The following is a 57,671-nucleotide window of genomic DNA, read 5'->3' on the forward strand; positions in this document are numbered from 1 at the left end:
AGGGAAAAATGCCCAGTGAATATATAAAGGAGGGATTTGACTGGCTTGATAAGAAGACGAAGGAGAGTAGAGCCCAACGCGATTCTGTACTTCCCGACTGGATGAAACCCATTGCAGGAGCGAAAGACTGGTTTGATGATTTGGGCACAGGTCTTGTTGAGGGAGCCGTAAACGGCGTAGTCGGTCTTGGTGAAGTTATCTATCAGGTAGGACAGGATCCGGTAGGTACTGCCGAAGCTTTGGGAGGCATGGTGAAAGATGGCTATGAGGCTACAACAGAAGGGATCTCCGATGCCTATAAATGGACAACTACTCCAGGTAATATAGGAAAAGCGGCTGATTCTGCATGGGATTGGGCAACAACGGAGGGGAACCTGGAGCAGTTGGGTGATGATATCGTTAAAGGTGCTAAGGACACTGGAGAATGGATAGCCAAAAATCCGAGAAAAATAGGAAACACAGCCGGGGAATTCATTCCTGATGCTGTTGCAGCAGTATACACGGCAGGAGGCTCTCTGGCAGCTACAGCTGGAAAAACAGCTTTGAAGGAAGGGGCGGAGGCTGTGGTTGAGAAGACGGTTAAAGAAATTGCAGAAGAAGGAGCCGAGAAAGCCGGTAAGGAAGCACTTGAGGCCGGAGCAAAACGAGGAACGGCTGAAGTATTGGAACAGCTTGCAAAGAAAGAAGGAGGAGATATCGCAGCTGTGGTTACTAAAACAGCGGCGGAAAAAGCTAAGGACTTGCTTGATGATGTCCTCAAAAAATTTGATCCTAAAAAAGCAACCACTAAACAGAAAGGTAACTTTGGTGAAATTGCATCCCACGAAAATATGTTAAAGAATCAAAACTTAAAACGGATTGGAGACAGTGCACCAGGGAGTTTGGATGATACAATTAAAAAAGGTATTGATGGAATATATGAAAATAGTAAACCACCACCAAAATTTATCATAGATGAAGCAAAATACGGTACCTCACAATTAAGTAAGGGGGCTAAAGATGGTCCTCAAATGAGTAATGATTGGATCAAAGGTAGTAAAAGATTAGAGAATCAAGTAGGACCTAAGAAAGCAAGGGAAATTGAGCGAGCACTTAAAAATAATGAAGTTGATAGAGTTTTAAGTAAGATTGATGATACTGGAAAGGTCACAACTTATAAGATAGATAAAAGTGGAAATATTGGGGGACCATGGCCATAATAAGAAAATAATTTTAGTAACAAAATAATAAGTATTTTTATATAATGGATACACGAGATAAATTAAATTCAAGGGAAAATTTTCAGGAAATTATTGAACAGCAAAGAGAGTATATTCAGGAAGAGCTTGAGGATTTACGAGGATACACGCCAGAAGAGACTGATAAGATCTATGATACTTATCAAACTTTGATAAAATATTCATTAGATAACTTGATCGCAGCTTATTCAATGGGTGAGTCTATTGACGTTATTTCAAAAGAATATTTAGTAACCATAGATTATTTTCAACATGGCTGGTCGCAATCAAATGGTTATGTTCAAATGGTTTGGATGCTGGCTATTGGAACGATGATAGATGTTAAACAGGAACAGTTTTTAAAACTTGCTGAATGTGTGAAAAAAGATAATCCAAATGATTATCTTATAGATTTATTGATACGTAACAGAATAGAAAATTGGATAAATCACGAAAGTTTTAAATTTCCGAAGCCATATAAAAGTATTCTAGATGTGGTTACTTTTGCTAAAGATGATAAACCCAAAGCTTCGGAAAAATTATTAGAATATCTACAAAAGGAATGGTACAGAGGACATTCCGATACAGGTTGGTACGATGCGCATAAGAGTAAATGGAACATTCACACAGGTTATTGGAGTTTCGAAAGCGGAGCTTTGGTGAAAATTTTGGGCTTGGATGATTCTATTTTAAAAGATCAGCAATATTATCCTTATGATATGGTACATTGGAAAGATTGATTATTATGGAGAAATATTTTAGGATAGTAAATCTTTTAATCCCTAATCAATTAGAATCGGATCAAATGAAGTTAAGGCTCTCAAAAATCAATGAGCAGCCTGAAATTTACATCAAAGATAATAGTCGGATGATTACAAAATCAGATGATTACTTATGGCTAGCTATGGTCGATCTACTTATTGATAATGGATATGCTTTCGAAATAGATTGGAAGGAAAACTACAAAACTGCAGAAGATTGTATAAATAACCTTTTTAAGAAATATAAAATTTTTCTTGAACTACATATTGACGTTGATGAAGAAACCGATCCCGAGGAATTTTTCCGCATTGCCAACAGAGAATTGGAAAAGCTTGGAAACTATCGGATTTACTTGATAGATATTAATAGTGATAGTTACGTTTTTACAGTTGGAAAACTTGATTCGGTTCAAGAACTCCAATTTTTAGATAAAAGAATTAGTATCTTTTAAAAAAGTATACTATGGCAAGATTAACATTTGAAGAGAGAAACAATAGTAATTACATCAAACACAGTGATGTTCTATTTTACTTGGGAAGAATTATTTCCCTGCCAGAGAGAAATTGGGAGAGCCTGCTTTTGAAGAATCTTACGGATATGTACTGTTATTAGGATTAGGAGGTCCAGAAAAAGTAGAAAACTTAGAGAAGGTTAAGCTAAAAGAACATATATTAATTGTAGCTCAAGCATTGGGTAAAATAGAATAATTTTTTAAGAATGTCTGGAATTCAAAAAATACGATAAGCTGCCTAAAATGGTGGCTTTTTCTATAAATTAGATTGGTTTGGGGATCTTGATACAGGCTTAGTAGCAGGTGTAGCCAACGGATTTGTTGGATTATGCGAAACACTTTATCAGGTTGTTCAAGACCCTATGTGTATGACCACTCCTGATATATAGGAAAAGCGGCTGATTCTGCATGGGATTGGGCAACAACGGAGGGGAACCTGGAGCAGTTGGGTGATGACATCGTTAAAGGTGCTAAGGACACCGGAGAATGGATAGCCAAAAATCCGAGAAAAATAGGAAACACAGCCGGAGAATTCATTCCTGATGCTGTTGCAGCAGTATACACGGCAGGAGGCTCTCTGGCAGCTACAGCTGGAAAAACAGCTTTGAAGAAAGGGGCGGAGGCTGTGGTTGAGAAGACGGTTAAAGAAATTGCAGAAGCTGGAGCCGAGAAAGCCGGTAAGGAAGCACTTGAGGCCGGAGCAAAACGAGGAACAGCTGAAGTATTGGAACAGCTTGCTAAGAAAGAAGGAGGAGATATTGCAGCAGTGGTTACTAAAGATATAGATGAGCTTGCTGCTGAAGCTATTAAAAAAGGAGGAAAAAGACCAAAACTTCCAGAGTATCCCGTCAAAAATGCTGATGGTAGTTTAACTGAATATGGTAAGTGGTATTATGAAAGACCATCTGGATTTAGAAAAGGGGTTAGAGAAAAATCTTATGATGGGGCTAAAGAAGATGGCATAGTGAAAGATCCTCTTACTAAGGAAGAAATACCATTTGAAAGCGAATGGGATATGGGGCATAAACCTAAGCATGAATTTAGAAAGCATCAAAAAGATGCAGCCCAACGAGAGATTTCTAGAAAAAAATTCTTGGATGAACATAATAACCCAGATCATTATCGCCCCGAAACGCAAAATACTAATAGATCACATAAGCTTGAAGATCACACTGATGATTTCGAATAATTTAATTAAATTTACTATATGAAACCAACCGAAAGACAAAAAGAATTATATAAAAAATTAGCTCCAATTATTGGAATTGAACCAAAAGTCATTAAGTATGGTGATGATACTGGTGAGAATGCAATTTTTATTATGGAATGTCCTGATCCAACGGACAATGATGTTATTTTTTACTCAACAATAGGTTTATCTGACTATTCTGTTGGGGATAGAAAATATGAATTGATGATTGCAGGATATTCCGCGGATAATAAAACTGGAAATATCTTGAGTACAAGTGCTTTTTTCTGTATAAAGGATAATTGGAAAGTTTCTCATGGGACAGTTTTTGAAACTTTAGTTGAAATGTATTATAAAGATTCAGAGATGAAGCATATCTTCTTCACATCCCCTTATCTATGGGAAGATAAACTTGAGGATTTTGAAGTACAAAATGAGAATATTTTTTTTCTGCTAGGTATTGCCATTTCAGATGCCGAATTGGAATTTCAGAAAAAAAATGGTTCAGAGGCTTTGGAAGATCTATTTGAGGAAAAAGAAATCGATATCTTTGATGTTAATAGAAAATCAATATTGTAAATTGCTTATAATGAATGCTATGGATATCTCTCACTTTTAGGATTTGGGGGAACTGAAAAGGTTGATAATTTGTAAAAGGTTAAATTAAAGGAACATATTTCAATTGTAGCTCAAGCTTTGGGTAAAATAGAATGATTTTTTTAGAATCAGTAACAAAAAAATACGATAAGCTGCCTAAAATGGTGGCTTTTTCTATAAATTAGATTTGATTGAAAAAGTATACCATGGCAAGATTAACATTTGAAGAGAGAAATAATAGCAATTACATCAAACACAATGATGTTCCATTAGAAATTATTAATAAATACAACAATGTACTTCCAGAAGAATTGCTCAGTATTTGGCAAACAATGGGATTTGGTATTTATGAAGATGGATTTCTTCAATTGGTGAATCCTGATGAATTTGAGTTTGTATTTGAGTATATTGATAAACTATTGGAGCCGTCTATAGTTTTTGGAGTTACTGCTTTAGGAGATTTATTGATTTGGGAAGGGAATCAAAATTGGACGATTTCGCCGGACGAAGGAAACAGAGTAAAAATAATAAATATTAGAAAATGTCACAGTTGTGCACTGAATTCACTTAAGGGAGCTCTTGATGTATTTTTTGACGATTATTTTATATCCCATAAAGATTATTTTATATCCCATAAAGATTATTTTGATTCTAAAGCTTACCTGGATATGAAAGGAGAATTACCCAAGCTGGAATACGGTCAATGCTACGGCTATGTTCCAGCCTTATCACTGGGTGGGAAAACTTCAAATAAAAACTTACAGGTGGTAGATATTAAATCATACATTGATGTTATTGGTCAATCTGTTGGTAAAATCATTGACTTGTGGTAGTTCCTTCATTGAGCATTTTGCAAGTAATATTTGAAATAGCTCGATCATGACCGAGCTATTTCAAAATAAAGTCAAATCAAGATAGCTTTTGTGAGTTTAAAGCAATTCGTTTTTATTGTGTTTATAATTGCTTTTTTGTAGTTTAGCCGTTGTCTGAAATCAGTTTGACGTCCATTGTGTAGAAGGATTTCAGAACAAATTAAATGAAAACTAATACAAAGATCGTAAGCAAACCATGGAAAAAGAATTAAATGAATTAACCGACCAGGAATTATTGGAGAAGAAAAAAAAGGCCAAGTCTGAAAATGTCATGAATGGCGTCATCCTGGGGGTTTTGATCGGTATTGCGGTGTACAGTACTGTAAGAAATGGTCTTGGACTCTTTACCTTTCTTCCGGTAGCTTTTGCACTTTTTGCAGCGAACAGATGGAAAAAAAATGGCCAGGCACTGGAAAAAGAATTAAATGACAGGAACTTAAAGTAAAACGAGACTGTACTCAATGACAACTGATCAAGAAAAAGACTGCCCCTGAACCAGGGCAATCTTTTTTATGTTGTATTCTATTTTTTAAATTTAATGGCAAGAAGCCAAAAAGTCTGTTTCTCAAGGCCGTTAATAGGATTCGCTCCGTTAGTATAGGAGAGTCCTATGGAAAATTTATTATCCTGCGTGGGATATATGTTTAGTTCGCTCGTAAACATTGGAATATATGAGTCAGTATTGTCTACGTTACTTAATAGATTTTTTCTGGCTTCATATTTTACAGATAACTCCATTCCCTTGCTCCAGAATGATTTGGGTACAGGTTCTTTTTTATGATTAGCCGGAGGTTTTTTCAAAAGCAGGTTAGCTCCTAAACCGAAATACCCTCTGACATGGTATCCGTTACTTTCAGGTAGGGCAGCTTCAAATTTATTTTGGTATTCAAGACCCGCTGTAGGAAGAAAATAATAGGCAAACAGATGCTCCTCTGCAACATATCCGCCCAGTTTTACAAATTCCTTTTTTTTAGAAAAAGGATACCAGTAAGAGGTAATGGCCATAGATTGGGAATCTTCAGAATGATCATTTAAATATTCCAACGTATTGCTTCCGAAAAGTGCGGTTTGCTGTTCGTTGTCAGTAAAAATGGTCATGCCGTTTGAAATCCCTATTTTAAAATTGTTCTGTTCTTTATCAATCTGATTATTCCGGTTATAAGCAAAAAAACCGGTTATAGAGTTTTTGAACATCGTTTGATCCCCGCTGATATTATCATACTGGTACCCTACACCGGCATTGACTACAAAATAATTTGACTTATCCTTTGGAAATGTAAAAGACAGATTGGCCGCTTTATCATCATCATTAGTGCCTGTTTCAAAATCTTTGCGTATTTTAATGTTATCCCACACAGTAGATTGAGCATATACGTTCTGGGAAAATATCACTGCAATAGTGGCTATCAGGATTGCTTTCATGACGGATTAATTTTTGAATTGACCAGTACTGTGCAATCACCAACTGTTACACAATCGCTTGTTTCATTGTCACTCACACTCTCTTTTGTATTATAAGTTTTTACAAGAGCGTTAAGCCTCATCTGCAGTAAGGAATATTCATTATCTCCATAAAGCAGATTCAATCCAAGTTTGATGTGATCTGGCAAGTTCTCAGGTTTCACTGAAGAATTACCGGCAATCTGTAATATTATTCTTTTTGTCCTTATCTCTGGCGTATCGTCATGATCATCAAAAGTGGCACTGGCAATAAGAAAACCGGAAAGGCTTAGACCATTTATTTTGAAAATATCGCCTTTAGATTCCAGTTTTTTCAGCTGAGTGTAAACCTTTTTAAAATCAGCTGCCTTAATGGTTAATTTTTTTTTCATGGTAGTTTTGTTTGGTTATTAATAAATTGGGGCAAGCTATCTGATAATAATTTTATAAGGCTTAAAATTCCAGATCATCAGATTTTTCTTACTCAAATCTAAGAAATAACCCATCGTATTGACAATTACCCTTTTGTGTGATATTTAAGTAAATGCTGTACAAGGAAAAACTGCTGAAAAATAGTTGTTGAAAATTGGAGAATAGTGGAGCAGAATAGTCTTTAAAAAATCAAAGTCTCCATACCTTCTCATACCAATCTTTTTTACCGTTGACGGCCAACTCAAATCCGGGTTCAACGGGCATTGCCTGTATTCTTTCGAAAGCATAATTTCCAACTTCTTTTAAGGCAGGGGTGAGCTGCGGCCAGCATCGGCCGCCCTTTTCATATTCCCAGTTTGTAGGAATATCAGGATGATTGGTTTCCTCAAAATCTCTCAGTTCAAAATCGGCGGGATTGCAGTTCCGCTGTTCCCATGTCTCCGGTTTAAAAAGTTCCGCACTTTCAAGGTCGCCTTCTGCAATGTATTCTTCATACTGCTCCTTATCAAATGCATTGGACTGCTCAACTTTCCGGGTTGAGTTTTGTTGACTGTCAAAACTAATAGAACTTGCAGCTGCATTAGGATCTGTCCAGATACTGACGGTATAAATGATAAATTCCGGTTTTTCTGCTTTTAGCCTTTCTATGGCCCGATCAACCATAGATTTCATTTCAGTCAGGTAATTTTCTTTATTAAATGGCATGTTTATGGGGCATTGAGGCACAAAAATAGGAAACGTTTTGCATTATAAACATTATGAAAGTTGAAAATATGATATGAAAGTTGTAGGATGTCTTCATGTTTTTATTTTTATTTTCAAGAAAAATGTCAATATTCTGGTGAAATATAGATTGTTCATTTTTTAATTCTTTATTCAGTGATTTTTTTGTAAGATTGTGTTGAGAGTCCTTGAATTGAGTTTTCACTTGGTAATTATTCAGTAAATGGGAAAGATAATTTTCAAATTGCTTCCATGCATAATTGGGATCAAACTAAAATACAGTCAAATAGATTTTCTCAAGACAATTTAGTTTGGTCAGTACATAATCATGATGGAGGAACTGGTCTGAAGTACAAAACTATTTCAAACCAATTTGACACTGATATAAGTACGGTGTGGGGTATAATGGGGCAAAATGCAAAAAAATGATTAGGGTATCCAAGATTTTTTATAGTTAATGACAATAGTAGAATGATTGAAATTAATTCTAAAGGAGCTAATTTGAAATCAACTAATTCGTTTAATGTACAATTCTTAAAAGGTCTTAATAGGGTTTATGGAAAATAATCTTAAAATAATCAGCATAGTAATTCTTTTTTTTATTATTAGTTGTAAAAAAAAAGAACATCAAAATTTTTCTTTTCAAAACATGGATGGAACTATAAAGACTTTTGAGAAAAAGCTTTATAGTAAAATTGATATGTTTATTGATTACTCTAATTGCCCAAAAAATAAAGTAATTACCGTTAGATATCAAAAGCTTAAGAAGAAAGATTTTATACAAGTATCCAATCGCAAATTTTTTATTCCAGATTCATTATACGTTTTAAAAGAGTATAAAGGTCACCTAATAGCTATTTATAATAAAGAATTTTTTGATAATACTATAAGTGTAGGGGAAACTGACAGATTAATGATTAAAAATAATCGTTGGAATATTTATAAGAGAAATCAAATGGAAACTGGTATCCCATGTTTTGATATGTTTGAAGTAGTAAATGGGGAATTAATTAAACTTTCGGTTGAAAGTTATTATTATAATAATCTTTTTGAAAACCCTCCAATGTTACCACCACCACCACCTTCAAAGAAATAATATAATCAATCTATCATCTCTTTCAAGAAAGTATATAAATGAGTAGTTTAATATTTTTACTTGGTCTGAAAAACAGGGAAGTTTACCCGTGCAATGCTTCTGCTTGGTATTGGAAATATCGCGGAGTAAAAAAAATGGACAAAATAAAAAAGCTACACTTGAAAAATAGGATGATTAAGGTAAGTATAATCTTTATGATGCTATTCTCTCTAAATGCCTTGGCTCAAGAAAAAATAGTTCAAGATTTTAATCTTGATGGTATAAAAGATACCCTATATTATAAATGCTTTAAATATGAGGAAAATATTGATGGTCCGTATTGTAAGATTGAGATAATAACTGGCGGATTGAAGAAAAAGTATACCTATAATTTAGAATATATAGGGGACCCTATTTTAGACACTTGTGGAAATGGCTGTATATCCCTTTATACATGGACAAAAGATACGGAATACACTCAGGAGTATAATTATTCCAAAAAATATGATGACTGGATATTAACAGTAGATGAACAGCTTTTGAAGTATGAGAATGACAAAGAAGAAAGCACTCTTCCTAAAGATTATGTACTGGGGATAAGCGGTAAAGAATATCCAATCAAAAGAAAGCCAGTCTTAAAAAAGAGAATGCAAAGAAAATAATGAATTTCCAAAACCTGATAAGTATGTTGGGTAGACCTTAAACATTCAGAGCACATAACTAATCCAGATATATTTGCTGATAGTAGAAAATGCCCGCAATGCATCTGCTTGGTATTTGAAATTAACGAAATCAACACAATCTTAATTTTACTAAGTGACATGCAATACATGAATGATGTCTGTATTCGAGGTCTCGTAAAATAATAAATCCTCCTGATTTTTTTTCGGGAGGATTTATTATTTTCATTAAATTAGGCTTGTTATTTCAAAAAAAATATGTTTTCTTGATCTTAAAGATTAGTTGCGTAAAAACTGACTCATATCTGCAGAATCAAACGTAAATGCAGATTGATTTTCCGATTTATCTAATTTTTTACTGATCGTGAGTGCCCATAAAACCAATTCCTTACAGAAATTCTGATCCTCGGTGCTTAAATCTGAAGCATTCTCTTCAACTACTGCTGCCAACGGTGTGATGCTGTTAAGTTTAGCGTAGAAATCCTCATCTGTATCTTGGTAGTTGAGCTCCAGATGGTTTTTGTTAAACCATTTGATAAGATCTGTATAAGGTGTTTTGATTCCTTCTTTTTCCAGTTTGGATATACGGGGAAATAAACTTTCAAATTGAATCATCACCGCCTGATCAATTAATATTTTAGCAACATAATCTGCGCCTTCCTGCTCCCCTTCGTACACCAGTTCAATTTTTCCGGTGATAGATGGAATCACAGACATAAAATCTAGCAGACGAACGGTGGTCTTATCCGAATCAGATTCTATCAAACGTAGTTTTGCAGCTGCGACCAGATTCTCCATAGCACTGATGGTAAGACGGGCACTTACACCGCTTTTCGCATCTACATATTCGCTGTCACGGGCGGCAAAAGCAATTTGTTCCAAAAGATTTTTAGCCAATCCGGGAATTTGTATCTGTGACTGATCCTCGGTTGAGATCTTAGCTTCCTGCTCCGTAATCTGCCTGGCCAGCGCAATTGTTTTCGGGTAGTGGGTGAAAATCTGTGATCCGATTCTATCTTTTAACGGCGTTACAATACTCCCTCTGTTGGTGTAATCCTCTGGATTTGCAGTAAACACAAACTGAATATCAAGAGGCATTCTCAATTGGAATCCACGAATCTGAATATCACCTTCCTGCAGAATATTAAACAAAGAAACCTGAATTCTTGCCTGAAGATCCGGCAGTTCGTTCAGGACAAATATAGAACGGTTGGCTCTTGGGATCATTCCGTAATGTAAAACCCGTTCATCCGAATAAGGCAGTTTTAAAGTCGCTGCTTTAATCGGGTCTATATCACCAATTAAATCCGCAACATTTACATCTGGAGTCGCCAGTTTTTCATAGAATCGGTTAGAACGGTGAACCCAGGAAATTGGAGTTTCGTCGCCATGTTCCGCAATAAGATCTCTCGCAAACTTGGAGATAGGATGAAATGGGCTGTCATTGATCTCAGAGCCTTTTACGATAGGCATATATTCATCAAGAAGGTTCACCATACTTCTCGCAATCCTGGTTTTTGCCTGTCCGCGCAATCCCAGCAGATTGATGTGATGACCGGCAAGAATAGCTTTTTTCAATTGAGGAACAACAGTGTCTTCATATCCCAAAAGACCTTCAAATACAGGTTCTTTAGCTTTGATCCGGGCAATTAAATTGCCCTGGATTTCTTCATTAATAGTTTTGTCGGTATAGCCTGAATTTTTTAATTCTTTGAATGTAATATCGTTTTTCATTTTCTTTTAAGTAAAAATATTTATTTGGTGAGACCCTCTTTAATAGTCATCTCATGATTGTAATTCTGAAATCAGGTGTCTGAAATCTGACATCTTGTTAAATCCTCTTTATTCTGTTTTTCTCGTAATCTTCAAAAATCATTTGTCCTAAACCGGAAAGACCTGTTAAAAAAGCTTTTCCTTTATTCTGGGCTGTAAACGCCTCCACAAATTTACGCAGATAAGGATCCTGAGCGATCATAAATGTGGTAATAGGAATTTTCAGTTTTCTGGCCTGTGCCGCTCTGTTGAGACACTGGGAAACGATCATTTCATCAAGACCGTTACTGTTCATGTAAAATTCTCCCGTAGGCAGCTGGATACAGCTCGGCTTTCCGTCCGTAATCATGAAAATCTGTTTGTTGGTATTTCTTTTTCTGCGAAGAATATCCATAGCCAGTTCCAGTCCTGCTACCGTATTGGTGTGATAAGGCCCAACCTTTAAATAAGGGAGATCTTTGATTTTGATAGGCCATGCTTCATTTCCAAAGACAATAATGTCGATAGAGTCTTTTGGATACTTGCGGTTAATTAATTCGACCAGTGCCATCGCCACTTTTTTGGCAGGCGTGATGCGGTCTTCACCATATAAAACCATGGAGTGGCTGATATCGATCATCAGCACAGTACTCATTTGTGCTTTATGCTTGGTTTCTTCCACAATAAGGTCATCTTCCGTCATACGCAGATCCGAAATTCCATTGTTGATCTGGGCATTTTTTAAGCTTTCGGTCATATTTACCGTAGACAGATCGTCTCCATATTGAAAGGACCGGTTTTCACCATCCCGTTCATCACCAACTCCGGTTTTTGTTGTGCGGTGATTTCCCGCACCGCTTTTTTTAAGTTTTCCAAAAATCTGGTCCAGGGCATATTCCCGTAAAGCCGCCTCCAGTTTGGCCGTCAGGATGTTTTTCCCTTTTCCGGTTCCTGAATTACCCTCTTTCGAATCGTCTTCCTCCTTGATATATCCCCGTTTTTTTAAATCATCTTCAAAATCCTGAAGAGAATATTCATCACTGAAAATGTCATATTCTTTATCAAGCATATCGAGCCACTCGAAAGCTTCCTCAATATCACCCGAAGTGTGGGTAAGCAAATCTTTGAAGACATCAAAGACCCGGTCAAAATGAGAGATGTCTTCCGGGACATGTTTGCTGAAGGTGAAACCCCTTTGAGCATTAAAATCTTTATTTGTCATAAGACGATGAAGCTGTTTGCTGTTGTTTGGTTAAAATACTAAAGACAATTCCATTCTTAAATTCAATTGAAATAGCCTGAAAATATTCTGTATTTCTTTACTTTTTATTTAACGATACAAGTTAGGAAAATATCATAGCAGGACCATCTTATGAAACATAGAAAATACTAATGACCGTGATATGAAATGAAAATATAAGGCTGATCTCAGGTGATGATAAAGGTTTTGTCCTGACATCAGGAAGACATTATTTTAATAATGTAGACAGACCTCTTTTTATTTTCTGTAGTAGGAGAGGCTTTCCCGGGAGTTGCTTATACTCTTAACCGGAAAATAAGGACACTTACTAAGAAGAAGATGGCAGATACTAATTCCCAATTGTTTGATTTTCAGTGTTTATATAGCTTTACAGAAACAAATAAACATATGAAAAATTTAAAAAAGCTTTTAAGAGGACAGTTGAGAACCATAAATGGGGGTACTGTTCTGATCGATTGCCCAACTCCTTATGGAGGTTTTACCAAATGTACAGGTCCCTATAATAATATCATCTATTGTCCTGCTCCCGAAAATGTGTGTCAGTCAGATAGTTGTCTGCGGGGAAAAGGATGTTGGCCAAAATCTTAATGACTTTTTGCTGTACCCTTAATAGGGTGTGAAGCTGAAGAATCAGTGGACACTTCTGTGAAAACAAAACCCAATTTAAAAATAAGCAAATTTATTCCTATGAAAAAAATAATTTTTATTTCTGCGCTTGCGCTTAGTGCCGGTTTTAATGCTGTTCTGGCCAGTTCGTCACCATCAAATACTAAATGTATTAAGCGTGTTTATACCGTTAAGCAAACCATAGATAACGAAGAGATTTTCTACTATTTCACCTATCATGAGAATGCTGTTATATTTTACAACTACCATGTCAATGACGGTTTGGGAGGGGTATGGTCATTTGTAGGTCCACAGACTGTGGATTGTTCTGTATATACCATTGATCTGCCTTAACAGGCTTTTGGTCAAATCTTTTAACAAAAAAAATGCAAAACCAATCTGTCCTTTAACCGGGGGCAGATTTTTACTTTAATTCATAGTGTTTTAGAGGCTGCTTAACGATGCGTAATTTGTGTGTTGGGAGGTTATCAGAAGTTGGATATTTGAAAAAAAGAAATAAACTGCCATCATTGATTATTAATTTTTTGTAAGTTTAAGAAGAAAAAACATATTTATGCAGAATCTACGGCTTCTGTTAAATTTTAAAATGATAAACACAAATGATTATCCGTTTCCTCATACCATTACTGTTTCTAAGTCTTGTCTCATGCAAAAAAAATAATAATCCGGATGAATCCCAATCTGGTGCCACCCGGGATACTGTTACACTCAATGATTCCATTATAAGAGAAAGAAATTTTCAGTTGAGAAGATATATAGGAACCCAATGGACTTACGATACCTATTCAGATTCTAATCAAGCCATGTATGAACATTTTGTTTTAGATTTAAAAAATGAAGGGGACTCTGTGAAGGGTCGGTATTGTGCAACAGCTGATAACGGGAAAATTCTGGATTGCAACAACAGTACTGAATATAATATTCGTGGTTTTATTGCCAATGGTAAAATAACAGCTGAATTTTACAGTTTTTTAGGTTCCAAAGACAAGAAAGGAATCGCAGAACTTCAGCTTATCAATTCCAGTCAGTTAGAATGGAAGATCATCAAAGCTCCACAATCTCCATTTTATTTTCCAAAAAACCTCCAACTCGCTGGAAATTATACTTCCAAAGGCTGTGGTTATCCTGGCAGAAAAACAGGTAAATAAATTATTCAGGCAATGATCATAAGAGCTTGCTTACATTTCATTCAGTAATAATAAAAAAGCCTCTTAAGGCTTTTTGAAATCTTTGCCCTTTCTATAAGCCTTTATTTCCAAAATTATTGAAGGAATACTGTACAGATAAAACAATACATTCAGGAAACCAATAATGATTACCCACGTATCAAACCCATTTTTTGTATACATCAAATAAGTCCAGTAAGAAAACAGCGGGCAGATCAGTACAATCATTACGTTTACAATAAGTGATTTTCTGCTGAACGGCTGTTGTGGTTTGTCCCTGTTCTGTGCCGCATTTTGATAAGTGGGCCATGTGGAAAATTCATCATTTGAAATATCATGGAAGCCTGTGCCGCTGGCGATGAGGTCGTAGGGTAACAGAAATTTTATTTTTGCTGCCTCATTATTTTCAATGGCATCTATTTCACTGATCAGGTCCTGATAAAAAGCATCAAGCGAAGGATAAAAAGCCGAAAACTGACTAATATTGATTTCGAGAGAGCCCTCTTTTTCAAATTTTGAATGGATAAACTTTATAAAATCATCAAAGAGTGCTAAGGTTTCCGGGAAATTCTTTTGTATGAAATGCCGGCTTCTTTTCGCATTTCTACTGAAGGAGTTCTGATCTACAGACAAATTGTTCGAATGTTTTTCCAGATACAGCTCCGCTTCTTCTTCCGTATGATGTTCTGTATATTCTTCATAAGCCTGCCATTGCTGGATGGTGTCATTCAATACTTTTTTATCCAAAACAGCGATCCAAAAGAATGGAAGGGAATTATTTGCCTCAAAAAGAGGGAATTCCTGCTTTGGATTTTTTAAATAGAGATAGCTTCTGTTTCCCATAGTTCTGTTTTTTTGATCAGGTAGTAGTATATGATACTATTAAATGGATTTTAATTGTTTTTCAAGGTTTTTTCTAAAAATTTTAAGGCTTTGGTTCTTGGAAGGTCTATTTTTGCAGTATCTCCTTCATCTAAAGCGGTCTGAGATATCCCTAATTTAGTTTTCCCCATCGTTCGTATTGCGGATAAAATGACCGCCAGTACAAAGTAGTCGTTTTCCCTCGCCAAAGCAGTTGTATACGCTTCAAATGCTTTCTTTCTTAAAAGGTCATTTTCCTTTCTGAACCACATTTGCATATAAGAAGATGCACTCCAGGACCTGCATTTTGAATACTCGTCCTCAAGTAAACCCTTTTTTAAAATGCTGAGGTCAGCATTTTTACCGATCCATCCCAAAACAATAATTGCATTTTCTCTTACTACAGCATCCAGGCTGCCTGATAATTTTCTGGCATATGCGAGCGTTTTTTCTTTGTGTTTCCCCTTTGTTTTGCCTAAAATAAAAATGATTGCCGAATGAAATTCCGGATCTTCATTTTTATCCAGCTTCGAAAATAAAAACTCTGCCCCTTCATCACCGTGCTCATCAAATCTAAATCTTAAGTTTCTCCTGAAATCATCATCCAGTTTGAAGTCTTTCATCAATTTATAATGATATTCCATAAATGGGCTTTTCATGATCTCCCAGACAAATTCCAGCTGTTCGTCTTCCAGATTATTTTCAACGATACTTTTTAACCAGTTTTTATAGTCTGATAATTGTTTCATGGGTGATTATAGTATGCGACAAATTTATAAGAGATTGTTAATCAAAACAAACAATAATATAAAAGATATCAGAATAGCCATTTTTCCAGCGCAAGATTTTTTGGGATAGAAACATCTTGTTTGCTTTTGGCTAAGAAGAGGATAGATTGGGTTAAGTCCGTTTTAGGAGATATTCAGAATTTTACATCAACAAAAAAACAGATAAAAAATGAATATTGTTTTAACAGGTTCCATCGGGAACATCGGAAAACCACTTACTGAAGAACTGGTACACAAAGGACATACTTTAACCGTTATAAGCAGTAATACTGAAAGGATATCAGCTATTGAAAGCCTTGGAGCAAAAGCTGCCATAGGCAGTATGTTTGATGTTGATTTTCTGACCGAAACATTTAAAGGGGCAGATATTGTTTATTTAATGGAAACCATGGAAGCTGCCGGGGATTTGTTTGATAAAAGGGTTGACTTTATCGGGAGCATCAGTAAAATTGGAGATAATTATAAAAAAGCTGTCGAAAAGTCAGGCGTAAAAAAGATCGTCCATCTCAGCAGTATTGGTGCCCATACAGATAAAAATACCGGCATCATTGTTTTTCATTACCATGTAGAAAAAATCTTACAGCAGCTGCCGGATGATGTTGCTATTAAATTTATACGTCCTGTTGGAATTTACTTCAATATGTTTTCTTTCATCAATACCATCAAAAACAAAGGTGCTATTGTTTCCAACTGGGGTGGGGATCAAAAAGAACCATGGGTTTCACCTTTGGATATTGCAGAAGGTATTGCCGAAGAAATCGAAAAACCATTTGAAGGAAGAAGCGTTCGTTATGTGGCAAGTGATGAGGTTTCACCCAATGAAATTGCAAAAGCGATTGGGGAAGCCATCGGTAAACCGGATTTAGAATGGAAAATAATTCCTGATGAAGAACTGCTGAACAACTGGCTTAGCATTGGATTCAACGGGCAGGTAGCAAAAGGTTTTGTGGAAACTCAGGCGAGTCAGGGGAGTGGTACACTGTATGAAGATTACCATAAGCACAGGCCGGTTTTAGGAAAAGTAAAACTGGCTGATTTTGCAAAGGAATTTGCAATTGCCTATAAAAACAGTTAGAAGCAAAAGTACGGTAACATCTGACTATTGAAATTCTCCCACTCAGATCATTGAGAAAACAATTTGTAACTTTATCAATATGGAACAACGCAGTATAAAAAGGATAAAAAGTATCACTGAGTTTCACCGCTCAAGGGGATTAGAGCACCCTGAACATCCACTTATCAGTGTGATTGATTATAATTCCGTGAGACGGCCAGACGATATTGGGGATGTCAACTGGATGCTGAATTTCTATATGATTTCTCTGAAAATAGGAATCAATGGCAAGGTAAAATACGGACAGCAGGAATATGATTTCGACGAAGGAACCATGTTTTTTATTTCTCCCAATCAGGTTTTTAGAATTGAAGCGGATCCTGATCCCGATTCTCAGGCAAAACAATCCGGTTGGATGCTGCTTGTTCATCCGGATTTTTTATGGAATACGCCACTTGCCAGAATCATGAAGCAATATGATTTCTTTGATTACTCTGTTAATGAAGCTTTGTTTCTTTCCAAAAAGGAAGAACAGACGATCAATTCAATCATCGAAAATATTCAGTTGGAATACCGCGCCAATACAGATCGTTTTAGTCAGAATATTATCATTTCGCACCTGGAAACTTTACTCAATTATTCGGAAAGATTTTATGAGCGGCAGTTTATCACAAGAAAGATAACCCATCATCAGATTCTCAACCGATTGGAAAATCTGCTGAATGACTATTTTGGAAACAGTGATCTGACTTCAAAAGGGCTGCCTGCCGTCAGGTTTATTGCTGATGAACTTCATATATCTTCCAATTATCTGAGCCGCCTCCTTAAAACGCTTACAGGACAAAGCACCCAGCAGTTTATCCAGGATAAGCTCATTGAAAAAGCCAAGGAGAAGCTTTCCACAACAGAATTATCTGTCAGTGAAATTGCCTATGAATTAGGCTTTGAACATCCGCAGTCCTTTACCAAACTCTTTAAAAACAAGACAAACCTCACCCCTGTAGAATTCAGAACTTCTTTTAATTAAAAAATTTTTTTGAAGGATCAAACCTGTCATTGTCTGTCAATGAAAAATTTTATGATCTGCGATATTTAAAAATATAATCGCCACACATCCTGGGTTCAGAATAGAACCCAGGATGTTATTTTGTTGATGCTGTAAATTCAATCGGTTTGTGCTGTGTTTTATTGTACTTTAGCCGCCTAACATTCAATTAAAAATTATTCAGTGATTAAACAGATTATATTTACTTTATTTGCTTTTCTATCATCTCAGATAGTATATTCTCAAACCTTCGATGACAGCACCTGCTGGGAATATTTTAAAATTACCCAGGACCTGAAAAATGATAAGCCCCTGGACAAAAAAACATGGAATCAGTTTTTGAAAAATGAAGCCATGCAGGTGTATATTAAGGATCAGGGTTTTGATAGTATTTATATAGATAATTACAGACATATCATGGAAATCGTGTATATGCCAAAAAACAGTGCTGCCCTGCAGGAAAGACTGAAAACGCCAATGAAAAACTGGTGGTTTTATATTGTGAATGAGTATAAGGTAAACGAAGATCAAATGAAAAAATATCTTACCGATATTAAGAAAGATCCAAAACATTATTTTGACACCTGTTATCAGTATACCTATCAGATGCTTCCCAAACAATATCAGAAAAAAGCTCAGGAATATAAAGTTAGCATCATTCCTATACATAATGATGCACATGTAACAAACAACTGGATGATATATACCCTTATGGCAGCATATTTTCATGATATCAATAGAATGGGAGCCATGGGAGGACACGAATTTCATCATGTATTAAGACCCCAGCTTGTATTTGAAGTGGAAGATCAGGATGCAGTCATTGTGAATTTGCTTCAAAAAATACTGAATGAGGGAAGTGCAGATTTAACCGATAAGATCTATGAAGGAAAAGATGCTGTAAAACTATTGGAATTTCAGAGAGGGACGCGGGATGAATTTATTGCAGACGGAGCCAAAGTAATTAAAAATATAGATTCTCTATTGTCTGTAAAGCCATTAGACCGATCGAAATTAAAAATGAATAAGCTGATCAATGTCGGGAATACCAGCGGTCATGTTCCGGGATGTTATATGTCCGCCATTATAGAGAAAGCCGGCTATAAAAAAGAATTGATCAAACATATTGAAGATCCTTTCCAATTTGTATACTTGTATGATAAAGCATCAAAAAAAGATAAGGATGCATACATTCTTTCTCCCACAACAATGAATTTGGTACGTGAGTTAGATAAAAAGTACAGATCTAAAGCAAGCATAGAGCAGCATCAATAGGAGGGAACCAGGCAAAATTAAAAAGGACAGATCATCGATCTGTCCTTTTTTAGTGGAATTATATTTGAAAAAATCTTCTTACAGACTGGAGAGAGGAAATACAATTATAATTCATAAGACTTACTTATTTGCTTTTCCATTTCCGGCAGGGAGATAATCCGGAAGATAGACGTTTTCATTTCTCATTGCCCGGACATAATCTTTGGAATATATATGTAAACGGATATCTGTGACATCTGTGGTTTTCGAATTTCGATTACCTGAACTGTCATACGAAATGACCTCTTCTTTTCTATCCTCATTAGAGAGGATATAGTAAAAATCTTTATTTTCCCAGCAGCTGATTTTATCGGATGAAGTATCCTCAATATTCACACGGGTACAGTTTTTCTGAAGAAAACTCAGAATATTTGAAAAGTCGCTCTTGTTTTTTGACGTTTTAGTGGCCGTTAGATAAGCGAATTCACCTTTGTTATTTTCTGTCATGCTCAGAGAAGGAAATACCACTTTATTTAAAATGGCTAAAGAATCTTTCGCCGCATCATAAGCGACTGTGCTGTATTGGTAGCCGAAATATTTGATGGGTTTATCTTTTCTCGTCATCCAGTCATTGGTAGATTCCACATAAAATTCTGCGGGTAATCTTCCGTTTGTTTTATAGAAAGCCAATGTATCTTTTGAAAACATAGCTGTTTCCAGAGCCTTTTTTGCTGCCTTCTTATCCATCTTTTTTACATCAGAAGATAAAATTTCGTCAGTCTTGCTAAGCCTTGGCTGATAAAATTTGTCCACTTTAAATGTTTTGTCAAACGTATCCAGCTGGACAACTTTTGAATCCTGAGACTGACAGGAATAAAAAAGATTCAGCAGGATTATAGAAGAAACTACTTTTTTGTGCATTTTTTTTATCATAATCCAAATGTAATAATAAAATAGCTCGCCTGATTATTTATTATGAAAAGGCTCTTTCTATTTACAAATTTCATTAGAACTGCCCTGAGAGAATAACAACACAGAAATTTAATTGATAGAATTGGAAAGATTGCTGATCAATAATTTATTCAGATAAATATTTCTAAACCCAATTCAACAGTGTTGATTCAGGCAATTTGAAATAAGGGGTTAATTGCTTTAACAGATAAAACTTAAAGCGTCGTTTAGTGCTGTTTAGCGATGAAAATAAAGAAAATTATGGATACCGGACTTCAACACTTTTTTCAGTAACTTTAAAAAAACTTATAACATGAAAACTGGAATCATTGTAATAGATCCGGAGCATAGCGGCATGGGAAATGTTGGCGGCTCCGATGATAATCATGCCGTTTCTATTCCTGGAAACCATGAAAAAAACTTAATCCGAACAGGATTCTTAAAATGTAATATTCTGATATTTAATTTTTTATGTCCAAAGTGAAATGATCTGGAAATCCCGTTGATCTAGAATTCTGGAGCGTTTTTGACCTGTTTTTTTCACTTATTTATAGTACACAAAAGTGTAATTGACCGGTTATGATATAATTGTAAAATTTGTAATGATGTAAACAGATCTGGGATTTCTGCTTTGATCAGTAATGAGAATGTCTGAAAATCAGGTGAGTGGAAAAAACAATCACTGAAAGGTCACTGTACCGGAGACAGAAACAAAAAAACTAAAACTAAAACCAAAAAACGATGAACCATGGAAACAGATTTAGAAACAATCAAAAGTAAATTTGGAAAAAAAGATTTTGGAGATGGAAAAGGAACCGTTGCACAACGATTGAAAAACCTGGAAAATACAAGATTTTCCGATACCATTTCAAAAGACAAAAAAGACAAAATCCTTCAATGGGTCAATTTTGTACAGGAAGGAGGGGGTACATTGGGAATTTCCCTGGTGGGCTATGTTTTTGTTCTTGAGTATTTGGGAATAAGATTTTTACGACTGGCCGGAACCAGTGCCGGGGCTATCAATACCTTATTTCTGGCATCAATGGGAGAGAAGGATGAACCCAAATCAGCAGAACTGTTTAAGATGATGATGGATAATAAAAGATTTAAGATGAGCAGTTTTGTTGATGCAGAATTGGGAATTGTCAGGTTTATGGTATTATCTTTAAGCAAAGGGCCGGGGATTATCAGCAATATCCTGATATCATATCTGGCGGTTGCAGCACTCGCATTGATCATATTACCGCTTTTAAGCCTGATAGGGGTTGAAATGAAAGTGGGATATCTCATTTTTATGGCCATTTTTGCAATCATGTCTGCCATACTGGGAGTACTGCTCTGGAGACTTCACCGATACCGGTACGGGATCAATCCGGGAAATGTATTTGAACAATTTTTAGTTAAAGAACTGAAAGATTTTGGAATTGTTTCCCAGGAAGATCTTAAAGCAAGAGCTCAGGGATCTATGAAATTCTCTTCCAAAAAATTTGTCAATACGGTTCAGGGGCAGGTAGTACCAAAATCAGATTTTGTAGCGGTGAACAGTATGAAATCTTCTTCAGAAAACAGCGGAGAGATCATTTTCGCAGAAGATCCTCTGCGAAATACAGAAAAAGCTGTCACTGATAAAGAAAATTCCTGGTATGCTCACATAGTATCACAAATGGATAACAACGCAGACACTTTTGAAATGTCCGATATGACAAAGTCCAGTGTTGAAAATAATTCACAACTCCCTACCTTATACCTGATAAGAGATGAAGAAGATCCGGAAAAAGAACTTGAAGATCAGAATGATTCTGAGGAAGCATTAGGTACGGAAAAAGATAAAAAACTCAAAAAGAAAGCTTCGGAAGAAATCCATTTTGACTATTCTTTTGTCACAACAGATATTGCCAATCAATGTAAAATTGTTTTTCCTTACGATGAACATCTCTACGATTTTGGTTCAGAATCCCCTAATCCTGCCTCTTTTGTAAGAGCATCCATGGCAATTCCGCTGTTTTTTGAACCCAAAATCTTATCAGTGAATAAAAATACCGATTGGATGAAAGCTAAAGGGCTGGCCACAAAAGCAACAGAAGGAATTCTTATCGATGGAGGGTCGCTGTCTAATTTTCCTATCAACTTATTTCACCTCGACCACATTAAACAGCCAAGGGTGCCAATAATGGGAGCCCGGATCATGGATCAGGAGCCTGCCTTCAACCAAAAAGTGAATCTCACATTCAGCAGTTACGTAGGAAATGTTATTAATACACTCCGAAATAATGAAGACAGTGCTTTTCTGGCTATTAACCCATTTTACAAGAAACATTGCATTGCTGAGATAAATGCCTATGAAACCAATGTCAACTGGCTGAATTTCGGACTTTCTCCCGATCAAAAGGAAAAATTGTTCTTAAAAGGAGTCGAGGCTGCACTTAATTTCCTTGAAACATTTGACTGGAAACAGTACAAAGCCGACAGAGCCGATCTTAAACAAATAAAACTGGAGAACTCATGAATGCATTTATAATTAAACTGGCCCTTCGGATTTGCTATTTTACCGCATCTGTGATCTGGGGCATTATGACCTTTCTTCAGTATGAGAAAAAAGGAAGTGTAAAAATGACGGTCTACAATAGTATTCAGCATTTTAGAGATGAATTCAGTCTATTGAATGACTGTCAGCAAAGGCTTGATATTGCAACCTTTAGATATGATAATTTCTTTGTTTTTTTTGGAGGACTGTTACTTGTATTCTACGCCTTAAAACTTAAAAGTGAAGACTGGAAAGATAAGCCCAAATCATTCTGGTCTCCCATACTCACTGTTTTACTTGTTGCAGGTTTGGTGTATATGGCTTTGGACTGGAGCGAGAATTACTGCTTCCTGAAAGCGGTAAAAGATCCCGGTTTCGATTTCCTGTCGTTTAAAGCTCTGCAGTTATCCAAATGGGCTACAGGACTTGTGGCTCTTGGAGGCCTTATTCTGATTGATCTTGTAGTGTTTATAAATTGGAGGCGTATCTTGTGGGCAATCTTTGGTTTCCTTCTGATTACGTTGCTTGTTGCAGGGTCTGTAGGCCTCTATAACCATTCTTATCCCATTTGTTCAGCATGTAAAAAATGAAAAATTTCAACAGCTTTATCAATGAGATTTTGGAGAAACAGCAGCAACTGAATCTGGGACCTGATGAGGAATGTCTTTTCCGCGGACATTCGGATGCAGGCTACAGGCTGATCCCCAATATCTATAGAGGAAAAGACTACTCACTGAAAAACGAAGAATCGATTTTCTACGAATTCAGATCAAAAGCAGTTGAGATTCAGAACCGCTCATTCTCAGACTGGGATGTTCTCTTTCATATGCAGCATTATGGCTGTAAAACAAGAATCCTCGACTGGACTGATAATCTTGGAACCGCTTTGTATTTTGCCCTGTCAGCTTATGAAAAAGGAAAGAAACCGACCGTATTTCTTCTGAATCCTTTTGCACTGAATGTCTGTAAAACCAGACACAGGGATTTTTATGATCCTGACCATCTGGACCACAAAAACGGTTACTCATTCAGAGGAATGCTGCAGAGGCAGATAAACGAACCCGAAAATACAGCGTCCGGAATCTGGTGGAAGTACCCTTTAGCAGTTTATCCTGTCAGAAAATCAGGACGACTTATTTCGCAGGATGGCTACTTTACCATTCAGGGCAGCGATTCAGATCCGCTGGATGTGCAGATCCCTGAAGATGAAAATATCTGGAAAAAAGTGGAGATTCCTGAAGAAATTATTCCTGGAGCCTTCGCCTATCTGAAGCTCTTCGGAATCAACGAATTTACGATGTTTCCTGATCTTCAGAACCTTTCAAAATTTCTGAATAAAAAATATAATCTGTAAACTTATCATTAATCTTAAAATTCTGTCTCATGGCGGCAAATGATTATTTTAAGACTCTGCTTTAAAAAGATTGGTATCAGTCAACAATAAGCAAAGACAGATTATGGTACTTTTAGAATGGATTCCTGTGCAGGGAATAGTAAAAACCTATTGGAAAGCAATAGGTTTTTATTTGTTTTTGTAGATCGTATTTGTCATATATGTACTTAAATTCATGCTTTTTAATAATAACCTTAATTTTAATCCCATATTTCTAATGTAAATCACAATTAAGCCCACTGGGGTTTTATCAGTTATTTACTGCTGTGATAACACAAAAATTACTTTAACTTTGTTAATTGAATGATATCCACCTGTTACCATCATGTTGGTGATCATGATATCGTGTAAAAACTAATAGCCGAACTTAAATAATCAGAAAATTAATTTAGCTGATAAACAGATATGAAAAATAAATTCTTAAATTTTAAATTGAGGAAATTTGTTCATTACTCACTGATCATATGCATTCTGCTGATACAGGTTATCATCGCCGTATTTTTTTATAACGAATTTGTCAATGAAAAGAAGTTGCAGTTTATTAAAGACCAGCTGGAGGAAAGCCGTGCCCTTGGCGGATTAACTGATAACTCACGAAAAGATTTCATAGATGCCCAAAACTACCTTCAAAAATATATGGTGAGTCAGGACGATAAGGATCTTAAACTGTACTTCCAGTCTCTCAGAAAACTAAAAGGCAATTTTGATAAAATAGGAGAATATGAAAAAATAAGCCCCAGACTCAAAAAGAATCTTTCCTTGCAGAAAAAAGATACGCTGGAAGTGAAGAGGCTGAAGACTTTAATTGATTCTGCCTACGAGTTTTCGCTTAATCCTCCCGCCAAAGTAGAAGATAAGCCTTACGAGCCGAAAAAATATAAAAACAACTTTGAAAATCTCAATATACAGACCCATACCTATTCTGATACCATCAAAAAGAAAGGATTTATGGGACGTTTAAAAGATGCTATTTCAGGTAAAGTTGATGTCAGGAAAGAAAGCACGGTGATCACGATGACCAACAATAAAACGGTAGATATTTCTAATGTAAAATCAGAAATGGATAATGCCATAAAATCGATGGATAAGCACTATGCCGATGAAGTAAAGAAAGTCCAGCGTGATGCCGTTCGCAGTCAGCGTGATAACATGCATTTTTACAGCAATTTCAGTAAATTACTGATGTACAGCAACGGACTGATCAACGTCTACGAAAATGCCATTAAAGATTTTAAATCTGAACTGGAAAAAGAATATAACAAACAAAGTTCAGATAATAATAAAATCAGAACCTATCTTGTACTTGGATTAATGATCTTAATGTTTATTGTATCGATTCTGATTATGTATTTTACAAGAATGGCTTTTATTTATGAACTAAAGCTCAATGCTGCCAATAAAGAGATTAACAACAATCTTAATTTTAAAAACAGAATATTGGGAATGCTGAGCCATGATCTGAGATCCCCATTAAAAATCATTAATATTTTTATTGATAAAATCAACAGGACCACTAAAGATGATACGATAAAAGATTATCTGAAATCCATCAAATTTACCAACAGTACTTTACTGTTGCAGTCCAACCAGATTTTGGAATACACGAAAAATCAGGATGCTGATAAACAGCTTATTAAAACAGTCTTTAATCTTAAAGACGAGATCAATTCTATTGCGACCGCCATTACTCCTTATATTGAAACCAGAAATAATAAATTTGCGGTAACAGACAGGATACCTGAAGGCACCGTGGTGTATTCAGATAACATAAAAATCAATCAGCTTTTTATGAATATTCTGGGCAATGCCAATAAGTTTACAGAAAACGGACAGATCGATCTCACATTGATTACAGAACAGATCGACGACCAAAGAATTTCACTTATCACAACCGTAGCTGATACCGGAGTCGGTATATCAGAATCTGATGTGGCGAAAATTTTTGAACCCTATTATCAGGGAGTGATCTCCGATGAGATCGATAATCTCGGCGCCGGACTCGGGCTGAGCTTATGTAAAGAGATTGTAGAGCTTTTTGACGGGGAGATATCCGTTTCAAGCAAGCTGTATAAAGGAACCAAAATAACATTCAGAATCAATTTAAATATCAGTAATAATGGGACTACCAATTGAAGACAGAGAGATTACATTTCTTTTAGCAGATGATCACAGTATCGTAAGACAGGGAATGGAAATTATCATCAGTGATGTGGTTCCCAATGCGACAGTATATCATACCTCATCTCTGCAGCAGGTAGTCGAGCTCATACAGTCGAAAGGTATAGAAATAGCAGTTATTGATGCCCATTTTCCGGACGGAAACAGTCTTCATATTTTACAGGATATGAAAGCAGCCAACCCTGATCTTAAAATTTTAATCTTCACAGGTCTTGAAGAAGAACTGCATGTCCTTAAATTTATTAAGGCTGGCGCCAATGGCTATCTGAGTAAAATGAGCGAAGAAGAAGAGGTGAGACAGGCGGTCCTGAACTTTATTCAAAATGGAGAATACTTTTCCCCCGTTTCCCGGAACTTAATGGTCCAGTTTATTTATAACCCGGAATTGATGAATCCGTTAAGCAGCCTCACCAAGCGGGAATTGCAGATTGCAGAAATGTACGCCGGAGGATATGGAAACCTGGAAATTTCCAATCATCTTGATATCAAACAAAATACAGTAAGTACCATCAAGAAAAATATTTTTGAAAAATTGAAAATTGAAAATCTTGTTGAGCTGATAGACCTTATCAAAACCCACCATAAAATGTAGGATTTATAGAATCCTTCTGTCCTTTCTGGCTGGGAAAGCCCTTCCTTTCGATAAACATCTAGGTTTTAATCGATATATATCGATGTGTTTTGTTCTTATTCTTGTACGGCAATGTCGTTACTTTGTACCAACAAAAACACACAATGAAATTAAAAATGCTTATTAAGCTTTTTGATTGAACACAAATGCTGAGTAGCTGTAGTTTTAAAAAGAAACTATCGTTGCGAAAAACGTAAATGATGAAATTTAAATAAGTGTATGCGTAGCCTTTAGCTGACTTCTTGAAAGCCCTTTTATTAAAAAAACACAAATTAATATAGAGAAGTTAGACAGGTACTTTAAGGTTATTTGATACAGGACAAAAAGGAGGCAGGTGCCTCCTTTTTTTATGGTTATAAATGGTCTTCATTAATAAAACACAGAATCCTCTTTCTTCAATCATATATTCCCGATCCATTTAAATCCCCTTCATTTTCAAGAAGCAAATAGTTCTGGTATCCTCTTCCGATTTTTAGATCCAACTTTTTTTTCACCTTTTGCTATCTATTAATGTAATAGATTTGGAATAAATAGAATATTTATATTCTTTATTTATTTAATTTAGTATATTTGTGTACTAAATTATTCCAAGATGAATTATTCACTGATAAAAGAGGTAGTCGGTCTCATAGAAGAGTTTGAATCTTCAAATACTGTAAATGCATATCCTTCAGATATTCAGGGTTTCAAAAGATGGATATCTGACCAGGAATCTAATGAGGAAATCGAAGATACAGAGGAGCCTTATTGGGAAGGTAAAGAAAACGGAAGAACAGCGGATAGTGCCATCAGTACCTTACTCGTTCATCTTAACAGATATGCAAGGACGTATTCTAAGTCAGCGATTTCAGAGTCTCACTTTGCGACACAGGAAGATTTCATTTATCTGATCAATTTAAAAGCTTTCGGGAAGATGGCCAAAATGGAGCTTATCAAAAAAAATATTCAGGACAAACCTGTAGGAATGCTCATTATAGCCCGATTACTAAAGCAGGGCTGGATTGAGCAGACAGAATCAGATGTAGATAAAAGAAATAAAGTCATCAGCGTTACAGAAAAAGGACTGGAAGCATTAGACAGGCAGATGGATAAAATCCGTAAGGCAACAGCTATAGTGGCCGGAGATCTCAACCATAAAGAAAAGATGGACCTGATCCGTATTCTTAATAAACTGGACCGTTTTCATTATCCTATTTTCTGCCGCCATATTGACAGCAGAGATTTGATCAAAACCGTCAATGATGAATACTCATTTGAAAAAAATTAGGTAATGAGAAAAAAGATTGCGGTCATTGGATCAGGTTTTTCCGGTTTATCTGCGGCAGCTTACGCTTCCGGAGAAGGTCATGAAGTTCATGTCTTCGAGAAAAACAGCAGTCTCGGAGGAAGAGCAAGGCATTTCAATACAGATAACGGCTACACCTTTGATATGGGTCCCAGCTGGTACTGGATGCCCGATATCATAGAGTCTTTTTTTCAGGACTTTGGTAAAACCTCTTCCGATTTTTACCACCTGGTTCCTTTGGATCCGCAATTTGAGATGGTTTTTTCAGATGGTACCATGAATATTCCTCAGGACTATAGGGAAATGAGAAGTTTATTTGAAGAAACAGAAACCGGGGCAGGCCGAAAACTCGACGAGTTCATGGAAGATGCCCGGTATAAATATGAAATAGGAATGAAAGATTTCGTGAGCAAGCCCTGTCATTCATGGTTCGAATTCGTTTCTCCCAAAATAGCAAAAAGTGCACTGAAACTTGATCTCCTCACCAATTTCAGACAGTTTGTACGAAAGTATTTTTCAAACCCAAAGCTCATTACATTAATGGAATTTCCTGTTATTTTCCTTGGTGCTGCTCCAAAAGATATTCCCGCACTGTACAGCCTCATGAATTATGGAGGATATAAATTGGGAACATGGTATCCAATGGGAGGTTTTTCAAAACTGATTGATGCTATGGCAACTATTGCTGAAGAGCAGGGTACCCAGTTTCATCTTAACGCTGATGTGAAAAAGATAAATATCGAAAATAAAAAAGTCTCTTCATTATCTGTCAATGGGCAGGAGATCAAATTTGATGCGATTATTGCCTCTTCAGATTATCATCATACAGAAACTCATCTGCTTTCGGAAGAGTATCGGAATTATAAAGAATCATATTGGGAAACACGCACATTTGCCCCGTCGTGTCTTATTTATTATTTAGGGTTTAAAGAAAAAATTTCGAACCTTAAACATCACACTCTTTTTTTTGAAAATGATCTGGAGCTCCATACCAACGAAATCTATGAAGATAAAAAATGGCCGACAAAACCATTGTTTTATGCATGCTGTCCCTCCAAAACAGATCCCGGAACAGCTCCGGAGTATGGGGAAAATGTATTCCTTCTGATGCCGGTTGCCACAGGAATTGAAGATTCTGAAATACAGAGAGAGGAGTATTTTCATCAAATGATTACAAGACTTGAGAAGCATACAGGATCCAGTCATCTACTGTCGAAAATTGAATATAAAAAAAGCTACTGTATCAAGGATTTTAAAGAAGATTATAATGCTTATGCGGGAAATGCATATGGATTGGCCAATACATTAATGCAGACCGCAGTCTTAAAACCATCCCTCAGAAACAAAAAAGTAAAAAATCTTTTTTATACCGGACAGCTTACGGTGCCGGGACCCGGTGTTCCGCCATCTATAATTTCAGGAAAAATTGCTGCCGTTGAAGCCATGAAAATAAACTGATTATGAAGAAACTTTTTGATGAACTTTCTTATAAAGTAAGTAAAGAAACCACGAAACAATACAGCACAAGCTTCTCTTTGGGGATTTTGGCGCTGTCTGCAAAAATCAGAAACCCTGTTTATGCAGTTTATGGATATGTACGGCTTGCAGATGAGATCGTAGACAGTTTTCATGGGTATGACAAGAAAAAGCTCATGATCAGATTCAGGGAAGAAACATTTCAGGCCCTGGAAGAGAAAATCTCTCTGAATCCTGTTTTGCAGGCATTTCAGGATACAGTTCATCGTTTTAATATAGATTTGAATTTAATCCATCAGTTCCTTAAAAGTATGGAAATGGATCTGGAACATATCGATTACAATTCCGAGCTTTACAAAGAATATATTCTGGGTTCTGCAGAAGTGGTTGGCTTGATGTGTCTTCAGATTTTCGTTGAAGGTAATGTCATTGAATTTGAAAGGCTTAAGCCGTTTGCGATGAAATTGGGATCAGCCTTTCAAAAAGTGAATTTTTTAAGAGATATGAAAGATGATTATCAGATTTTGGGAAGGAGTTATTTTCCAGATGTAGATATCTCTTATTTTGACAATAAAATAAAATCAGATATCGAAAAAGACATCGAAGGAGAATTCAGAGAGGCTCTTTACGGAATTAAAAAGCTTCCGAATTCATCACGGTTTGGAGTTTATCTCGCTTACCGTTATTATGTTTCGCTTTTCAGAAAAATAAAGAGAACATCCGCCCATCAAATCGTTAATCAAAGGATCAGGATTTCAAACAGTAAAAAGATTTCCCTCATGATGAGCAGTTATTTACAATATAAAACATCATTCCTGTAAAAATAGAAGATATGGTACACAGACTTTTCAGAGAACAGCAGCTCAATTGTGATATTGAAACAGCATGGAAGTTTTTTTCTTCTGCCAATAATCTCTCCAGGATCACTCCTGAAGACATGAAATTTGTTGTCCTGACGAAAACAGAAAACGATGAAATTTATGAGGGAATGATCATAGATTATCACATTTCGCCGATGTTGGGAATAAAAATGAACTGGAGAACAGAAATCAGACAGGTAGCTTTTCAGGAAAGCTTTACAGACTTTCAGGCAAAGGGACCGTACAGGCTTTGGAATCACTTTCATGAATTCATCCCCAATGATCAGGGCGTACTAATGAGAGATACTGTTGATTATGAACTTCCACTCGGATTTTTAGGGGAAATTGCTCACGGGCTTTTCGTAAAACAGAAACTGGAGCATATTTTTGCATACCGCTATAAGATTCTGGAAGATATGTTTAATAAAAAAATAACGTCATGAACTTTCTTGTTGTAGTGATTACGTTTTTGATCATGGAAGGCATGACATGGCTGATTCATAAATACATCATGCATGGTTTTTTATGGATACTGCACAGGGATCATCATGACCACAGTAATCACGGACCCGCTGAAAAAAATGACTATTTTTTTCTGATTTTTGCACTGCCCACCATTGCCTTGATGTATTACGGGACAGTTAACGATTTTAATATATACTTTTATATTGCTTTGGGAATTGCGATATACGGCATGGCATATTTCTTTGTGCATGATATTTTTATTCACCAGAGAATCAAGTTTCTCAGAAACACCAAAAATCCTTATCTGCTGGCTATCAGAAGAGCTCATAAGCAGCACCATAAGCACACAGGAAAAGAAAGCGGAGAATGCTTTGGGTTTTTATGGGTTCCTATCAAGTATTTTAAGATGTATTTTAACAAAAACAGACCGGATCATGCTTAATTACACTTATCTTCTGATCAACTTTTGTACGGTATTCATCTGTTTTATTTTTTCATTTCATCCTAAAATAAAATTCAACAGACATTTTGGAGCTTTTTTTTCGGCTTCATTTCTAGTAGCAATCGTGTTTATTGCATGGGATGCCTGGTTCACAAAAATAGGGGTGTGGTGGTTCAATGACCGTTACCTTCTGGGAATACGATTCCTAAAATTACCGGTTGAAGAGATCATGTTCTTTTTTTGTATTCCTTTTTCGTGCGTGTTTACTTACTTCTGTCTGGATCAATTTTTCAAGCTTGACTGGAAACGGCTTCCCGAAAAGATATTCGTAATCATAAGTATACTTCTGGCACTGGCCATAGCTTTCTTGTTCAGGGACAGGATTTATACCTTTATTACGTTTACTTCAACAGCATTAAGCATGTTTGTACTTTACTTTATACTCGGCGTACGATGGATTGGTAAAGCATCTTTTATCTACCTTGTTTTAATGCCCGGATTTCTGGGAGTCAACGGAATATTAACCGGTACCGGTTTGGAGTCTCCCATTGTGAATTATAATCCGGAATCGTTTATGGGATTCAGAATGTGGACGATTCCTTTAGAAGATACTGTATATGGATATGAAATGATCTTATGGAATATTTTTTTATTTCAAAAATTTAAAAAAAATGAGCAAAATTAATATTTTCTGGTTTAGAAGAGATCTCAGACTGGAAGACAATTGTGGGTTGTATAAGGCTTTACAGGCTGGGTTGAAAGTTATGCCCGTTTTTATTTTTGATCGTGAAATTTTAGACAGACTCAGTGACAGGCATGATAAAAGGGTAGATTATATTCATCAGGCATTAAACCGGATTAATCAGCAGTTGAAAGATTTTAATACTACACTGAAAATCTGTTATGGAAATCCTTTGGAGGTCTTTAAACATTTATCCGGAGATTTTGAAATTGATACCGTATTTTGTAACCGCGATTATGAACCTCAGGCTATAAAAAGAGACCTGAACGTAGCTGAATATCTTCATGAAAAAGGAATACAGTTTTTGGATTTTAGAGACCAGGTTATTTTTGAAAAAAATGATATCCTAAAAAAGGATCTTACGCCTTACACTGTTTTTACGCCTTATTCAAAAATATGGAAAGAGAATTTGAACAAAGCTGAAATCACGGACTTTAAAGCAGATTTTACTCATTTTCTCAATGCAGAATATCAGGATATAATACATCTTGAAGAACTGGGCTTTATCAAAACTGAATTAGAATTTTCTGTACCGAGTCTGAATACAGAAATAATAGATGCTTACCATAAAAACCGTGATTATCCCGCATTGGACCAGACCACACACCTTGGTATAGCGTTGAGGTTCGGAACCATTTCAGTCAGGAAATGTGTGCGGTTTGCCCTTAAACACAATGAGACCTGGCTCAACGAACTCATATGGAGAGAATTTTTCATGCAGATTCTGTATCATTTTCCATACGTCGTCAATCACTGTTTTAAAAAGAAATACGAAAATATAGAATGGCGGAATAATGAAGAAGAATTTAAATTGTGGTGTGAAGGAAATACAGGGTATCCCATTGTAGATGCGGGAATGCGGCAGCTCAATCAAACTGGATTTATGCATAACCGGGTCCGTATGATTGTGGCAAGCTTTCTTACCAAACACTTACTGATCGACTGGAGGTGGGGAGAGGCCTATTTTGCGGAGAAACTTTTAGATTATGATCTTTCGGCGAACAATGGAAACTGGCAGTGGGCTGCAGGATGCGGTTGTGATGCAGCTCCCTATTTCAGAATCTTCAACCCGGAAGAGCAAACGAAAAAATTCGATAAAGATCTGCAGTATATCAAAAAATGGCTTACTGAAGACTGCTGGTTGACGAGACCTGTCGTAGATCATCAATATGCCCGCAAAAGAGCTTTGGAAACGTATAAAAAAGGACTCTTATAGAATCATTTTCAGTACTTTTATTCTTAATCAGCAAGAGTGAAAAATGATGATGGCAGGATTTTCAAAAACTTCCTTATATTTTTACAGACAATAGGCTCTAGCCAATCTAAATATCCTTAAATTACCGGGGCAAACGGACAGCCCTTCATTCAGGACCTGCCGTTCTGCAATCATGCACCAGACCACAGAACTATGAAAAATCCGGACCTTTCAGATCCATATCAATCTACCATCCAGAAAACAGATTTTGGAATATTAACAACATTAACTGCAAAAACCGGTGTTTCAGCACACGGAAATATTTCATTTAACGAAAAAACTCTTTTAGCCAATTATCTGTATCAAAAAGACGGAACTTATCAGCTCATGTACACCACTGTTGATACAGAAGGAAACGCTGAAAGTTTTGCAGAAGATAACGGGATTTTACCTACTCTGTTTTTAAGCCCTGACCATGAAAGCTACGTTTCATTTGTTCCTTATGATCCGGATAAAGAATCCGAAATCAGTGTTCCTGTTTTTAACCGGGAGCTCATAGAACAGCCAAAAGGAAACAGACCTTTTACAGGAAAATTTGCAGGAACCACCAATCAGTTTTCCATCTTTTATGATGTTGATATCTGGTCAGAAACAAAACCGGATAAAATGCTTTCTATTGAGTTTAAAGACCATGTCATCAAAAAGAAACATAACATCAAGGTTGACCTTCCGAGAAATAATAAAATATTCATTAGTGACGGCGAAATCCATGTATTGGCCAATGCAGATAAGGGCTGGCTGCACAGGCAGATTGATGAATTGGGAAATGTAAAACGCGAAAGACTGATCCATTCGCACAAGGAATGGTTTTGGGAAATACTGAGCTTGTCTTTTGAGAAGAACTCCTACATTCTTTGCGAAGAAGACGGTAAAATATCTGTTGAAGTCATAGCACCGGATCTCCAGTGTACGACAACAGATCTGGCAGATATAAAAAATGAATTTTTCAACACCTGGCAGCCTGTGAAAATTGCAGAAAATACTTTTGTAACGCATTTCAACGGAGAATTTGGCAACGGTTGGCTGACTGTTAAAAATGATGAACTTATAGAGTTGATTTACACCAAAAACAAAAAAGGATATATCAACTTAATAACCCATGATGCTGTCACAATGGAAAAGGAAAATCTGATCATCTCCGGAATAAACAAAACAGCAGAAAACGCTTATGCCGTTATTTTTTATCCGCGGACTGAACGCGAAACCAAAAATAAAGAACTGCTTATTTTAAATCGAAAGGTACAGTAACAAGTCAAGATTTTCAGAATTCACAACACCCAAAAACATCACGAAAATTTTCAAAAATGAATTTTAGACCAACAGCAGCAATTTTGATAATGTTAGCTTTTCAATTTTCGTGTTCTCAAAAAACAGAACAGAAGAAAAATACATTGCAAAGTGAACAGGTAAAGGTGAAAGAGAAGCTAATTCCTGACAAAGAGGATAAAATTTATCGGGGAAATACGAACCTGCTTACCCAAAAAGAGATTGACGAATTTGGAAAAAAAGGCTACACTTTTATTGCTGGGAATATCACTATAGGGGATATCAATGCAGTTGAATCCTCTGAGGAAGACATACGTTTAGATCCTTTAAAAACGATAAAGAATATTGATGGTGAACTCGTTATAACCGGCTTTAAAAATTTGAAATCGATTCAGGGACTTGAAAATATTGAACGTATCAATGGAGATTTCACATTATCCGGCTGTGGGTTAAAAACATTCAATACACTGGAAAAATTATCCATTATAAACGGTAACTTAACAATAGGAAGTAATGATTTTGCCGATGAAAAACTTACGGAAATAAAAGGATTTAATAATTTAATTAAGGTAGACAATATTTATATTTCAGGAAATTCTGCGCTGCAAATATTAAATGCTTTTCATAAAATAGAGAAAACGGGAACCATTCAGATTATCAACAGCAGTCTTGAAAAAGTTGATAGTTTCACAAGTCTGAAAAATGTACAAAGCTTTACGGTAGAATACTCATCATCTTTAAAAGAAGTTGACCTACAAAAACTTGAAACGGTATCAAGATTACTTGGGTTACATGAGAATACCCAGTATAAGGGTAAGATCACGATGCCCAATATCAGAAAAGTCAATCATCTCTATATTGTGGGTAACAGTAATTTAGAAAACTATTGTGATTTTTCGGAAGCAGTGAAGCAAAATAAAATTGATACATTATCAGCTTACGCCAATAAAATAAATCTCACGAAAGAGCAGTTAAAAGTAAAATGCAGATAAGAGCGTATTTCAACGTCCGGAATGCTTAAAAAACAGACTTTTTTATCTGATCAACAAACTAGTTTTTAGTTGTTTACGTTTGCTTTTAGTTTGTGATCAGCTGATTCGTTAAAAATATTATCTTTACCGGATTCTAATTTTCAGGGACATTATGAAACGATTTTATTTTCTGATCACATTTTTTGTGATTTTTATTCATACCAATGCCAGTGCGCAGACCGACAGTGTACAAAGCTACGTAGTCAGAGCTATTGATCTGATGAAGGCTAAATCGGTCAATAAACACAGAATCAATTGGGATTCCTTATATACAGACTCCCGCAAAAAAGCCGCAAAACTGCATACCATAAGGGAAACTTATCCGCTTATAAAAAATATACTGGGTGCGCTGAAAGATGCTCACTCCAACTTCTTTCCACCTGAAATGGTTAAGGACTACACATTGGGATACAGAGCTACCGGTCAGGAATTTCCGGTTATTGAAGCCAAAATTACTGAAAATGGAATGGCGTACATTAGTCTTCCGGGCTTTGCCTGTTATCATTTTGCAGAATGGGATGAATTTGTTAATACATTTTATAAAAAAATTGAAGAGCTGAACGCCCAAAAGCCTAAGGGATGGATACTGGATCTCCGCGAAAATGGAGGAGGGATGTTTTATCCTATGCTTGCTGCCCTTTCGCCCATGCTGGATAAGCAAAATGCTATTGGAACAGTAGATGCAGAAGGACAATATGCTTTTTTTGAATTCGATCGCGACGGTAATCTTTTTGAAGGAAAACAGAAAGTTCATCATTTTAATATTAAAAAAGTTCCTCAGCGCATTACCAAACCTATTATTGTAATGGTCAGTAAGAAAACATCAAGTTCAGGAGAATTCTCTACCATCGCTTTTGCCGGTCAGAAGAATGTAAGGATTATAGGACAGAATACCATGGGACTAACCTCCGGAAATCAGGAATATAAACTTTCTGACGGAGCATTTTTAGTTTTGACGACTGGTAATATTGTAGACCGCAACAAAAAGGAATATGATGAAGTAGGAAAGGGCTTCTCTCCTCAGGTGCAGTTGAAAGACCTTTCAGATGCAGAATACATGAAAACAGCAAATGATCTATTACTCAAAAAATAATCATCAATTTGCCATGAATTCTGGGATTCAGAAATAGGCTTGTTGAAAATATTAAAAATGCCCTGCGCGAAGTCGGAGACTTCGCGCAGGGCATTTTAACTTTTGTAAAAAGAAGGTGTCTGAACATCCTCTAAAGGATCAGCTGTCTGAAAGTAAAATCAGGCTGGCGCATCTCCATTTCATTTCTACCTGAAGCAAGTTGTGCTTCTGAGGCATATATGAACATTTCTTCTTCATAACTCTTAATGGCTTCTTCCAGCGTATTATACTTTCCGTGGCACAGTTTTTCAGATAAAATCAGAGCATCCATCAATCCTGTATTGACGCCCTGACCTGCAAAAGGAGGCATCATATGAGCGGCATCTCCGATCAGGGTTACAGGAAGAGGACGGTGTGTTTTCCAGGGTTGATCTACAGGGAATTTTCTGGTCGGAAGGCTCCAGAACGAAGATGTGGAACGGAATAATTCTTTGTAACGGTGATTCCAGCCAGACAATCTGTCCAGTAGAAATGCACGCATATCATCTGTATTCTGAAACTCAGATCTAAATGCCCATTGATCGGGCTTTTTAAAAATGACACCGTAAGTCAGGATACCGTTGTTATTCGGATTAACGACGAGTAAATTACCTTCGTAAGCAGCCATAAGTCTTTTCCCATCGCACCATTGAAAAAAATCGGCACATCGTATTTCGGGATCGGGGACATCCCCCTGCATGATCAGCGTTCCTGTTTCTTCCACTTCCGTATCAGTAACATAAGACCTTATTCCTGACATTCCTCCGTTCGCTCCGATCACGAAATCTGCTGTCGCTTCCATTCCGTTATCAAAATGAAGCAGCCATTTTCCGCCTCTGGTTTCAAGTCCTGTACATTTTCTATCCCATACAACAGTACCTTCAGTCAGGCTGTCAAGAAGCATTGTCCTTAAAACATTTCTGTTGATTTCCGGATTGTCATATTGATTGTCAGGGGTAGACTCTTTGATCAACAATGTCTTTCCTGTTTCATCTGTCATAATGATACCCATGGGTATGGCAGCAGCATAATAGTTTTCCAGCAGGCCTGCTTTTTTCATGGCTTCCTGCCCTGAACCTTTATGAAGATCCAGTGTTCCGCCCCAGATTCTCGCTTCAGGATCCTTATCTCTTTCGAAAACTGTTACATCAGCACCATTTTGCTGTAATAATCTTGCCAATGTAAGGCCGGCAGGTCCGGCACCAATGATTACTGTTTTTTTATTTTTAAGCAACATAATTTTGTGTAGTTTATCATTGATACAAAAGTGAAGGTAATTTTAGGAATAAAATAATTACTTTAGACGTGAAAATATCTGTAAAAGACTTTTTATGAAAAATACTGATACCATTCCGGATGTTCTTAAAAAGCTGGCCTCTTTATTAGGAACAGAAATAAAGCAGAGAAGGCTAGAGATTCCATCTCAATTTGGTAAAGGATATTGTACCGGATTTATCTTTAATGATCATATCCGGATGTTGATCAGTAACTATGAGCTCAATGAAGACATCATCATTGAAAACCCGGACCGGAATACTGCCAAGAGGATGCTGTTTTTTAAGTTTCAAAATATTTTTCCTGATACATTATCAGGCAAAAAAATGACCAGGGAAGTGCCTTCCGTTTTAATTGCGACCAGCCGTATCAATACGGATGATGTGATTTCGATTCATTCAAATAAATCAACCATCAATATCGAAGTCGATGCAGACTATCTGAAAGGCCTTTTTCTCTTATCGGATCAATCACCTGTTTTACAAAGCTTATTACAGAATTCGCAGCCTTATCTTTTTGAGCAAATGATTTATCCCTCCTTACAGGAGACCGTAGAAGAGATTGTATCACAACCGTCTGATGAAATTTTTGAGCTGTTTTTTATGAGAATCAAGGCTGAAGAACTGATCTGTAGACTACTCATGGAATTGGAAAAGCGGGATGAAAAACGTCTGTATGCGCTGAATAGTCACGACATACAAATCATTTATAAAGTTAAGGATCAGATCCTTCAGCATCTGGACGTACCTCCGGTCATCGGAGAACTGGCATCCCAGGCAGGAATGAGCCCAACTAAACTGAAACGTCTTTTCAGGCAGATATTTGGCGACAGTATATTCAGCTATTATCAGGGATTCAGGATGAAAGAAGCCGCTCTTCTTCTGCAGGCAAAAAAGTATTCTGTTTCAGAAGTAGGATACAGGCTCGGCTTTACCAATCTAAGTCATTTTTCAAAGCTGTTTAAAGAACATATGGGAATGAAGCCGAAACAGTATGCGATGATGTAATAAATACCGAGACTAGGGTGTCTATAAGTAAAATTCGGCTGATTTTTAAAAAGCTTAAAAGAGCTGCACAGCCCATACTAAAAATTAGTTAATTTTGAACAAAACTTTAGAAAATAGAATGAAAACCAAAACACCCTGTTATATTGCGCTCATCATCGGAATGACGTACATGCCGGTATCAGCACAGACCAAAGAACAATTAAAAAAAGAAATTTCTAAAGTAGAAGCAGGACTGATGCCTGTCGTTCGTTTTCAGGGCGAACCTCTTTGGACGTTAGAATCCAGGATGAAACATTACAATGTGCCCGGTGTCAGTATTGCTGTTATCAAAAATTCTAAAGTAATATGGAGTAAAACCTATGGCTTTGCTGATGTAGAATCTAAAACACCTGTCAATGCCCAAACACTTTTTCAGGCTGCTTCTATGAGCAAGCCTGTCAGTTCCTATGCTGCATTAACAGAAGTAGAAGCAGGAAAAATAAACCCGGATGCTGATGTCAATTCTTATCTGAAATCCTGGAAAGTTCCGGACAATGAATTCACAAAAGAGAAAAAAGTTACTTTAAAAAATATAGTCAGCCACACCGCCGGTTTTACGGTAAGTGGATTTCCAGGATATGAAAAAGGGAAACCTATTCCTACGCTGATTCAGGTTTTAAAAGGACAAAGCCCTTCCAATACAGGCGCTGTTGTGGTTGATAAAACTCCCGGAACACCTTTCAGATACGCCGGAGGAGGATACTGTGTTTTGCAGCAGATGCTTATTGATATAGAAGGAAAAGACTTTACTTCCATTATGAACGAAAAAGTACTGCAGCCACTGAATATGAAACACAGTACTTTTTCCCAGCCACTTCCTGAAGCCATGGCACAATATGAAGCTTCAGCATATACCGAAACCGGGCAGAAAGTTCCGGGGAAATCTCATACCTATCCTGAACAGGCAGCTGCCGGTTTATGGACCACCGCAGAAGATTTGTCTAAATTTGTTATAGATGTTCAGAATACCCTGAGTGGGAAAAGCAGTACTGTTATTTCACAAAAGACTGCTGAACAGTTTACCACTTCATTGATCGATCCTTTTATGGGATTGGGGATCTTTCTGGAAAACAGAAGTGGTCACATGTACTTCAATCATGGCGGCTGGAATGAAGGGTTTTCCAGTAGATTTATAGCCAGTAAAACTAGCGGTGACGGAATTGTTGTACTAACGAATACCAATAAACCTGATTTTGTAGAAGAGCTCGTCCGTTCGGTGGCAGAGGTCTATCACTGGCCGTCATTTAATTTTCCGGTTCAGACAATACAACCTTTAAATCAGACTGATTTCAGCAATATCGGACGTTATAAAAGTAGAAAATATGGCTTTTCCAGAATCTACCTTGAAAATGGAAAGCTGATGATGTCCAACGATACAGACACTCCGGTGGAAATGACCAAAGTAGGGGAAAATAAGTATGTATTTCGTAACTGGAACTTTACGGTAAAATTTGAAAAAAATGCCGTTACCGGTAAAAAAGATATTATACAGGTCTTTGCTGACGGAAAAATAAGATCCACAGATCCACAGATGGGGGCAGAAGAAAAAACACCTTTGGAATTGGTGCTGAATGGAAATTTTGACAAAGGTCTGGAAGCTTATCAGAAAGCCAGAAATGAAGATGCAGGTCATGATCTTCTCTCAGAAGGTTACCTGAATGGAGTAGGCTACAGCATGCTTCGAAATAAAGAATTCACAAAAGCCATTGACATGTTCCGCGTGAATGCGGCATTGTATCCCAAAAGTGAAAATGTCTACGACAGCTTAGGGGAAGCTTACCTGAATGCCGGACAAAAGGACAAAGCCAGGGAGAATTATAAAAAAGTACTGGACATCAATCCGAAAAATGAAAATGCTTTAAAAGCTTTAAAAACATTATAATAAACAACTGCCTTCTCTATGGGAAGGCAGTATTTACATAGGTAAAATATAAAATAATGATCAGTAAAAAAGATCAATACGGATTGGAATTCCGTAAGGTAAATTTCGATGGGAATCTTGTATATCAGTGCAGGAGGATAAATAATGGGTTAATGAAAATAACCTGTTGCTGTTTTTGGATAGTTTAGATAGCTCCCGAACAGAATTTCTTTTGAAGGAAATCGATTTCTTTCTGATCCATACGCCGGATACGGATTGGGAACCTTATGACTCTATGGTGTTGGAGCATATTGATTTGAAAATTAGGTATCCTGAATTTATAATTGACGGTCAGCCGGAAACTTTTCCGCTGCCAGATATCAGAGATTTGTTACAGGAATGGCTGGAATTTTTAAAACATTAGCTTTTTTGAAGAATAAATAAGTACTGGTATGATGTCATTTATCTAACATATTGAATGATTTTTTGAGTATAATAATATTTTTAGTAATATTTATTTTAAAAATTGATTTATAAGTGTATATGTGTGGTATGTGGGCATAAAATGATTAAAAAATAAACGTTTTTCGAATTTTTGTGAGTATTTTTGGCACTACTAAAAATATACAAACCACAAGTACTGATTCATCTTATGATCTTAATTGTTGATGACAACCAAAGTAATCTTTACTCACTGAAAAAACTGCTGGAATCTAAAGATTTTCAGGTAGATACAGCCAATTCCGGAGAAGAGGCATTAGGGAAAGCCATAAAAAATAATTATGCACTGATTATTTTAGATGTGCAGATGCCCGGGATGGATGGATTTGAAGTGGCTGAAACACTTGCCGACTATAGCAAAACAAAAGAAGTCCCCATCATATTTTTATCGGCCGTAAGCACTGAGAAGAAATTTATTACCAAAGGATATGCTTCAGGAGGAAAGGACTATGTGACCAAACCGGTAGATCCCGAAATTCTTTTGCTTAAAGTTAAAACCTTCTACAGTCTTCAGGAGCAAAGTCTGGCGATGAAAAAGACGCAGCAGAGCCTGGAACTGGAAGTTAAAGGCAGAAGGGAATCGCAGGTGACCATGAAGTCCCAGATCGACCATTTTCAGTTGATGCTTGAATCCCTTCCACAGATTGCTTTTACTCTGAATGAAGAGGGAAATATAGAATTTGTTAACCTTAAATGGTATCAATATTCAGAAACAGATGTCGATTTTCCGGATGTTCATCCTGATGATCTCAATATCAGAGAAGAATTTGACCGTTGCAGAAAAAAGAACAGGGCACTCGAACTTGAGGTCCGAATAAAAAATATTGATTCCGGAGAATACCGCTATCATCTGTTACGGATCACCCCTGTAAATGACGGAAACGGGATCAAAAACTGGGTAGGAACTTTTACTGATATCGATGATCAGAAAAAAGTGGAAAAGGAAAAAGATGAATTCCTGAGTATTGCCAGTCACGAACTGAAGACCCCTCTCACGAGTATAAAAGCGTATGTTCAGCTGTTAGACCGTAAATTGAAACTGGATAAGCAAAGTGCAGAAGCTGGTTTTATGGTCAAAGTTCAGGATCAGATCGAAAAACTGAACACTTTGATCACCGACCTGCTTGATGTTTCAAAAATAGAAAACGGCAAACTTAAAATCAACAGAAAACCGACCAGTCTTGAAAATGTCATCAGCAATGCTGTTGAAACCATTATACAGACTCATGACGAAAATAAAGTCAAAATAAAAAGGCACAGTATAGACCCTGAAATCCTGATTCCTTTTGATGAGATACGCATAGAACAGGTTCTTATTAATTTCCTGACGAATGCCATTAAATATTCTCCTCAAAATAACCAGGTGATCATCACTGCATTTGTAGATGAGGAAAAACAGGAAGTAAAAGTAAGTGTTACTGATTTTGGTATTGGAATTCCCGATTTCAAACAGGATGCCGTATTCCGCAAATTTTACCGTGTAGAAGAATCTTCACTGCAGTTTCAGGGAATGGGGATCGGGCTGTTTATCTGTTCAGAGATCATTAAGCAGCACCATGGAACAATCGGGGTATCCAGTAAATTAGAGGAAGGTTCTACTTTCTACTTCACTTTACCTTTAAATTAAATCGCATGCCGAAAAAAATAATCAGAAATCTTCAGTTTGGGGTAGGATTATCTTTGCTGATCTTAATTGCAAGTTCAGTAGCATCCTACATGAGTATCCAGAGACAGATGGATCACCGTGAAAGCCTTTCCCAAAGCCGGAAGTCGATCACCGCTGTGAAAGATGTTCTTGTCGCTCTTCTGGATGCCGAAACAGGTAACAGAGGCTACCAGCTTACCGGAAAAGAAAATTTTCTGGAACCATACAACCGTAGTTTAAGCGAATATACAAAAGCTTTTGATCGTGCTAAAGCTTTAGATATTAAAGATAAGAATCAGCTTCAGCGTTTAGATGCCTTAGAAAAAAATGTGAACAGCAATGTTGATAATCTGAAGCAGTTTGTGCAGAACAGAAGGAACGGTATTGTCATGACTCAGCAGCAGATCCTGATGAGCAAAAGCTATATGGACAAATGCCGTCAGATCGTCCGCGATTTTGTACAGTATGAAGAGAGTCAGCTTGAAATTAAAAATAAAGATCTCAACCGTTCATCCGGTACGACCGTTATGTTTATCATTATTTCTGCAATAGCAGCGATCGTGGTGACCATATTCTTTTATGTCAAACTAAGGGCAGATCTGATCCGCAGAGATAAACTGGAGAATGAATTACGGTCTAAAGACCTGGAAATAAGCAGACGTGTAAGTGCTATTCAGCAGATTGCCAACAGAGTAGCCAATGGCGATTACAGCCAGCGAGCAGTAGACCACTCCCAGGATGATCTCGGAGATCTGGTAGATTCTCTGAATCATATGACCGATTCTCTGAAGAAATCTTTTGATAAGATCAACAAAAGCGACTGGCGCCAGAAAGGACTAGCTTTACTGAACGAATCTCTGGTAGGAAATAAATCGGTGAAAGAAGTTTCCGAAGCCTCTTTAAACCAGCTTGTTGAATATGGTAAATGCATCAACGGTGCACTCTACATATTTGATGACGGAACACTTAGACTCAATACTTCTTTTGGTCTGGAAAATACCATGAAAAAATCTTTCGAACCGGGAGAGGGAATGGTAGGGCAGGCTTTTACCAATGAAAAAATGCAGGTTTACAACAATCTTCTTGAAGAGGATTTTGTGGCAAGTTTTGCCAGCAGCAGAATAAAAATAAACGGAATATTATTACTGCCAGTTCATGCTGACGGTCATTGCATCGGAATCGTAGAATTGGGGTCCGGTTCAGATTTTGACCAGGACAGACTGGATTATTTTGAAGAATGCAGCCGCAATATCGGAATTGCTCTAAATGCCGCAAAAGGCCGTGAGAAAGAACAGCAGTTACTGGAAGAAACCCAGGCACAATCTGAAGAATTACAGGTACAGCATTCCGAACTGGAAAACCTGAATACGGAACTGGAAGCGCAAACTCAAAAATTACAGGCATCTGAAGAAGAACTTAAAGTACAGCAGGAAGAGCTGATGCAGGCAAATGCTGAATTGGAAGAGCGGTCAAGACTTCTGGAAGAAAGAAATCATATGATCGCCCAAAGAAATGGTGAGATCCAGAAAAAAGTAGAAGAACTTGCTTTAAGTACCAAATACAAATCCGAGTTTCTGGCCAATATGTCCCACGAACTAAGAACACCACTGAATTCAATCCTGTTGCTTTCAAGATTAATGGCTGAAAATCCTGATGAAAATCTGAATGAAGATCAGGTAGAATCAGCAAAAGTAATACAGAGCTCAGGAAGCAGCCTGTTGACGCTTATTGATGAAATCTTAGATCTTGCCAAAATAGAATCAGGAAAAATGACTCTTGAATATCATGATGTGGTGGTGAATGACGTGATCAGAGATTTAAGAAGTCTGTTTAATCCGATTATTCAGGAAAAACAGATCCAATTTGATATTCATGTAGAAGAAGAGGTTGAAAAAACGATTGAAACCGACAGACTGCGTGTAGACCAGGTCTTACGTAACCTTCTTTCCAATGCAATCAAGTTTACCACAGAAGGAAGCATCACTTTAAATATAAGAAAAGATACTGAAAATAAAGACTTCATAGTCTTCAGTGTGAAAGATACAGGAATAGGAATTCCCGAAGAAAAACAGGCCATTATTTTTGAAGCCTTCCAACAGGCAGACGGATCTACACGCCGTAAATTTGGAGGAACAGGATTGGGACTTTCCATAAGCAGAGAAATTGCAAGATTACTGGGTGGAGAATTAACCCTGAAAAGCAAAGTAGATGAAGGAAGCGAATTCAGTCTGATTATCCCTGTAAAAGCTTTATCTGAAACAGTTCAGCCGGAAAACGATCTTCATTTGGTAGATACCATCCGCGAAGATGTCGAAGAAATTCAGAATATTCTTGAAGATACAGAATCCGAAACAACCCTGCATCTGGAGAATCTGGAAATTCCGGAAGACGTAGATGACGACAGAGACGGGATCACTCCTGAGGATAAAGTGATACTGATCGTAGAAGATGATATCAACTTTGCCAAAGCGCTCCTCAAATATACCCGAATGAATAAGTATAAGGGAGTTGTGGTCGTAAGAGGAGATTATGCTTTATCAGCTGCTGTTCAATACCATCCCCAGGCTATTTTACTGGATGTCCAATTGCCTGTGAAAGACGGTTGGAAGGTGATGGATGAGCTTAAAGCCAATTCTGCCACCAGGCATATTCCGGTGCATATGATGTCTGTGCTGCAGCTTGAAAAAGAAAGTTTAATGAAGGGGGCTATTGATTTTATTAATAAGCCGTTAGCCTTAGATAAAATGACCGATGTCTTCAAAAAAATTGAAGATGCCCTGCAAATGTCACCGCAAAAAGTTCTGATTGTAGAGCATAATGCCAAGCATGCCAAAGCATTATCCTACTATTTAAGCAATTTCAATATTTCATTATCAGTAGAAAATAACGTTGAAGACAGCGTTAAAGCCCTGACTTCAGATCATATTGACTGTGTGATTTTAGATATCGGAGATTCCAGAAGCAGTGAATACAAGGTCATCGAATCCATCAAAAGTTACGAAGGACTGGAGAACCTTCCGATTATTATTTTTACAGAACACAGCTTATCCAAATCAGAAGAACTTAAGATCAAGCAGTATGCAGATTCTATTGTTGTAAAAACGGCCCATTCTTACGAAAGGATTTTAGATGAAGTAGGTTTATTCTTACATTTGGTGGAAGAAAAAAACAACTCCGTCGAGATGGCAAGAAATAAAGTTTTGGGATCATTAACGGAAGTTCTGAGCGGTAAAAAAATATTAATCACCGATGATGACGTCCGCAATATCTTCTCTCTGACCAAAGCTTTGGAAAAATATAAAGTAGAGGTTGTAGTTGCTATGGACGGAAAGCATGCTTTGGAACAGCTCAAAGAACATAAAGATATTGACGTTATTTTAATGGATATGATGATGCCTGAAATGGATGGATACGAAACCATAAGAGAGATCAGAAAAATGCCGGTCTTCACAAGGCTGCCAATCATTGCTGTTACAGCAAAATCCATGATAGGAGACCGTGAGAAATGCATCGTGGCCGGAGCTTCAGATTATATCTCTAAACCTGTAGATATCGATCAGTTACTGTCCTTACTGCGTGTCTGGTTATATGAAAGTTAAATGATGAATAAGAAAATTTTGATTGTGGACGATGATCCACGTAATATATTTGCACTGAAACTGACGCTGAAATCACGAGGGTATCAGATTGAAAGCTGCACAATGGCCCAGGAAGCCATTCAGATTTTAAAAGAAAAAACGATAGACATCGTCCTTATGGATATGATGATGCCGGAAATGGATGGATATGAAGCCATCAGGATGATTAGAAATACACCGTCAATGAGTGAGATTCCTGTAATTGCCGTTACAGCTCAGGCCATGCCGGAAGACCGCCAGAAATGCCTGGACGTTGGAGCTCAGGACTATGTCTCAAAACCTGTTGACGTAGACCAGTTAATTATCGCCATCGAAAAACTGTCCTAAATGCTGGAACCAAGTATCGTAAAAGATGAAGAAGTAGAATACTTGATAAAAGATGTTTATGAGATGTATGGGTATGATTTTTCAGAGTATAGCAGGGCTTCTTTTAAACGCAGGGTCAACAGGATCTGCCTGATAGACAGGTTTACCAGTTTTGCGGAACTGAGGTATACCGTGCTCAATGATCCGGAATACCTGAAGCGCTTCGTGGAAGAAATTACGGTGAATGTCACAGAAATGTTCCGGGATCCCCTTTTCTTTAAAAAACTGAGGGAAAAGATATTGCCTCAGTTGGGAACCTATCCGCTGATCAGAATTTGGGTCGCAGGCTGTTCTACAGGTGAAGAGGCTTATTCAATGGCCATTTTGCTTAAAGAGGCCAACCTGTACCACAAATCCCTGATTTACGGAACAGATCTTAATCCTACTGTTTTGGAGACAGCACGGGCAGGCGTTTTTCCACTGCAGCAGATGAAACTCTACTCAGAGAACTATATGTTGTCCGGAGGGAAAAATGATTTTTCAGATTACTATACTGCCAATTATGACAGTGTCCAATTTGATAAAAGTTTAAAGGAAAAACTGATATTGTCTACTCATAATCTGGTTTCGGACAGTTCTTTTAACAGTTTCCAGCTGATCATCTGCAGAAATGTACTGATCTATTTTGACCGGGAACTGCAGGAAAGGGTCTTTAAGCTTTTCGATAACAGTCTTGAAAATTTAGGCTATCTGGCTTTAGGTTCGAAAGAAACCATCAGATTTTCAAAACTGGATAAGATCTACCATCAGGTCGATGATCAGCGGATATGGAAGAAAACAGAACATATCTAAAAACATTGACTATGGAGCCCAAAAACACAAAGACAGAACTGGTGGTGATAGGAGGATCCGCAGGAAGTCTGCAGGTCATTCTGGAAATGCTGAAAAAATTAAAAAGTGAACTGCGCTTTTCCATTGTGCTTGTGGTACATCGGAAAGCATCTTCAACAAACGTTCTCCAGACTCTGCTTCAGCAGTTTGTGAGCATGGAAGTCATTGAAATTGATGATAAAACAGAAATTCAAAATAATAAAATATATGTAGTTCCTGCTGATTATCATTTATTATTTGAAAATAAAAAGATGATGTCACTGGACTTTTCAGAAAAAATGAATTATTCCCGTCCGTCCATTGATGTTACATTCAAATCGGCAGCAGAAATTTATGGTGAAAACCTTGTAGGTGTTCTGCTTTCCGGAGCTAATGCCGATGGCGTGGAGGGTTTGGGATTTATCAAAAAAAATAATGGGAAAGTCTGGATTCAGGAACCGGAAACTGCTGAGGTGGATTATATGCCAAGACATGCCGTGGAAGAAGTAGACTATGACCTGATCATTACACCCAATAATTTGGCAGATTATATCAACGAACTGTAAATAAAAGAGTAAAACAAACTTAAGATTAAATAGAACTACTATGAGCACAAAGAAAATTTTGATTTTTGATGATGATACAACTATTTTAGAGGTAATTACCATCATTTTCGAAGAGAATGGTTATCAGGTCGAAATTTCAGAAACATCTCATGATATATTGGAAAAAGTATCCCAGTTTCAGCCGGATGTTATTCTGATGGACAACTGGATTCCAAAGATCGGTGGAGTAGAGGCTACCAAACTTTTAAAAAGTCATGAGGAATTCAAATCTATTCCGGTCATTTATGTAACTGCCAATAATGATATTGTAAGACTGGCTGAAGAAGCACAGGCTGATGATTATGTGGCGAAACCATTTAATTTGGATGATCTGGAAGATAAAGTAGCAAAATATTTAAAAGCATAGGCTTATAACGATTAAAGCTAAAAACGATAAAAATCCTTACAGTGTAGGGATTTTTTCTTTAAATAATCCTTCTGAACGGCCGATGCCGTACTTCATCGAAATGTCTCATTCGGTTACGGATAGCATCCACAGTGCATCTTCCGCTGTTGATTTCGGCAATCAGTGCAGATAAAAACAATTTCAACTGAGGATCAGACAGTATTTTATGGGTAAATGTAGAGGCGATGATCGTCTTTTTAGAAACAATGTTCTGGGTAAAGATATATTCACCGTCCAAATCAACGCTGATGCGAAACTGGTCTTTTATACTGGCTGAAAAGTACCGATGGATCAGGTCGATATTTTGTAACATATTTTCCATCTTGGTGTATTTATATTATATACATTAATATTTATGCCATAATTGTTTTTTTAAGTTTTTTTTAATTGATAATCAGCGGAAACGAAGATGACCATTGACTATTTTAAAATAAATATTATCTTGCTGTTGAGAGACCATTTCAGGAACCTGTCTGAAATTGGGATTCCAAAAACTAAAATCTATAAGTACCTATGCTAAAAGATATCATTGCTAAAGACCTCACGGTCATTTTTTGCGGAATTAATCCGGGACTGAAATCAGCAGAAGACGGTCATCATTTTTCGGGACGCAGTAACCGGTTCTGGAAAGTCCTCCATAAAGCAGGATTTACGCCTTACCAGATCGAAGCTGAAGATGACAGAAGCATATTGGATTTTGGATATGGGCTTACGACTGCTGTAGCAAGAGCAACATCCCGCGCAGATGAGCTTTCAAAAGATGAATTTGACAGTTCCCTGGAATCTTTTAAAACAAAAATAACAGAATTTAAGCCTGAGTATATTGTATTTCTTGGTAAAGCGGCATACAAAGCTTTCTCTGCTAAAAAGGAAATTCCATGGGGTGTTCAACCGGATGACTTTTGTGGTTCCAAAGTATGGGTTTTACCTAATACAAGTGGTTTGAACAGAGGATTTAGCCTTGATAATCTTGTAGAATCGTATGGAGCATTTTATAAAAAGATTCAGAAATAAGCCGAATTCTAAAATAAGAGACAGGAAAAGACTGTCATTTCAGACAGCCTCTTCAGTACAGAGCAGTATTGCTCAAAATAGGTTGCGAAGCCCTCTTAATCCCACTTATTATTCTTCGAAACAGCATATTTTCCCGCTCCGGTAAAAAAGAAGTTTAAACTTACAAGAAAGTAAATTGCCAACAGCTCCAATGCCCATCCGCCGAATTCATTAAGCTTAAATATACTGCCGGTCTGAGCAAGGATGACAGCTGTAAAGCAGTTAGCCGCAAAAACCAATCCTGCCAGCCGTATGCGAAATCCTAAAATGATCATAACGGGAGCAATAATTTCACCCAAAAATACACCATAAGCCAGGAAGGGGGGAAGACCGTACTGAGCCATCATATTTTCTATAAACCCAACTCCATGTATCAGTTTGCTGACTCCATAAACCATCATCGGAAATCCGACGGCTATTCTTGTAATTAAAATTCCTAAATCAATGTTTCTGTTCATTATATGATTGTTTAAAAGTTATATTTTATAAAAGCTCCTATATTTTCGAGGGTCTTTTCAGCATTGTTAAACTGGTCAAAATTAGTAGCGATTCCGTACATTATTTTATCCTGTTTGAGCCCCAGACGAATAAACTGCAGACCTCTAGGATAGCCGCTGTCATCCAAGTTTCCAATGGCCAGTACACTGAAATATCCCTTAATATTCTCTTTCAGGTGCGGAGCATATTCAAAAGACACAGACTGTTCAAGAGAGTATCCTTTCTGGTAAGTCGCTCCGATAGAGTAAGAAAAAGAAAACGAAGAGGCGGTTATCCTGTACTGGGCGGACATGCTGAAAAAAGCACCGGGGTTTTTTATTCCGAAAGCTGCATTCATGTTAAATCTTTTGTGGAGGCTGTATGATAATGTATTTCTTATAAAGAAAATGTTGTTTTTGTCCTTTGTATATTCAGTGTCAAATAAGGTAAGGTTGTTAATTTTGAGTCTGTCATTCAGCTGGTAATTGATATTGTGCATATAGGTATAGGAACGGTGTCCCAGAACAATATCAGGGGTGTAGGAAAGTTGTTGGGCAGTAAGTCCCGAAAGTGACATGATAAGAGCAGACACAGCCGCATATTTTACCTTCATAATTTTACTCGTTTAAAATCTGAGAGCAAAATTATTCACGGCACAGCGGAATCAACTTAAGAAATCTTAAGAAACGTCAGACAGGTGTTTTTTTCGAAGATAGCTCAGATATTCTACCGTAATTCCCAGGTAAGAGGCGATCATAAACTGCGGAAAACGCTGTTCTATATTTCGGTAAGCAGAAACGAAATTCCTGTATTTTGTGTACGCGTCGACTCTTGAATGTTCAAATGTTCTTTCCTGAAGGGTGACGTAGGCACTCTGCATTTTTAGACGCCAGAAATCTGAGATGGAAGGAACTTCTTTATAGAGTAATTCCAGATTTTCTTTACTGATCTGTATCACAGTCGTCCCTTCATTAGCCTGAATGCACATTCTCGAAGGCTGTCCGCTCAGATAGCTGTACAGATCATTCACCCACCAGTTTTCGATACCCAGCTGAGTCGTATTTTCCTTTCCTTTTTCATCCGTATAATAGGCATGCAGACTTCCTTTTGCAATAAAACGCATATGCTTTGAAACCTGTCCTTCTCTAAGGAGGCAGTCTTTTTTTTGGAGATGTACAATTTCTAATTTAGAAACAATGGCCTCAATGTCTTGGTCTTCTAAAGTGATTATTTCTTTAAAATGATTGATTAGCTGGGAAATTACATTATCACTTTCCATCATAAGGTAAGGCGTTCAGTAGGTTGGAATATCATGTCCTGCTGATAAACAGCGCAGGAGTATACAAAGGTACGTAAATATTGATTTCAGAGATTGCTGAAACAGAGTAACCGTATACTTTTTTTTGAGTGAACAAAATTCACTATAAATTGTTTTTCAGTTAATTTTTATTACGTCAGGTTTTGTCGCAATGCACATATACTTTTGATTAAAATCACATAGAAGTGATTATAATTATCAAAAAAGTGCGCACCAATCATTTTTTTATTAACCTTTTAAAAAATTTATTTTTATGGACACATCATCATGTAATCCCAAATCTCCTTTTGTAAAATTAGAGGACAAAGGACAGGCTTCAATTCTCAATTATAACCTGCCCCAACAGACAACGTACAATTCGGTAAGTTACGTAGGACTTAATATCCGAAAAGACCTGTTTAAAAAAGAACAGTACACCCAAATGCAGTCTGCGTACTGGACGGCTATTGATGAAATAAAACAGCTCAATACCCAGGGAATTAAGGAAGCGATCAAAACAGATAATAATCTTATCCAGAATTTTTCTGTTCTTGAGAAGAACATTAAGCTGCAGGCGACAGAGCTGTCGGCAGTGACAAAAACAACATTGCTGAACAAACTTCAGCAGGCAAAAACCTATACCCCTGAACTGATTCAGCTGCAGGCCGTCCGAAATGATGGAGCAAAAATAGCAGAAGTGAAGAGTGTTCTTCCTTCTCTCAATATTAAAGAAGCGGTAAAAGCAGAGTTCATTGACGATGATCTGATTGCTCAGAAACTTTCTAAAGGGCTTATGCCTATTGCAGTAGAACGTTTTTCCAAAAAACCGGAAGTACTGTACATTCCGAGACCAAAGGAAACCAATCCAACCTTAAGCATTGTACTGCATCTTAAAATGTCTTCTTATCTCGGAGACTATGGAGCAGGACAGACCGTGAAAACTTTTTCATTACTTCCCGGTGAAAGAACGACCATTACCGTGCGTTCTTATCAACATGATGAAGCTAAAAAGGAACAGTCTCAGAATGTCCTCGACAGTTACAGTGAATCCAGTGCCGATGATCTTCAGAATACCGTGGAAAAAGAAACACAGTTTACAAGCGGATTCTCAAAAGAAGATACGGCATCGAAAACAGGAGGCTGGAATGCAGGAGGAAGTGTTGGGCTTAATCTCGGATTCCTGTCCATCGGAGGTGGCGGCGGAGGTCAGGGAAGCAGTACCGAAGGTTCAACCTTCAACTCTAGTGTACAGACTCAGGTAGGCAGTCTTGTAGGATCGGTAAGTCACCATGTATCCAAGGCAGACAGTATGCGTCAGATTGAGGTAAACTCAGAAAGCAGTAATCTTCGCATCACTGAAAATGAAGAAACCATTGTCCGCCAACTTGAAAATATCAATAAAAGCCGTGTCCTGAACTTCGTTTTTCGTCAGCTTTTGCAGGAGTATTTCAGTATTACCTATTTACACGATGTTTCTTTTGTCTACTACAACGGACTTCCTGAAAGCAGACGTACTGTAAAACTGGCTCAGCTTCCGGAACTCCTTAGGGAAATACTGGTCAATGAAGAGGCGGTGAAAGAAGTGAAAAATCAGGTTTACAGTTATCTATGCAGCATTTATGATTATCAGGGAGCCATGTCAAGCTTTATTGAAAAAGTGGAAGAAACTCCGGTAAGCTGTATTGATCCTGAAATCAAGTTTCCAGCAACATCATATGTGCGTAAGCGTAAAGGATTGAAACAGGTGTATAATGAGAAATCTGTGGATGGAATTATTCTGGATGTTACACACAGAGTGATGCGTACTCCATCGCTTGTTGTAGATGCCTTGCTGGGACAGGGAGAAGCATTGGACTGCTACAATCAGAATCTGCAAATGGCTGCGGTAACAGCGGCTCAATTAAACAATGGTATTCTTGAACTTCAGAACAATACCCTTGAGTATAATCTCAAAGAATCTGATGATCGTTTTAAAATTGAAAGAGAAAAATGGGAGCAGGAAAAAGAACGAATAGCTCAGGCTATAGGAATTATAAAAGAACTGGAGTTGAAAGATCGTGCTCTTCTTTATAAAAAGATATTTACAGACTGCTGTGACGTACCTCAGATCGGAGGATGCGGATGCGGTCCCAAAGAAAATGTAAAAGAATAAAATATAACATCCACCAAGCCCGCTGTGGAGCTTCTGCAGCGGACTTTTAAAAACTATACCGATATGGCAAATAATTTTAAAAACCCCTGGGAAAACGGACAGTGGGGAGCCGGCAGTGAAGATTATACCCGGTGGCTGCCGGAAGATGCGGCCTATTTCACCGGCGTTAATCCTCAGACAGGCGAAAGCATCAATGAGAATGAAGAGAATACAGGTTTTGCAGACCAGAATGTCAAAACTAAAAATTATCTTATTGTTTTAGATCAGAATGGCAAAAAGCAATTTCAGGATACAAAGAATACAATATGGACTGTAAAGTATATTAAAACCCTTGCAGATTACAAAGCGGTGCAGGAAATTGTCAGAACCACCCGATTTAAAAACTTTTCGCTTGTACACCATGGAAATATTTATTCTGCGGTAGATCTCGGGGCAGAGGAGAAGGTTATTATGAATGTGGAAAGGATGGAACAAATAGAAAATATTGTTAATCAGACCGGTGTGAGAAACTTTCTTGATGTTGACGAAGATTATTTTAACACACTTCTAGCTAAAAGTAAAGAAGTATATTTAAACGGATATCCTCTCAATGATTTAAAGGCTTTTTGTAGTATTAAGGCTCTGATTGGAAACATTAACGATGGGGGAAGTTACTTTTCGGTAGCCTGTGATGAAGCTGATAATCCTAAGCTTGCTGAAAAACTGGGAGAATTTGCACTGCATGATATCCGGATATTTACCAATTCAAATTACTCGACCATCAATACATATCATAATTATGCGGGCATTACCAATTACGGCTCTATAATGAATTCATTCCTGACACAGCAGCAACATTGGAAAGATGAGTCAGGGTGGGTGATTTATGATACCGGGGAAAGAAAACGGACCGTCACTTACAAAGATTTATGGCTGTTTAGTAAAAACAGTAAAAAGATTTATGATCTTATTGCAAGGAAAAAGGAATTATCGAAAGCGCAGAAAGAAAAAGAAGACTGGGCTCAGACGTATTTTTCAGTGGGATTTGAATCTCAGTTTGTTAAAAAATGGGGTAAAAATGAGTATTTGAAATACATTCAAAAGATAGAAAGTAAGTATCCTGAATTTAAGAATTGAAATTTGGGATTCAGAAACAATCCATACCTTCCGCAACTGCGGAAGGCTTTTTTTTAGACCGAATGGAAAACAACAAAAGAAAAATAGTAATTTTAACCTTTAATACACAACCAATGTTCAGCCAGTTAAGAATCCATATTGAGAAAATTGTACCTCTCAGCGATGATGAATTTGAGCATATCTCATCCTTTTTTACCTATAAAAAATTCAAAAAACATCAGTTTCTGATTCAGGAAGGAGAGCTGGTCAACAATAATTATTTTGTACTTAAGGGCCTTCTGAAATTAGTATATACCGATGATACAGCCAAAGAACATATCGTAGGATTTGCCATGGAAGACTGGTGGGAGACCGATTTTCAGGCTTTCTACAAACAAACCAATGCATCCATGTCTCTGGAATGTGTAGAAGATACCGAAGTACTTTGTCTATCGCTAGAAGATTACAGAAAACTATGTACTTCATTTCCGAAGCTGGAGCATTTCTTCCTCGAAAAAGCTTATCTGGGTTTTATTTCTGCACAGCAGCGGATTATTTCTTCCATGACTGTAGGGATAAAAGAAAGATATGAGCAGCTGGTAAAAAAATATCCCTCACTTATCCAGCGTGTTCCCAAGTCACTTATTGCAGCTTATCTGGGTGTTTCCCGAGAAACATTGAGCCGTATTTCCTGATAGATCTGTGATATTCCTCACTTCATAATTGTGATTGTCGTCACACCCATACGGACGCTGTATTTTGCAGTTTTGTACCGTAAAATATAAAACAAAACTTATGAGTACATTGGAAAAAAGAACCGTCAATCCATGGAAATGGCAGGAAGAGAGAAGCTATTCACAGGCCGTCGAAGTGAAAAATGTATCAGGCACATTATACTGTTCCGGTCAGGCAGCCATTGACCCGGACGGAACTTCAAGCGACAGGGATATGAAATCACAACTGGAGCAGGCGATTGCCAATCTTGAAGAGGTCATCAATAGGGCAGATTATCAATGCAGTGGAATCGTCAGACTCAATATATACACAACGTCTACTCAGGAACTCTGGCCTCACTTTCCTATTCTTCAGGAATGGATTACCAAACATCAGATCGAACAGGCCGTTACGATGCTGGAAGTTACAGGACTGTTTGAAACTTTAAAGGTAGAACTCGAAGCGACAGTTGTTAAATAATACCTGATATTAATAGAACATTGAGCCTCCAAAATAGATTTGGAGGTTTTTTGATAGTGCTGAAATAGAATAGAAACGATTCTGATCCTGAATAAAAAACGGAATCTTCTTCATCAATCTTAAAATGTATTTACAAGATTCCCTATTTTTGCCAAAATCCTATGCTCCATGAAGAATGTCCTCAGCTGGATATTAATTGCATTTCTTACGGTTTCTCTTTTGAATAACTGTTTCAGTAATACTGTTCAGAAAGAGATCAGAGAGCAAGCCTCATTCCTCGCAGAACTGAGGAAGCTGTATTCTTCGGGAGATTCCTCCAGCTGGCCAAAACCGATCCTGGATCCCGAAGCTATACCTCACTTTTCTGAAATTGGTCATCTGCCTGAAATTCAATTTCCTTCGGATAATCCTTTTTCTGAAGATAAAGCATTATTGGGGAAAACGCTGTTCTTTGATCCAAGGCTCTCGAAATCCAACCAGATTGCCTGTGCTTCCTGCCATGATCCTGAACTGGGATGGTGTGATAACAGGACTTTTTCTTTCGGACACGACAGACAGCTCGGTATCCGGAACGCTATGAGTATTCTGAATGTAGCCTATGCCAGATCTCTGTTTTGGGACGGGCGGGCCGCAACACTGGAAGAACAGTCGGAAATGCCGATCCGGGACGAAAGAGAAATGAATGGACACATCGGTCTTGCTGCCGGAAAAATAGCTAAAATTAAAGGCTATGAGCTGCTATTTGAGAAAGCTTTTGGCGATAAAAACGTTTCAAAGGACAGGATTTCCAAAGCAATAGCCGCTTTTGAAAGAACCGTTAAAAGTGGAACTTCCAAATTCGATCAGTTTATTGATGGAAAATCAGATATTTATACCAATGATGAACTGATGGGACTGCATCTTTTCAGGACCAAGGCTCAGTGCATGAACTGCCACAGTTCGGGGTATTTTTCCAATAATCAGTTCGAAAATATAGGAACATCCGCACTAGGTTCAAAAGAGGAAGATCTTGGCCGTTATCTGGTGACCAAAAAAGCTGACGATGCCGGAAAGTTTCGGGTACCGGGTCTTCGCGAAGTTACAAGAACAGGACCCTGGATGCATAATGGTTCTATGACCACGCTTACAGAAGTAATTCAGTTTTACAGCAGAGGAAACCCTGAGCATTCTCAAAAACGCTCAACTGTTCATCAAGGCATTACACTCTCCTCCGAAAAATCTGGTTTTGTGCGTTTGCTTGATCTTACTGATGAGGAAATTGGTCAGCTGGAAGCATTCCTTCGGACGCTCTCTACCAAACCTGAAAGGGTGCTTCCTCCCGCACTTCCTCAATA

General features: G+C 37.2%; 61 protein-coding genes (2 of these 61 cut by a window edge). 48 read left to right on the forward strand and 13 right to left on the reverse strand.

Annotated elements, in window-relative coordinates; translation table 11 throughout:
• The 10 genes from IW16_RS26090 to IW16_RS11320 all read left to right on the forward strand — a co-directional run.
• On the forward strand, positions 1-1,199 hold the 3' portion of the coding sequence (locus IW16_RS26090; RefSeq protein ID WP_084694535.1) for a PAAR-like protein. It extends 358 nt beyond the left edge of the window; 1,199 of the gene's 1,557 nt are visible here — the last part of the coding sequence; the start codon falls outside the window, past its left edge; the stop codon is at positions 1,197-1,199.
• 44 nt (positions 1,200-1,243) lie between these two features.
• The gene (locus IW16_RS11295) at positions 1,244-1,957 is read left to right on the forward strand and encodes a PoNi-like cognate immunity protein (protein ID WP_034743871.1); all 714 of its coding nucleotides are present in this window, start codon (positions 1,244-1,246) and stop codon (positions 1,955-1,957) included.
• A gap of 5 nt (positions 1,958-1,962) precedes the next feature.
• Positions 1,963-2,430, forward strand: coding sequence for a DUF6630 family protein (locus IW16_RS11300; RefSeq protein ID WP_131327878.1), 468 nt, complete (start codon positions 1,963-1,965; stop codon positions 2,428-2,430).
• Positions 2,431-2,441: 11 nt separating this feature from the next.
• Entirely contained in the window at positions 2,442-2,591 is a 150-nt protein-coding gene (locus IW16_RS26940; protein WP_228376925.1) for a hypothetical protein, read from the forward strand.
• Positions 2,543-2,686, forward strand: a complete 144-nt coding sequence (locus tag IW16_RS27195; protein ID WP_394332451.1) for a T6SS immunity protein Tdi1 domain-containing protein — start codon at positions 2,543-2,545, stop codon at positions 2,684-2,686. The genes IW16_RS26940 and IW16_RS27195 overlap by 49 nt, the downstream gene beginning before the upstream one ends.
• Before the next feature lie 249 nt (positions 2,687-2,935).
• A complete protein-coding gene (locus tag IW16_RS27145; protein WP_316931921.1) occupies positions 2,936-3,679 on the forward strand; it encodes an HNH/ENDO VII family nuclease in 744 nt (247 codons plus the stop codon).
• Positions 3,680-3,697: 18 nt separating this feature from the next.
• Entirely contained in the window at positions 3,698-4,258 is a 561-nt protein-coding gene (locus IW16_RS11310) for a suppressor of fused domain protein (RefSeq protein WP_034743877.1), read from the forward strand.
• On the forward strand, positions 4,259-4,333 hold the full coding sequence (locus IW16_RS27200; RefSeq protein WP_394332454.1) for a T6SS immunity protein Tdi1 domain-containing protein: 75 nt from the start codon (positions 4,259-4,261) through the stop codon (positions 4,331-4,333).
• A gap of 149 nt (positions 4,334-4,482) precedes the next feature.
• Positions 4,483-5,109: a GAD-like domain-containing protein gene (locus IW16_RS11315; protein WP_034743880.1), complete on the forward strand. Its 627-nt coding sequence runs from the start codon at positions 4,483-4,485 to the stop codon at positions 5,107-5,109.
• Positions 5,110-5,344: 235 nt separating this feature from the next.
• Positions 5,345-5,593, forward strand: coding sequence for a PrgI family protein (locus IW16_RS11320; protein ID WP_034743883.1), 249 nt, complete (start codon positions 5,345-5,347; stop codon positions 5,591-5,593).
• Positions 5,594-5,670: 77 nt separating this feature from the next.
• Here the strand turns inward: IW16_RS11320 and IW16_RS11325 are convergent, their stop codons facing one another.
• From IW16_RS11325 to IW16_RS11335, 3 genes are all read right to left on the reverse strand, one after another.
• Complete coding sequence (locus IW16_RS11325; protein ID WP_034743886.1) at positions 5,671-6,570, reverse strand: hypothetical protein; 900 nt, start codon at positions 6,568-6,570, stop codon at positions 5,671-5,673.
• Positions 6,567-6,980, reverse strand: coding sequence for a hypothetical protein (locus tag IW16_RS11330; protein ID WP_034743889.1), 414 nt, complete (start codon positions 6,978-6,980; stop codon positions 6,567-6,569). The genes IW16_RS11325 and IW16_RS11330 overlap by 4 nt, the downstream gene beginning before the upstream one ends.
• Before the next feature lie 229 nt (positions 6,981-7,209).
• Positions 7,210-7,725, reverse strand: a complete 516-nt coding sequence (locus tag IW16_RS11335; RefSeq protein WP_034743893.1) for a hypothetical protein — start codon at positions 7,723-7,725, stop codon at positions 7,210-7,212.
• Between the two features lie 574 nt (positions 7,726-8,299).
• Here IW16_RS11335 and IW16_RS11345 point away from each other — a divergent pair.
• Positions 8,300-8,839, forward strand: a complete 540-nt coding sequence (locus IW16_RS11345) for a hypothetical protein (protein WP_034743899.1) — start codon at positions 8,300-8,302, stop codon at positions 8,837-8,839.
• Positions 8,840-8,877: 38 nt separating this feature from the next.
• The gene (locus tag IW16_RS11350) at positions 8,878-9,480 is read left to right on the forward strand and encodes a hypothetical protein (protein WP_034743902.1); all 603 of its coding nucleotides are present in this window, start codon (positions 8,878-8,880) and stop codon (positions 9,478-9,480) included.
• Between the two features lie 297 nt (positions 9,481-9,777).
• Here IW16_RS11350 and IW16_RS11355 read toward each other — a convergent pair whose 3' ends face one another.
• Both IW16_RS11355 and IW16_RS11360 read right to left on the reverse strand, forming a co-directional pair.
• Positions 9,778-11,232 carry a sigma 54-interacting transcriptional regulator gene (locus IW16_RS11355; RefSeq protein WP_034743905.1) on the reverse strand — a complete coding sequence of 485 codons (1,455 nt, stop codon included), beginning with the start codon at positions 11,230-11,232 and terminating at the stop codon, positions 9,778-9,780.
• Positions 11,233-11,329: 97 nt separating this feature from the next.
• A complete protein-coding gene (locus IW16_RS11360) occupies positions 11,330-12,472 on the reverse strand; it encodes a vWA domain-containing protein (protein WP_034743909.1) in 1,143 nt (380 codons plus the stop codon).
• 426 nt (positions 12,473-12,898) lie between these two features.
• Between IW16_RS11360 and IW16_RS26450 the strand changes: the two genes are divergently transcribed.
• From IW16_RS26450 to IW16_RS11370, 3 genes are all read left to right on the forward strand, one after another.
• A complete protein-coding gene (locus tag IW16_RS26450; RefSeq protein ID WP_131327879.1) occupies positions 12,899-13,099 on the forward strand; it encodes a bacteriocin-like protein in 201 nt (66 codons plus the stop codon).
• Between the two features lie 99 nt (positions 13,100-13,198).
• Positions 13,199-13,471 carry a hypothetical protein gene (locus IW16_RS11365; protein ID WP_131327880.1) on the forward strand — a complete coding sequence of 91 codons (273 nt, stop codon included), beginning with the start codon at positions 13,199-13,201 and terminating at the stop codon, positions 13,469-13,471.
• A 266-nt stretch (positions 13,472-13,737) separates the two neighbouring features.
• Positions 13,738-14,286, forward strand: coding sequence for a hypothetical protein (locus IW16_RS11370; protein ID WP_034743915.1), 549 nt, complete (start codon positions 13,738-13,740; stop codon positions 14,284-14,286).
• Positions 14,287-14,349: 63 nt separating this feature from the next.
• On the opposite strand, the gene IW16_RS11375 is transcribed toward IW16_RS11370, so the two are convergent.
• Together IW16_RS11375 and IW16_RS11380 are read right to left on the reverse strand one after the other, a co-directional pair.
• The gene (locus tag IW16_RS11375) at positions 14,350-15,147 is read right to left on the reverse strand and encodes a hypothetical protein (RefSeq protein ID WP_034743918.1); all 798 of its coding nucleotides are present in this window, start codon (positions 15,145-15,147) and stop codon (positions 14,350-14,352) included.
• Positions 15,148-15,197: 50 nt separating this feature from the next.
• Positions 15,198-15,914, reverse strand: a complete 717-nt coding sequence (locus tag IW16_RS11380; protein ID WP_051890131.1) for a HEAT repeat domain-containing protein — start codon at positions 15,912-15,914, stop codon at positions 15,198-15,200.
• Between the two features lie 208 nt (positions 15,915-16,122).
• Here IW16_RS11380 and IW16_RS11385 point away from each other — a divergent pair, with 208 nt between their 5' ends.
• The 3 genes from IW16_RS11385 to IW16_RS11395 all read left to right on the forward strand — a co-directional run bounded on the left by IW16_RS11385 (position 16,123) and on the right by IW16_RS11395 (position 19,327).
• The gene (locus IW16_RS11385; protein WP_034743921.1) at positions 16,123-17,028 is read left to right on the forward strand and encodes an SDR family oxidoreductase; all 906 of its coding nucleotides are present in this window, start codon (positions 16,123-16,125) and stop codon (positions 17,026-17,028) included.
• Between the two features lie 79 nt (positions 17,029-17,107).
• Positions 17,108-18,034 carry a helix-turn-helix domain-containing protein gene (locus IW16_RS11390; protein WP_034743924.1) on the forward strand — a complete coding sequence of 309 codons (927 nt, stop codon included), beginning with the start codon at positions 17,108-17,110 and terminating at the stop codon, positions 18,032-18,034.
• Between the two features lie 201 nt (positions 18,035-18,235).
• Positions 18,236-19,327 (forward strand): DUF5700 domain-containing putative Zn-dependent protease, encoded by a 1,092-nt coding sequence (locus IW16_RS11395; RefSeq protein WP_034743928.1) that lies wholly within the window; start codon positions 18,236-18,238, stop codon positions 19,325-19,327.
• 120 nt (positions 19,328-19,447) lie between these two features.
• On the opposite strand, the gene IW16_RS11400 is transcribed toward IW16_RS11395, so the two are convergent.
• The gene (locus tag IW16_RS11400) at positions 19,448-20,227 is read right to left on the reverse strand and encodes a hypothetical protein (RefSeq protein ID WP_131327881.1); all 780 of its coding nucleotides are present in this window, start codon (positions 20,225-20,227) and stop codon (positions 19,448-19,450) included.
• 778 nt (positions 20,228-21,005) lie between these two features.
• On the opposite strand from IW16_RS11400, the gene IW16_RS11405 reads away from it, so the two are divergent.
• The 15 genes from IW16_RS11405 (at position 21,006) to IW16_RS11475 (ending at position 36,898) form a co-directional block, all read left to right on the forward strand.
• A complete protein-coding gene (locus tag IW16_RS11405) occupies positions 21,006-22,763 on the forward strand; it encodes a patatin-like phospholipase family protein (protein WP_034743934.1) in 1,758 nt (585 codons plus the stop codon).
• Positions 22,760-23,371, forward strand: a complete 612-nt coding sequence (locus tag IW16_RS11410) for a hypothetical protein (protein WP_034743937.1) — start codon at positions 22,760-22,762, stop codon at positions 23,369-23,371. The genes IW16_RS11405 and IW16_RS11410 overlap by 4 nt, the downstream gene beginning before the upstream one ends.
• Positions 23,368-24,135, forward strand: a complete 768-nt coding sequence (locus IW16_RS11415) for an FRG domain-containing protein (RefSeq protein WP_034743940.1) — start codon at positions 23,368-23,370, stop codon at positions 24,133-24,135. The genes IW16_RS11410 and IW16_RS11415 overlap by 4 nt, the downstream gene beginning before the upstream one ends.
• 444 nt (positions 24,136-24,579) lie before the next feature.
• Positions 24,580-26,307: a sensor histidine kinase gene (locus IW16_RS11420; protein ID WP_034743943.1), complete on the forward strand. Its 1,728-nt coding sequence runs from the start codon at positions 24,580-24,582 to the stop codon at positions 26,305-26,307.
• On the forward strand, positions 26,291-26,944 hold the full coding sequence (locus IW16_RS11425; protein WP_034743946.1) for a response regulator: 654 nt from the start codon (positions 26,291-26,293) through the stop codon (positions 26,942-26,944). Before IW16_RS11420 ends, IW16_RS11425 begins: the two co-directional genes overlap by 17 nt.
• 631 nt (positions 26,945-27,575) lie before the next feature.
• Positions 27,576-28,250, forward strand: coding sequence for a MarR family winged helix-turn-helix transcriptional regulator (locus IW16_RS11430; RefSeq protein WP_034743949.1), 675 nt, complete (start codon positions 27,576-27,578; stop codon positions 28,248-28,250).
• Between the two features lie 3 nt (positions 28,251-28,253).
• Entirely contained in the window at positions 28,254-29,726 is a 1,473-nt protein-coding gene (locus IW16_RS11435; RefSeq protein ID WP_034743952.1) for a phytoene desaturase family protein, read from the forward strand.
• Positions 29,727-29,728: 2 nt separating this feature from the next.
• Positions 29,729-30,565: a phytoene/squalene synthase family protein gene (locus IW16_RS11440; RefSeq protein WP_034743955.1), complete on the forward strand. Its 837-nt coding sequence runs from the start codon at positions 29,729-29,731 to the stop codon at positions 30,563-30,565.
• An 11-nt stretch (positions 30,566-30,576) separates the two neighbouring features.
• The gene (locus tag IW16_RS11445) at positions 30,577-31,047 is read left to right on the forward strand and encodes an SRPBCC family protein (RefSeq protein ID WP_034743958.1); all 471 of its coding nucleotides are present in this window, start codon (positions 30,577-30,579) and stop codon (positions 31,045-31,047) included.
• Positions 31,044-31,511, forward strand: a complete 468-nt coding sequence (locus tag IW16_RS11450; protein WP_034743961.1) for a sterol desaturase family protein — start codon at positions 31,044-31,046, stop codon at positions 31,509-31,511. The genes IW16_RS11445 and IW16_RS11450 overlap by 4 nt, the downstream gene beginning before the upstream one ends.
• The gene (locus IW16_RS11455; protein WP_034743965.1) at positions 31,504-32,196 is read left to right on the forward strand and encodes a lycopene cyclase domain-containing protein; all 693 of its coding nucleotides are present in this window, start codon (positions 31,504-31,506) and stop codon (positions 32,194-32,196) included. Before IW16_RS11450 ends, IW16_RS11455 begins: the two co-directional genes overlap by 8 nt.
• Positions 32,183-33,469 carry a cryptochrome/photolyase family protein gene (locus IW16_RS11460; RefSeq protein ID WP_034743967.1) on the forward strand — a complete coding sequence of 429 codons (1,287 nt, stop codon included), beginning with the start codon at positions 32,183-32,185 and terminating at the stop codon, positions 33,467-33,469. Before IW16_RS11455 ends, IW16_RS11460 begins: the two co-directional genes overlap by 14 nt.
• A gap of 192 nt (positions 33,470-33,661) precedes the next feature.
• A complete protein-coding gene (locus IW16_RS11465) occupies positions 33,662-34,756 on the forward strand; it encodes a hypothetical protein (protein ID WP_051890132.1) in 1,095 nt (364 codons plus the stop codon).
• Between the two features lie 89 nt (positions 34,757-34,845).
• A complete protein-coding gene (locus IW16_RS11470; RefSeq protein WP_073175702.1) occupies positions 34,846-35,766 on the forward strand; it encodes a hypothetical protein in 921 nt (306 codons plus the stop codon).
• 151 nt (positions 35,767-35,917) lie between these two features.
• The gene (locus IW16_RS11475) at positions 35,918-36,898 is read left to right on the forward strand and encodes a S41 family peptidase (protein WP_034743973.1); all 981 of its coding nucleotides are present in this window, start codon (positions 35,918-35,920) and stop codon (positions 36,896-36,898) included.
• 130 nt (positions 36,899-37,028) lie between these two features.
• On the opposite strand, the gene IW16_RS11480 is transcribed toward IW16_RS11475, so the two are convergent.
• Positions 37,029-38,153 (reverse strand): FAD-dependent oxidoreductase, encoded by a 1,125-nt coding sequence (locus IW16_RS11480; protein WP_084694537.1) that lies wholly within the window; start codon positions 38,151-38,153, stop codon positions 37,029-37,031.
• Between the two features lie 94 nt (positions 38,154-38,247).
• On the opposite strand from IW16_RS11480, the gene IW16_RS11485 reads away from it, so the two are divergent.
• The 9 genes from IW16_RS11485 to IW16_RS11525 all read left to right on the forward strand — a co-directional run bounded on the left by IW16_RS11485 (position 38,248) and on the right by IW16_RS11525 (position 49,030).
• Positions 38,248-39,198: a helix-turn-helix transcriptional regulator gene (locus tag IW16_RS11485; RefSeq protein ID WP_034743977.1), complete on the forward strand. Its 951-nt coding sequence runs from the start codon at positions 38,248-38,250 to the stop codon at positions 39,196-39,198.
• Between the two features lie 118 nt (positions 39,199-39,316).
• Positions 39,317-41,119, forward strand: a complete 1,803-nt coding sequence (locus IW16_RS11490) for a serine hydrolase (RefSeq protein WP_051890134.1) — start codon at positions 39,317-39,319, stop codon at positions 41,117-41,119.
• 211 nt (positions 41,120-41,330) lie between these two features.
• Positions 41,331-41,522, forward strand: coding sequence for a hypothetical protein (locus IW16_RS11495; protein WP_034743979.1), 192 nt, complete (start codon positions 41,331-41,333; stop codon positions 41,520-41,522).
• 228 nt (positions 41,523-41,750) lie between these two features.
• A complete protein-coding gene (locus IW16_RS11500; protein ID WP_034743982.1) occupies positions 41,751-43,226 on the forward strand; it encodes a hybrid sensor histidine kinase/response regulator in 1,476 nt (491 codons plus the stop codon).
• A 5-nt stretch (positions 43,227-43,231) separates the two neighbouring features.
• Positions 43,232-46,843 carry a response regulator gene (locus tag IW16_RS11505; RefSeq protein ID WP_034743984.1) on the forward strand — a complete coding sequence of 1,204 codons (3,612 nt, stop codon included), beginning with the start codon at positions 43,232-43,234 and terminating at the stop codon, positions 46,841-46,843.
• Positions 46,844-47,209 carry a response regulator gene (locus IW16_RS11510; RefSeq protein ID WP_034743986.1) on the forward strand — a complete coding sequence of 122 codons (366 nt, stop codon included), beginning with the start codon at positions 46,844-46,846 and terminating at the stop codon, positions 47,207-47,209.
• Positions 47,210-48,040 carry a CheR family methyltransferase gene (locus IW16_RS11515; RefSeq protein WP_034743988.1) on the forward strand — a complete coding sequence of 277 codons (831 nt, stop codon included), beginning with the start codon at positions 47,210-47,212 and terminating at the stop codon, positions 48,038-48,040.
• Between the two features lie 11 nt (positions 48,041-48,051).
• The gene (locus tag IW16_RS11520) at positions 48,052-48,624 is read left to right on the forward strand and encodes a chemotaxis protein CheB (protein ID WP_034744306.1); all 573 of its coding nucleotides are present in this window, start codon (positions 48,052-48,054) and stop codon (positions 48,622-48,624) included.
• Between the two features lie 40 nt (positions 48,625-48,664).
• Positions 48,665-49,030 carry a response regulator gene (locus IW16_RS11525; RefSeq protein ID WP_034743990.1) on the forward strand — a complete coding sequence of 122 codons (366 nt, stop codon included), beginning with the start codon at positions 48,665-48,667 and terminating at the stop codon, positions 49,028-49,030.
• Between the two features lie 58 nt (positions 49,031-49,088).
• Here IW16_RS11525 and IW16_RS11530 read toward each other — a convergent pair whose 3' ends face one another.
• Positions 49,089-49,391: a hypothetical protein gene (locus IW16_RS11530; RefSeq protein WP_034743993.1), complete on the reverse strand. Its 303-nt coding sequence runs from the start codon at positions 49,389-49,391 to the stop codon at positions 49,089-49,091.
• Between the two features lie 191 nt (positions 49,392-49,582).
• Between IW16_RS11530 and mug the strand changes: the two genes are divergently transcribed.
• Positions 49,583-50,083, forward strand: coding sequence for a G/U mismatch-specific DNA glycosylase (gene mug / locus IW16_RS11535; RefSeq protein ID WP_034743995.1), 501 nt, complete (start codon positions 49,583-49,585; stop codon positions 50,081-50,083).
• A gap of 95 nt (positions 50,084-50,178) precedes the next feature.
• Here mug and IW16_RS11540 read toward each other — a convergent pair whose 3' ends face one another.
• The 3 genes from IW16_RS11540 to IW16_RS11550 form a co-directional block, all read right to left on the reverse strand.
• Positions 50,179-50,580: a DoxX family protein gene (locus IW16_RS11540; RefSeq protein ID WP_034743997.1), complete on the reverse strand. Its 402-nt coding sequence runs from the start codon at positions 50,578-50,580 to the stop codon at positions 50,179-50,181.
• An 11-nt stretch (positions 50,581-50,591) separates the two neighbouring features.
• Positions 50,592-51,212 (reverse strand): hypothetical protein, encoded by a 621-nt coding sequence (locus IW16_RS11545; RefSeq protein ID WP_034744000.1) that lies wholly within the window; start codon positions 51,210-51,212, stop codon positions 50,592-50,594.
• Between the two features lie 66 nt (positions 51,213-51,278).
• Entirely contained in the window at positions 51,279-51,881 is a 603-nt protein-coding gene (locus IW16_RS11550) for a Crp/Fnr family transcriptional regulator (RefSeq protein WP_394332452.1), read from the reverse strand.
• A gap of 289 nt (positions 51,882-52,170) precedes the next feature.
• On the opposite strand from IW16_RS11550, the gene IW16_RS11555 reads away from it, so the two are divergent.
• The 5 genes from IW16_RS11555 to IW16_RS11575 form a co-directional block, all read left to right on the forward strand.
• Entirely contained in the window at positions 52,171-54,048 is a 1,878-nt protein-coding gene (locus IW16_RS11555) for a hypothetical protein (RefSeq protein WP_034744002.1), read from the forward strand.
• A 63-nt stretch (positions 54,049-54,111) separates the two neighbouring features.
• On the forward strand, positions 54,112-55,164 hold the full coding sequence (locus IW16_RS11560; protein ID WP_034744003.1) for a hypothetical protein: 1,053 nt from the start codon (positions 54,112-54,114) through the stop codon (positions 55,162-55,164).
• Positions 55,165-55,277: 113 nt separating this feature from the next.
• A complete protein-coding gene (locus IW16_RS11565; RefSeq protein WP_034744312.1) occupies positions 55,278-55,838 on the forward strand; it encodes a Crp/Fnr family transcriptional regulator in 561 nt (186 codons plus the stop codon).
• A 100-nt stretch (positions 55,839-55,938) separates the two neighbouring features.
• Entirely contained in the window at positions 55,939-56,337 is a 399-nt protein-coding gene (locus IW16_RS11570) for a RidA family protein (protein ID WP_394332453.1), read from the forward strand.
• A gap of 168 nt (positions 56,338-56,505) precedes the next feature.
• Positions 56,506-57,671 carry the 5' portion of a cytochrome-c peroxidase gene (locus IW16_RS11575; protein ID WP_034744006.1) on the forward strand. 1 nt of this gene lie beyond the right edge of the window, so the window shows 1,166 of its 1,167 coding nt (coding positions 1-1,166); it begins with the start codon at positions 56,506-56,508; the stop codon is cut by the window's right edge — 2 of its three bases fall inside, at positions 57,670-57,671.

Origin of the sequence: Chryseobacterium vrystaatense, assembly GCF_000737765.1 — a bacterium.
Taxonomy (GTDB): Bacteria; Bacteroidota; Bacteroidia; order Flavobacteriales; family Weeksellaceae; genus Chryseobacterium; species Chryseobacterium vrystaatense.

Coding starts and splice junctions, on each gene's coding strand:
- IW16_RS11295 (WP_034743871.1), top strand. CDS start 1,244: ATGGATACACGAGATAAATTAAATTCAAGGGAAAATTTTCAGGAAATT.
- IW16_RS11300 (WP_131327878.1), top strand. CDS start 1,963: ATGGAGAAATATTTTAGGATAGTAAATCTTTTAATCCCTAATCAATTA.
- IW16_RS26940 (WP_228376925.1), top strand. CDS start 2,442: ATGGCAAGATTAACATTTGAAGAGAGAAACAATAGTAATTACATCAAA.
- IW16_RS11310 (WP_034743877.1), top strand. CDS start 3,698: ATGAAACCAACCGAAAGACAAAAAGAATTATATAAAAAATTAGCTCCA.
- IW16_RS11315 (WP_034743880.1), top strand. CDS start 4,483: ATGGCAAGATTAACATTTGAAGAGAGAAATAATAGCAATTACATCAAA.
- IW16_RS11320 (WP_034743883.1), top strand. CDS start 5,345: ATGGAAAAAGAATTAAATGAATTAACCGACCAGGAATTATTGGAGAAG.
- IW16_RS11325 (WP_034743886.1), bottom strand. CDS start 6,570: ATGAAAGCAATCCTGATAGCCACTATTGCAGTGATATTTTCCCAGAAC.
- IW16_RS11330 (WP_034743889.1), bottom strand. CDS start 6,980: ATGAAAAAAAAATTAACCATTAAGGCAGCTGATTTTAAAAAGGTTTAC.
- IW16_RS11335 (WP_034743893.1), bottom strand. CDS start 7,725: ATGCCATTTAATAAAGAAAATTACCTGACTGAAATGAAATCTATGGTT.
- IW16_RS11345 (WP_034743899.1), top strand. CDS start 8,300: ATGGAAAATAATCTTAAAATAATCAGCATAGTAATTCTTTTTTTTATT.
- IW16_RS11350 (WP_034743902.1), top strand. CDS start 8,878: ATGAGTAGTTTAATATTTTTACTTGGTCTGAAAAACAGGGAAGTTTAC.
- IW16_RS11355 (WP_034743905.1), bottom strand. CDS start 11,232: ATGAAAAACGATATTACATTCAAAGAATTAAAAAATTCAGGCTATACC.
- IW16_RS11360 (WP_034743909.1), bottom strand. CDS start 12,472: ATGACAAATAAAGATTTTAATGCTCAAAGGGGTTTCACCTTCAGCAAA.
- IW16_RS26450 (WP_131327879.1), top strand. CDS start 12,899: ATGAAAAATTTAAAAAAGCTTTTAAGAGGACAGTTGAGAACCATAAAT.
- IW16_RS11365 (WP_131327880.1), top strand. CDS start 13,199: ATGAAAAAAATAATTTTTATTTCTGCGCTTGCGCTTAGTGCCGGTTTT.
- IW16_RS11370 (WP_034743915.1), top strand. CDS start 13,738: ATGATTATCCGTTTCCTCATACCATTACTGTTTCTAAGTCTTGTCTCA.
- IW16_RS11375 (WP_034743918.1), bottom strand. CDS start 15,147: ATGGGAAACAGAAGCTATCTCTATTTAAAAAATCCAAAGCAGGAATTC.
- IW16_RS11380 (WP_051890131.1), bottom strand. CDS start 15,914: ATGAAACAATTATCAGACTATAAAAACTGGTTAAAAAGTATCGTTGAA.
- IW16_RS11385 (WP_034743921.1), top strand. CDS start 16,123: ATGAATATTGTTTTAACAGGTTCCATCGGGAACATCGGAAAACCACTT.
- IW16_RS11390 (WP_034743924.1), top strand. CDS start 17,108: ATGGAACAACGCAGTATAAAAAGGATAAAAAGTATCACTGAGTTTCAC.
- IW16_RS11400 (WP_131327881.1), bottom strand. CDS start 20,227: ATGCACAAAAAAGTAGTTTCTTCTATAATCCTGCTGAATCTTTTTTAT.
- IW16_RS11405 (WP_034743934.1), top strand. CDS start 21,006: ATGGAAACAGATTTAGAAACAATCAAAAGTAAATTTGGAAAAAAAGAT.
- IW16_RS11410 (WP_034743937.1), top strand. CDS start 22,760: ATGAATGCATTTATAATTAAACTGGCCCTTCGGATTTGCTATTTTACC.
- IW16_RS11415 (WP_034743940.1), top strand. CDS start 23,368: ATGAAAAATTTCAACAGCTTTATCAATGAGATTTTGGAGAAACAGCAG.
- IW16_RS11420 (WP_034743943.1), top strand. CDS start 24,580: ATGAAAAATAAATTCTTAAATTTTAAATTGAGGAAATTTGTTCATTAC.
- IW16_RS11425 (WP_034743946.1), top strand. CDS start 26,291: ATGGGACTACCAATTGAAGACAGAGAGATTACATTTCTTTTAGCAGAT.
- IW16_RS11430 (WP_034743949.1), top strand. CDS start 27,576: ATGAATTATTCACTGATAAAAGAGGTAGTCGGTCTCATAGAAGAGTTT.
- IW16_RS11435 (WP_034743952.1), top strand. CDS start 28,254: ATGAGAAAAAAGATTGCGGTCATTGGATCAGGTTTTTCCGGTTTATCT.
- IW16_RS11440 (WP_034743955.1), top strand. CDS start 29,729: ATGAAGAAACTTTTTGATGAACTTTCTTATAAAGTAAGTAAAGAAACC.
- IW16_RS11445 (WP_034743958.1), top strand. CDS start 30,577: ATGGTACACAGACTTTTCAGAGAACAGCAGCTCAATTGTGATATTGAA.
- IW16_RS11450 (WP_034743961.1), top strand. CDS start 31,044: ATGAACTTTCTTGTTGTAGTGATTACGTTTTTGATCATGGAAGGCATG.
- IW16_RS11455 (WP_034743965.1), top strand. CDS start 31,504: ATGCTTAATTACACTTATCTTCTGATCAACTTTTGTACGGTATTCATC.
- IW16_RS11460 (WP_034743967.1), top strand. CDS start 32,183: ATGAGCAAAATTAATATTTTCTGGTTTAGAAGAGATCTCAGACTGGAA.
- IW16_RS11465 (WP_051890132.1), top strand. CDS start 33,662: ATGAAAAATCCGGACCTTTCAGATCCATATCAATCTACCATCCAGAAA.
- IW16_RS11470 (WP_073175702.1), top strand. CDS start 34,846: ATGTTAGCTTTTCAATTTTCGTGTTCTCAAAAAACAGAACAGAAGAAA.
- IW16_RS11475 (WP_034743973.1), top strand. CDS start 35,918: ATGAAACGATTTTATTTTCTGATCACATTTTTTGTGATTTTTATTCAT.
- IW16_RS11480 (WP_084694537.1), bottom strand. CDS start 38,153: ATGTTGCTTAAAAATAAAAAAACAGTAATCATTGGTGCCGGACCTGCC.
- IW16_RS11485 (WP_034743977.1), top strand. CDS start 38,248: ATGAAAAATACTGATACCATTCCGGATGTTCTTAAAAAGCTGGCCTCT.
- IW16_RS11490 (WP_051890134.1), top strand. CDS start 39,317: ATGAAAACCAAAACACCCTGTTATATTGCGCTCATCATCGGAATGACG.
- IW16_RS11500 (WP_034743982.1), top strand. CDS start 41,751: ATGATCTTAATTGTTGATGACAACCAAAGTAATCTTTACTCACTGAAA.
- IW16_RS11505 (WP_034743984.1), top strand. CDS start 43,232: ATGCCGAAAAAAATAATCAGAAATCTTCAGTTTGGGGTAGGATTATCT.
- IW16_RS11510 (WP_034743986.1), top strand. CDS start 46,844: ATGATGAATAAGAAAATTTTGATTGTGGACGATGATCCACGTAATATA.
- IW16_RS11515 (WP_034743988.1), top strand. CDS start 47,210: ATGCTGGAACCAAGTATCGTAAAAGATGAAGAAGTAGAATACTTGATA.
- IW16_RS11520 (WP_034744306.1), top strand. CDS start 48,052: ATGGAGCCCAAAAACACAAAGACAGAACTGGTGGTGATAGGAGGATCC.
- IW16_RS11525 (WP_034743990.1), top strand. CDS start 48,665: ATGAGCACAAAGAAAATTTTGATTTTTGATGATGATACAACTATTTTA.
- IW16_RS11530 (WP_034743993.1), bottom strand. CDS start 49,391: ATGGAAAATATGTTACAAAATATCGACCTGATCCATCGGTACTTTTCA.
- mug (WP_034743995.1), top strand. CDS start 49,583: ATGCTAAAAGATATCATTGCTAAAGACCTCACGGTCATTTTTTGCGGA.
- IW16_RS11540 (WP_034743997.1), bottom strand. CDS start 50,580: ATGAACAGAAACATTGATTTAGGAATTTTAATTACAAGAATAGCCGTC.
- IW16_RS11545 (WP_034744000.1), bottom strand. CDS start 51,212: ATGAAGGTAAAATATGCGGCTGTGTCTGCTCTTATCATGTCACTTTCG.
- IW16_RS11550 (WP_394332452.1), bottom strand. CDS start 51,881: ATGATGGAAAGTGATAATGTAATTTCCCAGCTAATCAATCATTTTAAA.
- IW16_RS11555 (WP_034744002.1), top strand. CDS start 52,171: ATGGACACATCATCATGTAATCCCAAATCTCCTTTTGTAAAATTAGAG.
- IW16_RS11560 (WP_034744003.1), top strand. CDS start 54,112: ATGGCAAATAATTTTAAAAACCCCTGGGAAAACGGACAGTGGGGAGCC.
- IW16_RS11565 (WP_034744312.1), top strand. CDS start 55,278: ATGTTCAGCCAGTTAAGAATCCATATTGAGAAAATTGTACCTCTCAGC.
- IW16_RS11570 (WP_394332453.1), top strand. CDS start 55,939: ATGAGTACATTGGAAAAAAGAACCGTCAATCCATGGAAATGGCAGGAA.